Here is a 57,671-nt window from a genome sequence, read left to right on the forward strand (position 1 = left end):
CATCTGATCAAATGCGAGATCGCGCTGGCCAAGGGCAAGGCCCTGCACGACAAGCGCGATACCGAGAAAGAGCGCGACTGGAACCGCGAGAAGCAGCGCCTGATGCGCCACGATCATCGCTGATCCCGCGCAATGTTTTGATTACCTCGTTGTAGGAGCCTGCTTGCAGGCGAACAACACCAGGTTCGCCTGCAAGCAGGCTCCTACAGGCAAACCCTCACCACCGGCTTAGAAAAATAACAACGAGATTCACCATGAGTGCACCACGAGGACAGTTCAGCTCCAACTTCGGCTTCCTGATGGCCGCCGCCGGCTCCGCCGTCGGCCTCGGCAACATCTGGGGTTTCCCCACCAACGTCGCCTCCAACGGCGGCGCCGCGTTCGTGGTGGTATACCTGTTAATGGCCTTCATGCTCGCCTACCCGGTACTGATGGCGGAACTCACCATCGGCCGGCATGCGCGACGCAACATGGTGCAGGCCCTGCGCGGCATCGCCACCGGCCCCGCGACCCGCGCCGTGGGCACCGCCGCTGGTCTCGGGGGTATTGTTGTCGCCTCACTGATCCTCAGCTTTTACGCCATTGTGGCCGGATGGATGGTGGCGCATCTCGCTGATCCGTTCGCGCAATTGGCTGGCGCCAGCGAGACCGCGCAGTGGCTCACCGGCGACAGCGCCGCGCGCAACTTCACCTTCACCGCCATCTTCAGCGGCCTCACCATGCTGATCATTGCCAGTGGTGTGGAAAAAGGTATCGAGCGCTGGTCCACACTGCTGATGCCGGCACTCATCATTCTGCTGCTGATTCTGATCGCCTACGTCCTTGCCCAGCCCGGCGCGCTGATGGGACTTGAAGCCTACCTCATCCCCGATTTCGGCAAGCTTTCCCCACAGCTGCTGCTGTCCGCCATGGGCCAGGCGTTCTTCTCCCTGTCATTGGGTGTGGGCACCATGTTGATCTATGGCTCCTACCTCAGCCGGCAAGAGAGTCTGCCGCGCCTGGGAGCGCTAGTGACCCTGATCGACGTGGGCATCGCATTTACCGCCGGCCTGTTGATCCTGCCCGCCATGTACGTGGCGCAGGAAGCCGGCACCCAGATCTTCGCCGAGACCGGCGAGCTGATTGCAGGCCCGGGACTGATCCTGCAGGTTCTGCCCGCGCTGTTCGACACCATGGGCACCAGCGGCCTGTTCGTGGCCATCGCCTTCTTCGCGCTGATGGTGATTGCCTCCCTCACCTCATCCATTTCCATGCTGGAAGTGCCGGTGGCCTTCTGCATTGAAAGCCTGGGGCTCAAGCGCAAGCCGGCCACCTTGCTGATGGGCGCCATCATTTTTGGCATCAGCAGCCTGATTATCTTCAATTTCGAGACACTGTTCGGCCTGGTCGTGTCCGTCAGCACCGAGTACGGACAGCCGCTGCTGGGCGTCGTCCTGTGTGTGTTTGCCGGCTGGATCTGGCGCAAAGACCAGCTGCTGGAAGAACTGAAAAAAGGTCACGAGGACATCGAGCAAACCCTGTTCTGGAAACTCTGGCCCTGGTACGTGCGCATCGCCTGCCCGGTGCTGATTCTGGCAGCGTTTGTCCAGTCCATACTGTAATCACCGATCGGGGCCGCAGACCGCGGCCCCGCGCTTTTGTGCTCCCCCATGCGTTTCAAGAAATCATCACCGCCACCGAAAAAAAGTCGTCCCGGCAGTAGTCGCAACACCGATCACCCGCGCCCCAATCCCCGGGAAACACTGGAAATCGACATCGAACAGCTGAGCCACGAGGTGCGCGGCATCGCCCGCTACCGCGGCAAAACCCTGTTTGTGGACAACGCACTGCCCGGGGAAAAGGTCAAAGCCCGCATAACCGCGAGCCGCGCCAAATTCGACGAAGCGGTGGCCATTGAAATTCTGGAACCAGCAGCGATCCGGCAAACCCCGCCCTGCCCGCACGCGGCAGAATGCGGCGGCTGCTCCCTGCAACACATGGCACCGCAAGCGCAGATCGAGGCCAAACAGCAGATCCTGCTCGACCAGCTGCAGCGCTTCGGCAAGGCCGCGCCAGAGGAAGTCCTGCCACCGCTCACCGGACCCGACCTCGGCTACCGCAGCAAGGCCCGCCTCGGCGTGCGCTACGTAAAACCCAAATCCGGCGGCAAGCCCGAGCTGGTCTTCGGATTCCGCGAGAAAGGCTCCAACAACCTGACCGATATCAGCCAGTGCCTGGTATTGCCGGAGGCATTTTCCGCGCTGATCCCCGAACTGAAACAGCTGGTGGAGCGCTGCAACACCCGCCGCCACATCTCCCACATCGAAGTCGCCATCGGCGAGGACGCCACCGCGCTGGTAGTGCGCCACCTGCAGCCATTGACCAATGAAGACCGCAGCCAGTGGCTCACCTTTGCGCAAGCGCACAATCTGCACCTGTACTTCCAGCCCGGCGAAGAGGCCCACAAGGCATGGCCCGAAGCGGGCCCCGAGCGTCTCGCCTACGCGCTGCCAGAATTCGGCCTGACCCTGCAGTTCCACCCCCAGGACTTCATCCAGGTGAATTTCGGCATCAACCGCAAAATGGTGCACGCCGCCATCGACCTGCTGGACATCCAGCCGGAAGACCGCGTGCTGGACCTCTTCTGCGGCCTCGGCAACTTCACCCTGCCCATCGCCACCCGCGCGCGCGAAGTGGTGGGTGTAGAGGGCATCCTAGAGCTGACCCGCCGCGGGCAGGAAAATGCCACCGCCAACGGTCTCGCCAACATCCAGTTCCAGGCCGCCGACCTCACCGCCGACTTCACCCGCAGCCCCTGGGCGCGCGGCGGATTCGACAAAATCCTGCTGGACCCGCCGCGCACCGGCGCGCTGGAAGTGGCGCGCAATATCGGCCACTTCAACGCCAGCCGCATCGTCTACGTCTCCTGCAACCCCGCCACCCTGGCGCGGGACGCTGCGGAACTAATCCAGCGCGGCTATCATCTTAGTAAGGCAGGCGCAATGGACATGTTCCCCCACACCACCCATGTGGAATCCATCGCCCTGTTTGAACGGCAGTAACCGAACGGTCACTAAATTTCATCCCCACCCTATGGTGGACCGTGACCTTCAGGTATACTCGCCGCCACGCAAATGCGTTTCGTACGGGGCTGTTTCAATACAGCCGCACTGACACAGTTTCCGGGGATGACTTGGATTCGACGCCGGTAACGAAACCATGGGTGCATGCCGTGATGGTAGCGAATCACGTAAATCCAAAGCTGCATTTTATTAGTTGCCAACGACGACAACTACGGTGCCCAACTGGCTGCGTAAGCGGCCCGTGACGCACTACTAAGGGTTCGCCCCTTAGCGGCCTTCAGTAAGGTTCCAGTACCGCGCTGCAGGCTGTCATACAGAACTGGATCGTCCTGAAGCGTGCCTGACGCGGATGGCCTAAAACTTTTTCAGGCTCGCTCTCCACGTCCTGCCCGCTGGGCTGTAGAGAGCTAAATCAATAGGCGGAACTAAGCATGTAGAGCCTCTGGCAGAGTGCTGACGGACGCGGGTTCGACTCCCGCCATCTCCACCAAATTAAAAAGGCCCGTTACCGCAAGGTAACGGGCCTTTTTAATTTGGCGAAGCTGTCGTGAGTGGAACGCAAAGCGAGGGTTCGATCAACGCGCGCAGCGCGTTAAGACAGCCGCACGGCTGCCCCGCAGGGGTGAGGAGCGCAAGCGACGAATCACTCCCGCCCAAACATTTGTGCCAATACACTTCAACTCAAAAATGAGAATAATACTGACGTCATCTGTCGCTAGCAAATCAATGCACTTGCCAAAATAAATATAGACTTGGCGGCCAATCAACATCCAAATGCAGCAAGCAATAGACATGTTGCCGGTAATTTGCTCTTCCAGCAGCGCCTCACTATCCAACTTAGTATCAAGAGCTGAGGTTTCTCGCCAATCTTCCAGATACGATGCTGAACTGCCATAAAATAACTCCAACTATCCCCCGGCCTCTGAAACTATCTGAAAGCAATTTTCATCAATAAACTGCCGCCATTTTTTCTGGTAAATATCAGGCCTCATAAGAGTCGCTTCGTCGGTATGCTCTTCTTCTCCCGACACACCTATACCATGGCCGGTAATTACCCCGCCATGCTCAGTCAAGACACAGCGATTGTGAAAAACATCATTACCGGGGATTTCTTCTAACTCGAACACATCCAGCTTCAACGCTGCAGCACCAAGGTTGACCCCATCAGTTATTTTTCCCTTTACATGATGTGCATTCGGGCTTTTCTGGTGTTGCTTATAAAACAATTTGACCTCAGGCAACTGAGAATGAACGCGATTCTGTATAAGTCGACTAATAAGGCTTTGCATCTGTACGATAGCCTCAGGCGTCCATCCAAAAGTATCAATGATCACAACTTGCTTTGTTGAAAGTCTTAAAAAGCTCGAGACCGCTCTCGATATCCCCTCATCAGTACGCTGAATATTTATCTGGTCAGAATGGAGCCATCTACTTTCGAGATCGTACATTGTTTCAGAAGTGATGCATTCATCCATTTCCAAAAATTCTGAGGAAATAATCACATTGAATGGAGCCCGTTGATTCTCTGATCTTACATGGCTTCCCCAATCGCCACTAACAACAGGCTCTACCTCTCTAAGAACAATGGTCTCTACAAGCTTGTTTACCATCTCAATATATCGCCGCCCTTTTTGAGAGCTCTCATCTGCTGGAGCGCTTTGGAGAAAGTAACTACGAAGCTTGTGAGGTTTCAACTTTGGAAAACTAGAAAAAATCCTTGGCGTACCTAAGCCGTATTCCCTTAAAAACTCAGCATAATCTCTTTTGCTTTCAGACCAAGCACAGAGCACATTTGGCTCTATGGCGTACTCATGAATCATTAAATCAGCTCCTCACGACGCTCCACAAAGAATCCCTGAGGCCAGCGATCAACAAATTCACCATCCTCATCCACGCGGATGCGTTTGGTCACAACACCATTTTCGGTAGGCTCCAGATAAACGATGGAGACGTCGTCTTCCTCGATTGGCTGATAATTCTCTAGCAGCTCCTTATCTGTAGTCTGCCGTATACGCTTCAAAAGGCGAAGAATGATGTGTTCACTGTGCGTTTCAATCAGGAAGGAATGCTTTTGCTTAGCCCTAAGAAAGACATCAGCTAGCTCCACTTGAAAACGCGGATGAATGTGCAACTCTGGTTGCTCAACACTTATAAGTGCAATATCGTCATGATTTGCAGCGACCACTATGGGCAATACCTGCGATATCCCCGTTCCCAACTGGTTTGCTGACAGCAGGATATTGCTACGCAATTCTTTAAAGAAAACATGTCGCTTGCTGAACAGGCCAAGATCCCCCTGGTCACTGCCTGCGTGCAAACTCTCCGCCATTGATTTATTGATGATCTCATAGCCTGCATCAAGCTTATCGCTTGACGCAAACCACTCGCTTGTGTTTCTGATCAACTTTCTAATGGATTCGTCACTATTCGGGTCTTTATGCAGTAGATCCCAGGCAGCGGAACCGTCTACCCATTCCTTTTGCTCAGGATGAGGATTTGGAACGTAATCATTATCAGGTACCACGCGAAGCGGGCCGATCTGAACACTTTTATCCAGATATTCCAGAAGCTTATCGAGGGGCAATACGAAAGCCTGGCTTAGAACTTCCCGTACTACCAGAAAATTAAAGTGCTCATCCAGCTCATCAAAGTCCTGACCCACCAGGTTGGTAACAACAGGAACGCCCAGCAAAGGTACAGCACCACTCCGACAGGCTAAAGCAATAGGTGCAATACGATTGACGAAGTTTGCTCCCGATAACCCTCTATCGGATACCGCAGCTGTAGAAGCAGGATTAGGGTTCAATTGATTCAGTACTTGCTCAAACTCTGTATGGTACTCATCAGCTTCTAAAGGCTCCCTTTCATCAGCTTCGCCATACTGACTCTCCAGCCAATCGTCGTTGTTGTGAGGAACAAGCAATGGATGTTGCGTATTGAGTTCCCGAATCAGCGTATTTTTCTGATCCTCCGATGAGTTTAAACATCCCACATACACATCGTTTGCCCAAACGCGGTAATTCTTTACATAAGCCTGTTTGAAACGTTCTGACCAGGCTATCTCAAACTCTATCGCTCCAGACTCTATACTACCGCCAAAGTCATTCATCAAAACGTAGGAAACGTTTTGAATATGGTTTGCCATTTCATCGACATTCGCGCCATAGTAAACAAAGGGCGTTTTGCCCGCTTCATAATCCAGACGAACTCGAATGGTTTTCTTGAGATCCTGCCCGTGAACCAGTGCGCGGAATCCACCTATGGTCTTATCACCCAAGGCATCTAACTTTTGAGGATTGCAATGCCCTTTCTTCAAAATCTGTTGTACATAAGCCAGTGCCATCAGGACAGAACTCTTGCCTACACTGTTAGGGCCAAACAAAAGGGTTACCGGCGCGATCTCGATTGACTGCGTGTCCTTAAAGGACCGAAAGTTCGTTAGTGATATTCTCTTAATTTTCATCGTTTACTCGTATCTGTGGTCAGCGGTGACCCATTTAGTCAAACCTTATAACGGACTTCCTAATATATTCTCCTTACCAAAAATCCTCTCAAGTACCGATATTGACTTTTGGGAGAGTTCCTGCGTAAACAACAAGGTAAGGTTGTGTTTTGCGCGCGAACAGCTTACGTAAAATAGGTTTCGGTTTCGCTCAAAGGTATCTTGCTTGTCTACAGGGCATGGTCCATCCATCCACTCCAGCATTTGATTCCAGTTATACTGATTCCAGCCCCGACCACAAATAACAAGCACATTGTCAAACTGTGCGCCTTTTACACCGTGCTTTGTTGAAAATGGGGTCTTGTCGTCAATATAAGCGCCCAAACTTGAAAGCTCCTGGTAGGCTATAGAACGAAACTTGCTAAGCTTGCGAAAAAAAGTCGATTCATCATCATTCAACTCCCCGGACTCCGTTAATACAAGATTTTTGAATCTTGTTTCTGAGTCTTCAATTTTAAATGGGATTCGAGGTGTATTGGTCTCCATAAGGAGATCCAGCATATCGCCGATTGTTCCAGTAGCCTTTATTTCGAAAGCCTTCTGAAGATTTTTCAGCCAATTAGTTTTATCTGATTGGCGCTTTAATTGAGGATGATTCTGCGTCTTAATCTGCAGCAAATCGCCGTACTGCTTATGCTCATATGCAGATAAGGTTGGCTCAACAACTTCAAGAAAGAACTTTATATACTTGTCATTCTTTTTTAAATAATCGTCTGTGTGGGAAAAGCAGTCAGCTAGATTTTTAAAATTCTGCTCGCTAGCGATAAGATTATTGGTTAAAAATAGGATTTTTGTCTTATCGGTAGACATATCCCAACCATCGGCAATCATCTGTGACTTCGTCTTTAAGATATAATCCTTTGCATCAGATTCCGGAAGGTCATCCTTCCAATGCCCACCTCCTTTGCCATCTCTTCTAACACCATTCCAATCATTGGAATGAAAAACCTTTATGACACCTTCAGAGTTTGGATTCGATTCAGCCTGCGGGAGATCGGGGCGCATTCTGTTCAAACATTGCACTATATTCTTATCCGATCGAAAATTCGCCTTTTTACCTATTTCTACAATTTTTCCTTTGGCGCTGGAAATCAAGCCGCAAGCAGAGGTGCCGTATATCTTTTGCCAATGGTCTCCAAAAAGCCCAACCATAACACCAGAGTCATTATCTATAAGATTTTCAACGATGCTTTCCGCCAACTTACGATCGGTGTCTTGATATTCGTCGATAAACACTATCGGAAATTTACTTCTTAGCAGCTTTTGAAATTTCGGATAACACAGCATGCGGGCCATCAATGAAACCACATCATCATGATGTAAGGTGATTTCTCTTTCGTTAATCGAAGGAAAACCCAGCTCGTATTTAACGAGTTGATTACTAATACCAGAAGAATCAGCTATTCTCTGCACCCATTTTTCACCCAACCCAGGGATATGCTCCCGCAATTTAACTTGATAGTGTTGCAAAATACTCCAACAGAACGCGTGAATGGTATCTGAAAATATAACTGGGTGATGGTCCGTTCTATCCTTGATTTCATCCTTTGCTACGTTCGTGTATGTAATACAAGCAATTTGCTGCTGCTTACTTAACAATTCGTTGGCTTGGCGTGATATGAGATACTTAATAGATTCAATTAATGAATAGGTCTTTCCAGCACCCGCTCCGGCTTCTAGGCGAAAGCAGAAATTGTTATTGATACAATTTCTGATTTTTTCAAGGGCTTCGATTGAAGCCTGCTCTGCAGGATTAAGCAGCATCATGACTTAGCCTCATTCCTCTTAACGACAAAGTCGCTATCGAGCCACATCAACCCATCACGGATATACTTAGGAACCACCCATTGTGTCTGGTCAATTGAATATTTGATTGCGAAGTTAGCCTTCCCATCTTTAGCTTCCTTTTCTGCTAAATCGATGGCATTTTCTTCCAGCTCTATAGCTGAACCCCCAGACAGATTAAATTTGGCTTGATTAGCAAATACAAAAGCGTCTTCAAAGCTTCTACCACAACAAGTATGCCCGTCCTCAGGAACTTGATACGCAATTCGACGGCTTCCGGACAATTTTTCAGCGTCTGTCTTATCCTTTAACTTCTTGAACAGAATATCTCTGCTTTGATCAAACCATCTATTAATTCCGGCATTAGAAGATCTAACTGCTTGCGATGAAGGGCATGCCACATAAGACGTCCGCTTTCCACTCTTTACCGGTCTGGTTCCGTCAATATCAGTAATGACAAGAGTTTTGAGCTCGAGAAAATCAAGGAACTTATAGAAATGGTGAGCATAGGCTCCACCCACTTCAACTACAGATAAATATCTTCGGCGTAAATTGCACTGCTCTGCGGCATCAACCTTCTTGATCATCTCTGGTAAGAGTATCCGCTCTGTTGCGCCTTCGATTAAAATAGCTCTATCCGCAAAATAGAGGTCGCACTTTGTGAGCGTTAAATACTTGTGTAAAAACTCTTTATCCGTCTTTGACTCTTCACTGCAAAAGGCTTCTGCTAAGTCTTTAATCTTGGTTTCCTTACCGTTTTTAGACAGGAAATAACGTACCTTGCTAAAGTCAGCCTCATTAGCGATATGTGACGAGTGGGTACTAACAACAAACTGTACTGGCCATACTTTTCCATCATTCAACTGCTTTTGGAACTCGTTAACTATCTCCTCCAGCTGTCGAATAAATACCTCTTGCATTTGAGGATGAAGATGCGCTTCAGGCTCTTCAATAAAAATCAAGTGACCTTTAGGGGGTGTTGTTTGCGACTGGTACTCTCTAAAGTACTCGTAAATCCTGAAGAGGATGAATATGAGGTTTCGAACTCCTAGACCATTATAGGTTTCGGGCAGCGTAAAATGGTCATCTCCCTCGTAAAAAACTCTGGTATTGCTCTCCAACAATGACTTTACATTTAGCTCAGTCGCAGCACTTAAATTGGGATCTTGTAGCCCTGGGTATCCAAATATCTCCAGCTTTGGCAGAAGTTCTTTCACCTTTTCCTGAAAGTCGGTATCAACTTTCTCCTGAAGCTCTTCAATCACTTTGTTGACTTCTTCAGATTTGGATTTAAAGGCCTCTGGCGCCCCATCTCTTTTCGCGCTGTTAAATAAATTCCCTAAAGATTTCCCGAGTACGTCTCGCTCACTGTGCGTTTCATCATCCAGGCCTCGCTGGGCATTGATCAGCCCTGAAAGGATTAGCCGTTTAAAGGATGCGAATTCAAGTCTAGCCTTGTTGTCAGGGTTGGTCGGATCGATCGCATATATGACAGGTTCATAATGCTGACTTATCGACTCTTTAAGGCCTGAGTAATATTTCTTTCGATTGGAAAGATCCAGCGAATTAAAAAAATCTTTAACCTTGCCATCCTTCAACTGATAGGAAACCAATACACAGGTCTCAAAGAGGGTATCGTCTAAATCAACAATAAAGTCGCCCAAAACACCGAAGTCGTTTTCATTGTCCTTGTAGTCAAGGCGAAGCTCTAACTCTATCGTTGGCATTAAAGAGCGAACCTCTTTATCTTCCTCAGAATTTTTGAAAGACTTCAGAGCTTCTTCAAAGCCTTTAAGGCACAACTGATTAAAGTCTTCATACCGAATTTTTGGCCCGCCTGAATTTAAGAAGCTTCGGAAAACCTCCGCGAATGAGGTCTTTCCCGTGTTGTTGCGCCCGACAATCAATGTTGTTCTATCATCCAATGTCAGGTTGACGTTCTTTAGCAATCGGTAGTTTTTTATTCGGGCGCTTTTAATCTTCATCATTCTTCCTTGCAAATTAACTCAGTTTTCCTGAAAACGATTTCTGACTCAAAGCATTAAACAACTCATTATTAGCGTTTAAAGCCGCCTGATGTGCTGCCAATTTTTCTTTGGTAGAAACGACAATGTCTCTGTAACGATTCTGCAGACTCACCGGAGGGATAATAATCGGTATATCTTGCATTTCCTGAGCATTGATATTTGCCATACCAACAATACTCTTGCACATATTCTGCAAAGTCGCTTTCCCATGTGCAGAGTTCAGATAACCAGAAATATAATGGCTATTCGCCTTCTCATTGGTTCTTACTCGAATCAAGTAGCCCGCAATCGCAACCGGATCATCTCTATCGTATACAGCCGTTTTCCCAACCAGCTCTTTGCTGTTAGTTCTGTTGAAAAGTAAGTCGCCCTTCACAGCCAAATACTTTGGCTTTTCCTTGTCAGTTAGATCGATGTACTTTAAGTCCGTCATATCTATGGCACCCTCGTAGGTAATATTTCCCATACGTAAAATGGGATAATCACCACCCGCTTCGGATGCCTTTGCGGATGAGCCATAATTCGCTGATTCCACGAGATCTCGAATGGTCCCTATTGGGAACCCCTTCGGATTAGTCACCGGATCACCAAACATATCCAAAAACACAGAACGCAAAAACTCGTCGGCCAGCTGGATGGCTTGCTGGCGTTTGCGGCGGATGGCGTCGGCTTTGTCGAGAATGGCGGCGATGCGTTTTTGTTCGGTTAGGGGTGGGAGAGGGATTTCAAACTCAGCCAACTCTGATATACGAATATTTTTTATGTTTGCACCAGATGATGATCTGGTCCAATTCCGAAAGCCGGGTGAAGAGAGAAAATGATATAAGTAAGATGCAGATACTTTACTTTCAATGGGTCTTATTCCGGCACAGAACGCACCAAAAGAACCCTCGAAATCAACTTCGGATTTTGCGCATTTCCCAACCAAATCTGAACTGCCGGATGATGTACACATCACAATATCATCACGACGAATCTTTTGGTGTGCCTTAATTTTCTCCCTTGGCACCCAAATCTGGCCCTCATTCAGCAGCAATGAATCCTGGATACTACCAGCTCGGATAACAGGTAATTTTCCATCAGACTGAATCGTATCTCCCTCCTCTTTGGAAAAGCTAACACCGCGAATAACGTCTGCAACAGCTGCCAGGGGAACCTTTCTCACAGCATCCCCTCCAACTCATCTAAGTCAGCCATGATCTCTTTTTCTAATGTTTTCAGATTCTTCAGAATTTTCTTTGGGTCATCGTACTGCTCTTCCTCATACACCACTTCTTTATAGCGGTTGATGGAAAGGTCAAACTTGTTGTCGGCGATGTCCTTGGCGTCGACCACAAACGCTTTCTGTGTTTTATCACCAAAGGCTTCAACAATTTCTTTGATCGAAGCATTACTTTCAACTAGGGCGCGGTATTGCTTCCACTTAGCAATGGCATCAGGCAGGTCGTTACTGCCTTCACCCTTCAATTCATTACGCTTGTCATCCAGTGAGTAGCCATCTGCCTGCAGGTCGTAAAACCAGACGCGCTCGGTAGTGCCGCCCTTGGTAAACAGCAGTATGGCGGTACTGACACCGGCATAAGGTTTAAATACCCCGCTGGGCAAACTGACGATACCTTCCAACTGATTGTTCTCAATCAGTTCTGCACGCAGTTGTTGGTGCGCCTTGGAGGAACCAAACAGTACGCCATCTGGCACGATCACAGCGGCACGGCCACCGAGCTTGAGTGCGCGCAGAATATGCGCCACAAACAGCAGTTCGGTTTTTTTGGTTTTGACCAGACCGAGGACATCCGGGTTGGTATTGGTTTCATCCAGGCTGCCTTTGAATGGCGGGTTGGCCAGAATCACATCAAAGAAGTTTTCTTCCTGCTCGAGGAAGTTCTCTTTAATGGATTTGCTCAGAGAGTCCTGGTACAGAATGTTGGCGCCATTCACCCCGTGCAGGGCCATGTTCATGCTGCTGACGCGGAGCATGGTGGTATCGAAGTCAAAGCCCCAGAACATGTTTTTATTGATGTGGTCGCGGTAAGGCTCTAACAGGTCACCGGTGTAGTGTTTGTTGCCGTCTTCATCTTTAAAGATTCCCGCCTCGCTGGAATGTACACGGTTAAGGTACTCCATGGTGCGGGCGAGAAAGCCGGCCGTGCCACAGGCTGGGTCGCAGATGGTCTCGGAAGGCTGAGGATCGACCAGTTCGATCATGGCATCAATGATATGGCGCGGGGTACGGAACTGACCGTTAATGCCAGCGGTGGTGAGCTTGCTGAGCAGGTATTCGTAAATATCGCCCTTTACGTCGCTTTGGGTGAGCGGCAGCTCGTCCACCATTTCTACAGCGCTGACCAGTACCGATTCGTTTTTGATTTCGAGGTCGGCATCTTGCATGTATTCGCCGATATGGCCTAACGCCTCGATGGCGCTGCCATCACTGCCTAGCCCATCTTGCTCATCCGACTTTTTACCCAGTTTGGCAAAGTAAGGGAAGACGTTTTGCTTAAGGTGTTTATGCAGCTCTTTGCCGCTGAGGTTTTTGAAATTCTTCCAGCGCAGCAATTGGCCTTCTGGGCTATTGGGAAACAGGCGGTCAAAGTCTTTGCCCCCTTTTCCTTGCTTATGAAGAGCGTTCGCTTTGCGCTCTGCCATATCTTCCTGCATGTCGAGCATGCGGGCAAACATCAAGTAGCTGATCTGCTCGATCACCGTTAATGGGTTGGTGATACCGCCGGTCCAGAACTTCTCCCAGAGCTTGTCGATATCGTTACGTATTTTGCCTGTTAGCATTGAGTTACTCGCTTAATGGTTTTCTGCTGTTTCTGATTCGATTGTGGGTGCCGATTGTGCATCACGGTTTAGATGTTCTTGTTCCGGCTCTGATAATGGCTCTTCTATTAATGGCTCTTCTATTAATGGCTCTTCTATTAATGGCTCTTCTATGGGCTCAACAATTAAGGCCAAACGCTCAGTCTCGAAATCCACATGTGTTGCCTCCAGATGGGGAAGGCTTTTGCTGACTTTGGCGGAGAGCTGACTGAATCGATCCACCTTGCCGTACAAACCTTGCTGGCCAGCCAACGCTTTGACTGTGTTGTTGTAGTGATTGCTGACAGTGCTCAGGGTGCCACCTAACTTGCTCAATCGCTCAGCAACCGTACACACAGAGTTGTAAATATCGCCTGCTTTCTCGCTGATTTCGCGGGCTTCTGCGTTACTGCGTTCAATCATCCACAGGTTGGAAACGGTGCGCAGAATAGGTATCAGGGTGGTATGGGAGACCAGCACGATGCCTTTTTTGTAGCCGTATTCGAACAGATCTTTGTTGTTCTTGAGCGCCTCGATATAGGCGGGCTCTATCGGCATAAACATGAGCACAAAGCTGGGGCTGCGCATACCCACCAGGTTGGTGTAGTCCTTTGATGCCAGATCATCAATGTGCTTGCGCACGGCTTTTACGTGCTCGCTCATGGCAAGCTGGTATTCTTCTGGCGATTCCGCGCCTACAGCCCGGTCATAGGCATTCAGGGCTACCTTGCTGTCGATGATGATGTGCTTACCATCAGGCAGCTTGATCAGATAATCGGTTTGCTTTTGCTTGCCTTCGGCATCTTTGAATGAGCTTTGCACTTCGTAGTGCGCTTCTTCGATCAAGCCGCTCATCTCTAGGGTGCGGCGCAGTTGCGCTTCACCCCAGGCACCACGCTGCTGGGAATCACCCTTGAGGGCTGAGGTCAAATTATTGGCCTCTTTGCTCATTTGAAGGCCAATTTCCAGCACCTTTTTTATCTCGGCATTGAGGCTGGTATTTCCCTGAAGCGACGCATCGTGTACTTCATTGATACGCTTCTGGAAGCCTTCGATCTGCTCGCGGAAGGGCTTGAGCATGGTGTCGATGCTTGCCTGGCTGGTATGGGTAAAGGTTTTGCCTTTTTCCTCGAAGATTTTGTTCGCCAGATTCTCGAATTCTTTGGTGAGCGATTGCTTGGTCTCACTGAGCTGTTGCATCTGCTCTTTGAAGTGCTCTTCTTTGCGTTCCAGCGTGGTTTTCAGTTCTGTTTGCTCATTACTGAGCGACTGATAGCGCTCCTGAACCTGGGTATGGCGCTGCTGAACCTCCATGAGGTTCTGCTTGGCTTCTTTTAGTTGCTCACGCGCTTCGAAGTTGGACGCTTCAAGCTCTTTGGCCTTTTTGCCTTCCTGAGCCAATTCTTCTTTAAGTTGGCTTACCAGAGAGCGCTCTTGCTGAATGCTCTGTTCTGCCTTTTCCAGACGGCTTCGCAAATCCAGCGTTTGTTCTTTCAGCGCTCGGTTATCAGCCTGGGCAGTTTCCAATTGCTTTTCGGTGCTGTGATGCAGCCCTTTAACCTCATCCAACGCGCTTTGCTGAGATGCCAGCTGACCCTTCAGTTCTGTTACTGTGTCATTCAGGCGTTGCTCGGTGGTTTGGGCTGTAGACTGAACACTATCCAGCCTTGTCTGCAACTTGCTTTCAGACAGATCCTTCTCGTGCAGGGCTGTACTGAGCTGCTTGATGTCTTCTTGCTGCTTCTGGCTCTGCGTATTGGCCAATTCCAGGGCTTGCTCGGTCTGCTTCAGCTGCCCGCTTAGCTCAGTGTTCTTGCGGCCCAGCAATACCATCGCCAGTAAATATCCCAGTACAGCAAGCACCAAGCCTGCTACCGTGGCGGTAATAATAAGTTCAGTCGTCCATTCCAGTGATTGCATGTTCACTCCTGTGTGCTTTCTGGCTGTGAACCCGATGATTTGGGTTCAGCCTTGATAAAGGGTTTCAACACGGCAATCAGCTCACCCACGTCGTCTGGGGTAAATACGCCGTCAATTCCTTCGTGTGAGACGGAGGTAAATGGCGCGTCGTAGAGCTTTTCAATCACAATGGAACCGTGCTGGGCGATGTAATTTTTGAGCAGATTCATAAACCGCACCTGCTGAGCGGTTAGCGCTGGATGAGCGTGTAAAAAGCTCTTGAAGTGGTCTTCAATGGCTTGTGCGTCCAGGCCGATAATTTCACGTACTGTCAGGTGCAATTGATCCGCCGTACGACCATAGAATTCATTCAGCACCTCCAGACTCACACCTGGGTGGCTGGTGAGTATGGTAGACGTCAGTGTTTTTAGTTCAGGCTCTGCAATTGGTTCCCCTTTGCGGATTTTCTGCAACGTGGGGTTGGCAGCCACCATTTGATCCAAAATATCCTTGAGCCTGCGGCGGTAGATCATGGCCTCATTGGCACCGGCGATCTTTACCTCACGCTCAGCTTCACGCACCCCGGAATCCCCTGCACGCGTGGTGCCGGTCTCATAACCGGGGCCAGTTCGCTGCTGGCGATATTTCATAATGCCGCGCAACTCTTTACGGGCCTTTTCTAACCTTTCAATATTGGGCGCTTGCCAAAAGTCGGCACTGCGTACTTCTGCAATGATGGCGTCTTTCTGGCGTACCGCCTGAATGTTCACGGCCAGTTTGTCTATCTCGGCGAGCAGCAGATCTCTGCCATCATCAAAGCAGCTCGCTTGTTCTACCAGGCAGCGTTCAATGGTAGCCATCAGCTTGTCCAGCTGGGTTGCATGTTTGTCGCGAAGCACACGTGCAGACATTAAGGGTGCCATGGTATTGGCCAGCAGATGCTGGGTTTTCGCATCGAACCCCTTGAGCAGATCGGTTTGCTGCAGCTGATGTACGGTACGTAATTCCCGCTTTACCGCGATGCTGGTGTCGGGCAAGTCATTAATGTCGGCCCGCAGTAGCTCAATGGCCGTATCAAAAGCGGCCGCATGGTTTTGCTGTAATGCCGCCTGCGCCAGCTCAAGACGGGCTTCAAAGGTGGTTTGCAGCAAGGATTTACTGCCGGTGTCATCAGGCTCCTGATACTCTTCTTCGAAAAAGTCGAAGTTGCCATAATGGTCGAAAATCAGGAACTCGGTTTTATGCTTACCTGGACCAAAGAGATTCGGGCGCAAGCGCGTGCCACGACCAATCATCTGCCAGAATTTCACCCAGCTCTTTACCGGCTTGGCAAACACCAGGTTGACGACTTCAGGCACGTCGATGCCGGTGTCCAGCATATCCACTGAAATAGCGATGCGAAAATCGTTATCGGATTTTTTGAATTCTTTGATCAGGCTTTCCACATGGGGAATCGCATTGTGGATGACCTTGCACACCTTGGTGCCATATTGCGGGTAGAGCTTGCAGAACAGTTTTTCCAGGTGCTCAGCATGATCCTGGCGCTGAGCGAAGATAATGGTTTTGCCGACTACGGAACCTGTCTCATCCTTGATGCCATTGTTGATCAGATTTTCAAGGATGATGCGATCGGTATCTTCGCTGAAGATCTTACGGCCAATATCTTTGCCTGCAATGGTGGTATTGCGGGCTTCTTCCTCACCCAGGTCTTCTTCCAACTGACGCTTTTGTTCTTCTGTCAGGTCGTTGTAATGAATACCATCACGAAGAAAGTCGGTGGTCAGGTCTTTCACCCGGAAGGGTACCAGGTAAGGCGGTTCGTTATTAATGGCCGCGTCCAACCCAAACTCGAATGTCGGATCGGTGGTTTCGCAATCGAACATATCAAAGGTATTTCGACTGATGAATTTCACCGGGGTTGCGGTTAAGCCCACCTGCAAAGCATCAAAGTAATCGAACAGGTCACGATACTTGTTGTAGATGCTGCGGTGGGATTCATCGGCAATAATCAGATCGAAAAAGCCGACATCTAACTGTGCAAAGCGATTCATCATGCCGGGGTAGGTGGCAATGTAGATCCGCGCACTTTGATCAATCTTGTTGGTTTCACCAATCACACAACGCGGCTCGGATGGCAGGTTTTGCTTAAAGGCATCATCTGCCTGTACGCGCAGCTCTTTTCGGTCGCACAGGAATAATGCCCGCTTGCCCCAGCCGTTACGCAACAGCAGCTCAGCCAACGCGATAGCTACGCGAGTTTTACCGGTGCCGGTGGCCTGAATGATGAGCGCTTTACGACGCTGGCTTTGAAAATGCGCTGCGACCGTTTTGATGGCTTCAATCTGGTAAGGACGATCAGCAATGCTGAGTTCTGGATTGAACTTTTCGAGCTCTGCCGCACGATAGTGGCGCTGATAAATCAGGTAATCCAGGCTGTCTTTACTGTAAAAGCCATAAACTGGCCGGTAGGTGTTGTACTGGTGATCGTCCCAGATGAAGGTTTCGTAGCCGTTGGAATAGAAAATGACCGGACGTTGGTAGCCCATGTGCTCAAAGGCATCGGCATATAGCCGGGCCTGTTCTCGTCCGGCCTGTAGGTTGGTATTACCGGACTTCTTAGCCTCGATCACAGCAAGTGGATGACCGTTATCGCCCCAGAGCACGTAATCCACATATCCCTTACCGCTTGGGTTGTTGGGAAACTGTACTTCAACTTCCTGGCCGACCTGATCGGGGTTCTGAATATCCCAGCCAGCTTGCAACAACATGGTATCGATCAACAGGGCGCGTGTTTTGGCTTCGTTCCATTGCAGGCTGTCGGCCACCTGCTGACTCTGCTGCTGGCGTTTTTGCTGATCGGCCCTGGCAGGCGGCTCCAGCTTTTCGATGTTTCTGGTGCGCTCACGCTCCAGTTGATCCATGACTCTTTCGAGCTCTTCTTGCTGCTTTTGCAGTTCTTTCTCGTAGCTCGAAACGGATTTCTGTAGCTGATTTAAGGTTGCTGTTGGATCTTTTACATCAGAGAATGCGGCGATTTTTTCCTTCTTCTTGCCGTAATACTTAATGCCCATATACATAGCCAACCGGTGCGCCGTGCCCAGTGCCATTTGTGCATTACGTAACTCACCCTCTGCGCCGTGGGCGGTGTCATTGCCTTGAATACGCAAAAAGTTGATCTGATGAATCAGTGATTTGCTAACGCAATCCTCAAAAACCGGACTTTTGATCAGCTCATAGAAGCTGGACTGCGGCATACGCGGCAGCAACTCTTCCTTGTAGATGGCCTTGGTCAGCTCTTCAGCAAAACTGCGCAAACGGGTCAAAGCACTACCCGGATCAATATGCAAGACCGCCTCGGCCAAACCACCGAGGTTAGCAAGCAGGTCATTCTCGGGTCTCAAGAATTCGAAGTTCACTGATTTCATAAAAATTATTCTGTCCATGACAGCCTTATTGCGAAGGCCGTGCCAAGTTTACTTCATCGCTAGGAAATGCCGTATTTTTCCATCCAGTTGTTCAGTGTCTGGTAGTTTTTCAAGCCCAAAAGCTGTGCTGCGCGGGTCTTATTCTGGCCACTGTGGGCCAATGCCTTACGGATATAGTCCGCAGTAACACAACCAATTATCTCTTGTATATCAACACCTTGAGAAACATCCTTGTTCAGCAACCCCGAATCCTGCTCCGGCATATGGAACAGAGCCTGACGGATATCGCCAGCATTGATCACATCACCTTGGCACCACAAGGCTGAGCGCAATAAGGTGGATTGCAATTCACGCACATTTCCTCGCCAAGGATGCTGAAGGATAATATTTTTTGCGTCAGGAGAAATTTTTTTACCCTCAAGCATTGAGTCATGATCACTCATCGCTTTGATTAAGGTATCCGTCAGAAGCGACAGATCGCCCTCTCGCTCCCTCAGCGGTGGCAGATGCAAAACACCAACAGCCACACGGTAAAACAGATCCTCCCTGAAACGGCCGTTGGCAACCGCCTCCATCAAGTTGCGATGTGTAGCTGTGATCAGGCGAACATCGGCCTTTTGTTCTTTGGTGCCCCCTACCGGAACGAATGCCCCTTCTTGCAATACCCGCAAGAGGCGCACTTGCACACTGGGCTCCAGCTCGCCAAATTCATCCAGGAACAAGGTCCCGCCATCAGCTTGCTCGAATACTCCAGGCTTGTCAGACGTAGCACCGGTAAATGCCCCTTTCTTGTGGCCAAAGAGGACTGAGTCGACCAGTTCACCGGGAATGGCTCCACAGTTCACCGGCACAAATGCGTTATTGGCCCGTTGGCTGGCATTGTGGATGGCGCGAGCAAAGAGTTCTTTACCGGTGCCGGTCTCGCCATAAATCAATACCGACACTTCACGTTCCGCCAGTATCTGGGCCTGTGCCTTCAGAGCCTGCATCCGAGGGTTGCGGGTAACGATATTGTCGAATGCCGCATTGATGGGAGCATTGGCTTCTGCCAACTGACTGATCTTGGCACTGCCTATGTTTTGAGCGGCAGGCAGGTACTCTGCGGAAAGCTCAAATGGGATTTCTACCTGCTGAACGCCCTGTTCCAGTGACGATTGATAAAACTGACAGGCATAGCGGGTTTTGCCCAAAAGAATCCAAACCGCCTGCATGGCCGGGGTTCCCGGACTTAACAGAATGGACAACTCACAACCCAACCCTCTCAACCTGGCGAGTTGCTGATTGGCCTGGACATAGATTTCACCAAAATTGACCGGCGAGGACAGGGAAATGGCTTGAGCCTGGATTGGTGCGGCGACCTGCTTCTGCAGCCATGCCAGATAGGGCTTTACCTGATCTTCCGGATAGTTGTAGAGCAGCTCTACGCTGTCGAACACCTGCGCTTTGAGAGTTGCTGCAATTGGGCCAAGGGTTTGGCCCTCTGCATCGGTGCTGCCCGTGGCCTTCAGGTCGTTACCCCCAACCCAGCTCACCAGTGTTTGAGGCCCACGCTTGTTTTTTGATTCAGGCCTGCTCATCCGTGAACTCCAACATATCAGCCACCTCACATTCAAACAGGCAGCAGAGCTTGTCTAAAGCATCGATGTCGATCTTTTGCGCTGTTTCCTTGTACATCAGGGTCACTGTATTCCGGCTGAGCCCGGTTTCGCGTAAAACGTCGGAGATCTTCATTTTTCGCTCCCCCATTAGGCGAGCGAGATGGCAACGTATCATGACCGGGCCCTATTGTTTACAGTGTTAGGCCCGACATTAACTTATGAACTGAAAAAATTAAAGACAGGGTGAAATATTTACCCGTAGAAAAGAAAATATCGGAAAGTAGTATGTATTTTGATCTACTCTTGGAGGCAGTGCGTCAACTCGAGGCGGCCGGCAGTATTCCCAGGTATCCTCTCAAAACGCGTGAAATACACTCTGGTTTCGCCGAATGACATCCCGCATCGGCCAGAAATACGAAACGTACCTGCTTGGCGTAGTCGGGTACTGAGATAACCTGCCATCCTTCAGAATGGCGCTAAACAGATATTCCTGCGGTTCTTCATATTGACGAGGGCGATGCCAAGCCTCCACGGTTTGGTGTTAGGCATTCATGCTCTCCATTTAAATTTTCAAGATTTTGCAGACTTAGAAGGTTAGCGGCTTATAAAAGCAACCCTACTTCCGCCAAGATTCAATAATCTTGTCTTTACCCTTCATAAAATAAACCCACTCGCGTCCGTTTTTCTCTCTATAAAAAAGCTTCTGCTTAACCAATCCATTTAGAACAGCCGCAGCCGTATTGTATGAACAGCCCAAATTATGCTCCACATTCCGGATCGTAAATTCTTGAACGTCGCCACTTTTTGCGACCTGGAAGACAGTTCTCTGCTTGTCATTCAACTTCTTATATAAACCAGAATCCCAAAGCCATCTATTGAACCGCTCAATTTCTAGAGCCGCATCTTTATATGCCTTCTTAAACTTTTCAATTGCTCTAACGACTATCTTGCTCTGATATTCAATAAAATATGTCAAATCCATTTGATCTGTTTCTGAATACAGATAGCTTTTCCCATACTGAATCGGCGCCTTCTTCAGAAGAACACTTATCGCGATAAATCTAAATGCTGAAAAGTCACTTTTAAACAAATACCAATAAAATAAAGCTCTAGCCACCCGACCATTTCCATCTCTGAATGGGTGCTCATATCCAATACAAAAATGCAAGACTATTGCCTTGATAAGCGGATGCAAATATGATTTTTCATCTGCATTTTCGTGATCATAGTTGACCCAGCTAACAATATCCCTCATTCTATTTTTTAAATTATTAGCAGGAGGGGGCGTATGGACAATCTCACCCTCCGGGTCCACTACGTGAACATTGTCAGCGGCCCGCCTAAATACGCCAGGCTTATATTCATCATCATCTATCCCTTCCACACCAATCTTGTGCAAGTCGAGAATGAGATCAATAGATAAAGGCTCATGCCTTTTTTCCCAGGCAAACTGCATCATTCTATAGTTGCCTAAGATCATTTTTTCACTGGCGTCCCTCGGTTTTCTGTTTCTCTTCAGCATCTCCTTTGCAACCCGAGTCGTGGTTGCAGCACCTTCTAGCTGACTACTACTAATTGATTCATCTTCGATAAGATCACTTAATAGATACTTGAGCTGAGTTTTCTCATCTATTTTGCTACCTATCCACTCCAAGTAAGCGCTCGTAGTATTTCTGTCTGTTTCCGAAATAGCCTTCTGAATCGACGGTGTCAGCATGAAACTACAATGATTCTCGGGCTCACCTAGAGAAATTAGATAAGACTGCTGTTGATTACGTGCGTTTCTAACGAAAGACCATGCCACAGCTGCATCTAATCCTTGCGGGACTCTATGCCGTAGTTCATCAAATGGCTGGTACCTTCCCTTTTTGTCTAGCGGGGTATGGAAGTCTAAATAGCCCAGTAGTTGGTCTGGGCTATCTGATGCGACCTTTTGGAAAGGATTAGGCTCCAAAGGTGGAGGGACAACTATCTTCATATCTCAAATTTCCAATATTTGAGATAAATATACACAACCAACGCAGACCTGTCTCATTTTTAAAGAAACTGAGACAAAGCCAAAAATAGCCTGAAACTATCAGAATTTTACAACTGATACCTATAATTGATAGAGAACCAGGCAGATGAGAAAGCAACTGGACTCAGGCACTGGAAAACTTCATCAACACCAGCCCCGAAACAATCAGAATCGCCGCACCAATCCTCATCGCATTGACCGGTTCCGCAAAAACCATAATCCCGACAAGGAACGCACCAATAGCGCCAATACCCGTCCAGATGGTGTATGCAGTACCGAGTGGAATAGTGCGCATCGCCACAGCCAACAGCCAGAAACTGCCGATCATTGTGACGACGGTGATAATAGAGGGAGCAAGCCGGGTGAAGCCGTGGGACTGCTTCATGGAGAACGCCCAGACGACTTCCAGGGCGCCGGCGAGGAGAAGGTAAAACCAAGACATAGACTGCTCCGTTTTCAAACAGGGCCAGGTCGTCCTGGGAATTTCTACCCATATTGGGGGAGGTCGTCCTCCTTCAACGGCTCGAACAGTACCCCATGGGAAAAGCTTGAGCAAGTATCCGCCGGGCCGTGTAGCTGGGTTTCGCGTGACTCAAGAGTCCCGACAGGCACATGCCGAAACTTGTAAATTTCTCGCTGCCGGCAGATCAGAGGCGCGGGGCGTGAGAGATCAAACGCTGAATGTATTCAGCAAGCGGGTTCGACGCACTCACTCAGGAAATACCTTTTCCCGGTTGCCGCGCCGCAGGCGACTGAAATACTGCAGTTCCCAGGGGCGCAATGCCACCAGCAGGCTGGAGCCGTAGCGTTCGTCCAGCGCCAGTTCGCTGTCAGCATCGTGCAGTTCATCGAATTGCTGTAGCAGTCGATCCATTTTCTTCATCAGCTCTGCATTCGCGGTGCGCGACAGCATGCCGGTGCGGAACACGAGTTTTTCCCCGGGGCCGGAGAAACTGGAGGCGAGAAACTCCGGCTGCACTTCTTTCTGGAACAGCTGCTGGATGGGTCCGTTGGGGAGCCAGTGGAATTCCTTTGCCACGATCACCCGGTAGCGGTTGAGCGGTAAAAGTTCGATCAGCTTCAGTCGATCGAGACGCGCCAGTAGCTGGATGCTCTCGGTCTCACTCAATTCGTAGGTCTCGAGAATCTGCTCGATGGTCCAGCGATTGAGCACACACACCGCCATCAGCAACAGATGCGGATCGGCGGCAATTTCCCGCTCCTGCTCCTCGCTCAGCGTCGCAATACCCCGCCGCGCCTCGGCGGCCTTGCGCACCAGCTCGGAGAAATCCAGCCCGGCGATGCCGCACAGCGATTCGAGGCGGTCGACAGACAGGGGGCCGCCGGTGAACATCCGCTTGATGCTGCTCTCCGACAGGTCCAGCTGCCGGGCGATTTCCGCGTAAGTCACTCCCCGCGCCTTCAGTTCACGCTTAAGCGTCTTCATCAGCGCCTGTACCTGGCTCATTCCTCGCCTCCTCAAATTCCTGTCCTGCAGAACCACCAAGGTATCGCCATTTGATACTTTTCAGTTCGGTTCACGCGACTTTATCGGATCCAGGTGATCCCTGCGAGCCTTTGCCGATAGATTCCGCAACGGCGCGTGCCTCCCGTGGCACGCAGTTCGATTCAGCCCCAGGCGGCTTACAGAGGAACCGACTATGCAACGTTTGCGGAGCAACCCCATCGGCTGGTGTGTGTGTTTGTTACTGGGGGCACTGGTGCCCGGATTGGCGATGGCCGCCGGCCTGCTGACCCCGGCCAACAGCAACCTGCCCCAGTTGGAGATCAAGGAGCACCACGTGAATGTGGTGATCGAGGATGGCTACGCCATTACCGAAGTGGACCAGACATTCGCCAACCCCCACGACCGGGAACTGGAAGCCATTTATTCCTTCCCGGTTCCTGAAAAGGCCTCGGTGGGTGAATTTACCTACTGGATCGACGGCAAGCCGGTGACTGGCGAAGTGATGCGCAAGCAGCAGGCGCGCGAGCTGTATGAACAGGAAAAATCCCAGGGCCGGCGAACCGCGCTTACCGAACAGGATGAGTACCGCAGTTTCGATAGCCGCGTGTACCCGGTACTGCCAAACGACACGGTGCGTATCCGCCTGGTATACATCCAGCCGGTACACGCGGAGCTGGGCATCGGCCGCTATGTGTACCCGCTGGAGGAAGGCGGTGTGGATGAAGAGCGTATGGCGTTTTTCACTTATCAACAGCACGTGCAGGAGGCCTTCAGTTTCAAGCTGACCATGCGCTCCTCCTACCCCATCGATCAGTTCCTGATGCCGGCGCACCCGCAGGCGCAGGTACAGCGCTCGTCCGACCAGGAATGGCAGGTCTCCTTTGCGAACTCCGCCGGCGCCGCTGCGCTTGCCGATGAGTTGGGCCAGACACCGGAGCAGACACTAGCGTCGCTCACAACGGCGACGGCAACCGCCAGCGCCTTTACCCTGGACAAGGACATCGTCGCCTACTGGCGACACCAGCCCGGTCTGCCGGGTGCCGTGGATATGGTCACCTACCGCCCCGAGGGCAGCGAGCGCGGCACCTTTATGCTGACGCTGACACCGGGGGATGACCTGGCCGCGATTACCCACGGCCGCGACTGGACCTTTGTGCTGGATCTCTCCGGCTCCATGGCGGGGAAATATCACAGCCTTGCCGAAGGTGTGCGCAAGGGACTGGGCAAGCTGCAGCCGGGGGACCGCTTCCGCATGGTGCTGTTCAATGACCAGGCCCGCGACCTGACCAATGGCTATGTCGTCGTCAACGACGCCAATGTGACGCACTATCTGCAGTTGCTGGAAGCTGCGCAGCCCAACGGCGGCACCAACCTGTTCGCCGGCCTCAAAGCGGCGTACACAGGGCTCGATGCCGACCGCCCGAGTGCGGTGATCCTGGTGACCGACGGCGTGGCCAATGTGGGCGTGGTGGCGAAGAAAGCCTTCCTGGAGTTGCTCGAACAACACGATATCCGCCTGTTCACCTTCGTGATGGGCAACAGCGCCAACCGCCCGCTGCTCGAAGGTATGGCCAAGGTATCCAACGGCTTCGCGATGAATATTTCCAACAGCGACGACATTTCCGGGCGCCTGGTGCAGGCGGCTGACCAGTTGCGCCACGAAGCCTACCGGGATATCTCCCTGAGCATTTCCGGCAACAAGTCCAGCATCAAGGTGCGCGACATGAGCCCCGCACAGATCGGTTCCCTGTACAGCGGCCAACAGCTGATTGTGTTCGGTCACTACTGGGGCGATGGCTCCGCGAAACTCGACATCAAGGGCAAGGTTTCCGGCCGCGACGTGCACTACCGCTCGGATCTCAAGTTCCCGTCCACCGATACCCGCAACCCGGAGCTGGAGCGGCTGTGGGCCTATGCGACCATCGAGGATCTGCAGAATCGTATGGACTACCTGGGCCACGACAGCGACAGTGAAGATGCAATCGTCGATCTCGCGGTGGAGCATGGACTGGTAACCCCTTACACCTCCATGGTGGTGGTAGAGGAACAGGTGTTCGAACAGCAGGGTATTGCGCGCAACAACAAGGCCCGTGTCGAACGGGAGAGAGCCGCCCGCGAAAACCGTGCCGTCGCTCCGGTTCAGGACAACCGTCAGGACAGCGCGCAACCCGCCTTTACCGGCAACCGCGCCTACCCCAGAAGCAGCGGTGGATCTACCGGGCTGGTTGTAATTCTTCTGTTGATGATCCTGATGGTGATACGCATCAGGTCGCGCAGGAATACCACTGGAAAATGATTCATCGTGCACAAGATCAGGGCCTCCCCGCGGGGCCCTGTCACTGGTCTTAAAGCCCTTGCACAAGACAATGAAAAAGACGACTCATTGGCGCGCGCCACTGGTGCCACGATACATTCGCCGGCAATAATGGCGCCCCACCCAGAAGGAGTCTCCCATGTCTCACTCATTCCCGCTTTCCGGAAGTTTTTTCAACCACGTAAAACAGCAGGGCTGGAATTTCGCCCGGTGTGTTTTACTGGTGGCGCTGTCCCTGCCGGTGTTCGCCGAAGACAAGCGACCGGCCGCGGATTCCTCATCAAACATCCACAATTTTTCCATCGGAAATTTCAAGGCCACCGCACTGCACGACGGTGACATCCAGCTGCCGAATGACGCCACCGTAATTGGCATCAACCAGCCTCCGGGCAAAATCGCAGCGCTGCTGAAACGCAATGATCTTCCGACCGATAAACTGCAGCTCAGTATTCAGGCACTGCTGGTGCGCGCCGGAGACCGCGTGTATCTGTTTGATACCGGTGCGGGGGATGTGGATTTCGCCGATGCGGGGCGACTGCCGACGGCGCTGGCCGAGGCCGATGTAACACCGGCGCAAGTCACCGATATTTTCATCAGCCACGCACACCCGGACCACGTTGGTGGGCTGCTGGATGAAAATGGATCGCTGCGTTTTACCAATGCCGCGGTGCATATGGCCGCACCCGAGTGGCAGGCGCTGCAGGGCAATGACAGTAACGCCGCGCTGGCGGCAGCCATCAAGCCCGCGGTAAAGCCGTTTGCGCCGGGCAGCGCACTGGTACCGGGGGTTACCGCAGTAAAGGTGGACGGGCATACGCCCGGGCACAGCGCATACGAGATTGCCGATGGCAAGTCGCGACTGCTGTACATCGGTGACAGTGCGCACCACTTTGTGGTCTCGGTACAGCGCCCGCGCTGGACGATTGCCTTCGACGGCGACGCACCGGTGGCGGAAGCCAGCCGCGAAGCGTTACTGGCGCGCGCGGCGGACGATGCTGCGCTGCAGATCTACTCGCCACACTTTCCCTTCCCCGGCCTCGGGCGCTTCCAGCGCAAGGGCGGCGACATTGTGTGGGTGCCGGTTGACTGACTCCTGAGTCTGCAGCCCAGACCACCCGGTACCCCGGGGTACCGGGTGGTCGAGGTACCAGAATACATCCCGAGTCGCTGAGCCTGGAAAATAGTCTTTGACTTAGCTCACGGGGGGGCCTACAGTGCATTTAGTCAAAAGTAAGTCTCTTGTTTAAATCCTCAGTTTCGTCGCATCTGTTTTTCTTCGTCCTGTAGCATCTAAATTCCAGTCTTCTTTGCCGTTCATGCCTCACTGAGGTGTGTCTTTGTTTGTTTACAGGATCGGCTTCTTATTGAACGCCCATTGAATATTTTCTAGTTTTACCCCCAACGCCGTTATGCGTTATCCGCCTGCATACCTTGCCGAGTAACACCTGATCTGCCCTGTCACATCACTCCAGTTCTTACCCAGCGCAATTTTATTGGCGGTTTCTCCACGAGAAAATCATGAGTAAATCCCCAATCGCTACCTTTAATCCGCTGGATTCCGAAAAGTACAGCAACCCTATTCCCGCGCGCGAGTTCATTATGAGCTTGCTTGAAAAAAACCGGAAAATGCTCGATCGCGAGCAACTGGCGAAAGTCCTGCATCTCTCCGGTGATGAACAAAAAGAAGCGTTGCGTCGCCGCCTGCGCGCCATGGAGCGCGATGGACAGATCCAGTTTGATCGCCGCCGCGGATACAGCCTGATCAAGCCGGAAGATCTGGTCAGTGGTCGTGTTATCGGCCACCCGGATGGTTTCGGTTTCCTGAGCAGTGACGACGCAGCGGAAGATCTCTTTCTTTCCGACAACGAAATGCTGACCGTTTTCGACGGTGACGTGGTTCAGGCGCGCATCAGCGGCGAGGACCGCCGCGGCCGCAAGACCGGCGTGATCGTTCGAGTACTGGAACGCAAGACCACTCATCTGGTGGGACGCCTGCAGTGCGAGGATGGCGATTATTTTCTGCAGCCGGAAAATGCCCGCATCGCCCATGAGATCGATGTCGATCGCGAGCACTTACTGGGTGCCAAACCCGGCCAATATGTTTACGTGGAAATCATCGACTACCCCAGCCACCGCTACAATGCCTTCGGCCGCGTGACCGAGCTGCTGGGGGATGCCATGGGCGCTGGCATGGAGATCGATGTGGCGATCCGCAGCCACGAAATTCCCCATCGCTGGCCACAGGATGCCCTGCGCGCGGCGCGCCAGCTGGGCAGTGAGGTCCCGGAGGCCGACAAGCGGCATCGCGCCGACTTGCGCACGCTGCCGTTTGTGACCATCGACGGCGAGGATGCCAAGGATTTCGACGATGCCGTTTTCTGTGAACAAACGGCGTCCGGAAACTGGCGCCTGCTGGTGGCGATTGCGGATGTTTCCCACTATGTTGCGCCGGACAGTGCGCTTGACCAGGAAGCGCAAACGCGCGCGACCTCCGTGTATTTTCCCGGCCGTGTTGTGCCGATGTTGCCGGAATCCCTGTCCAATGGCCTGTGCTCGCTCAACCCGCGGGTGGATCGCCTGGTGATGGTGTGCGAGATGACGATCACCAGAGCGGGAAAAATGACCGGTTATACCTTCTCGGAAGGTGTAATCCACTCCCATGCGCGCCTTACCTACAACCAGGTAAACGCGTTCCTGAATTCGCCGGAGTCCAATTTAGGCCGGCAGACTGCGCGCCAGCTGAAAGACCTGGCGCCGCATATTCACGCGCTGCACCAGCTGTATTCGGCATTGAAAATGTCCCGCGCAAAACGCGGCGCGATGGATTTTGAAAAGCCGGAAGTGCAGTTCAAATTCAACGAAGATCGCAAGATAGAAAAGATACTCCCGGTCATCCGCAACGACGCGCACAAGATGATCGAGGAGTTTATGCTGAGTGCCAATGTGGCCACGGCGGACTTCCTCAAGCAACAGAAAATGCCCGCACTCTACCGGGTGCACGACGGCCCCAGGGATAAAAAACTCACCGCGCTGCGCGCATTCCTCGGCGAGAAAGGACTCAAACTGGCCGGCGGCAACAAACCCTCGCCGGCGCACTACGACCAGCTGCTGGGCAGCATTGGCCAGCGCGCCGATGCGCAAACCATCCGCACCATGATGCTGCGATCCCTCAGCCAGGCGGAGTACAGCCCGGAGAACCGGGGCCACTTTGGTCTGGCGTATCCCGCCTATGCGCACTTTACCTCGCCCATTCGCCGCTACCCGGATCTGCTGGTGCACAGGGCCATTCGCTCCGTGATCCGTCAGAAGATACCGCACAATCCTGTGCGCCGTGCACTGCAACGCGTCTTCGGTACGGGCGGTGCATCGGTGCAACGTTTCGGGAATGCCGCGCCCATCGCGCCGGAAAAAAGTTACCCCTATGACAAGTCCGCCATGCAGACGCTCGCGGAGCATTGCTCCAATGCGTCGCGCCGCGCTGACAAGGCGAGCTGGGATGTGGAGGCCTGGCTGAAGTGCGAGTACATGCAGGGTTTTGTCGGCGATACCTTCGACGGACACGTCAGCAGTGTCACCAACTTCGGTCTGTTTATCGAACTCGATACCGTTCAGGTGGAAGGCCTGATACATATCTCGGCACTAACGAAGGACTATTACCAGTTTGATGCCGCCAGGCAACGCCTGGTGGGCGAGCGCGGCAACGGCAGCTTTGCCATTGGCGATGCGATTCGGGTACGCGTTGTGCGCGTCGACATGGAACGACGCAAAATTGAGTTGGCGCTGGCCGGCTAAGCCCCGAGTGGCAATGAGCGTGGCGCGCCCCGGCAGCACTAGCTGTCCCGCGCACTTGACCCGTGCAGTATCCGGTAAAGTGCCGGCAACACCAGAAGCGTCAGTAAGGTCGAAGAAATAATGCCGCCGATCACTACCGTGGCGAGCGGCCGCTGTACTTCCGCGCCAATGCCGGTGTTGAACGCCATGGGCACAAATCCCAGCGACGCGACCAGCGCGGTGGTAATAACCGGGCGCAAACGGATAAGCGCCCCTTCAATGATCGCCGCGTCTATTCCGTAGCCCTGGTGGCGCAGATCGCGAAAAAAGGAAACCATCACCAGTCCGTTGAGGATGGCAATGCCCGACAGCGCGATAAAGCCCACCGCAGCGGATATCGAAAACGGTATATCCCTCAACATCAGCGACAGGACACCGCCGGTGAGGGCCAGTGGCACACCGGTAAAAATGGCCAGTGCATCGCGCACTGAGCCAAGAGCGAATAACAATAGCCCCATGATCAGGATCAAGGTCACGGGTACTACCACCGCCAGCCTCTTTGTCGCCGACTGCAGTGTCTGGTAAGTGCCGCCGTACTCCAGCCAATAACCCGCGGGCATCTGTACACGCTCGGAAATTGCCCGCTGCACGTCGGCCACAAAACTGCCGAGGTCTCGGCCACGGACGTTGGCCGTCACCACCACGCGGCGCTTGCCGTTTTCGCGGAACACCTGATTGATGCCGGTGACCAGTTCCAGGCTGGCAAGCTCCTGCAGCGGCACATAGTCGCCGTTGGCGCGGTGCACCGGCAGATTGGCCAGGGTTTCCGGATCCTGGCGCAGCTCCTCCGGCAGGCGCACCACAATATCGACCCTGCGATCACCTTCGTAAAAACGCCCCGCCACTGCGCCGCCCATGGCGGTAGCCAGCTGCCCCTGCACGGCATCAACATCCAGACCATACTGCGCCAGCGCCGCGCGGTCCGGCAGAATCGTCAGCATCGGCAGGCCTGTGGTCTGCTCCAGCTGGATATCGGCAACGCCCTCAACATCGCCTATCGCCGCCACGATCGCATTGCCCAGTTGCTCGAGCTGCGCGAAATCGTCACCGAAGACCTTGATCGCTAACTCCGCGCGCACGCCGGCCAGTAACTCGTTAAAGCGCATCTGGATCGGCTGCAGGAATTCATAGCGGTTGCCGGGAATCGGCGCCACCAACGCCGCCAGTTCATCGACCAGATCCTCGCTGGATTTGTCCGGGTCCGGCCACTGCGCGCGCGGCTTCATGATAATAAAGTTGTCTGCAACGCTTGGCGGCACGGCATCGGTGGCTACCTCGGCGGTACCGATCTTGGCAAACACCCGCTCCACTTCGGGCAATTCCTTGATGCGGGCCTCAAGGGATTCCTGCAGGGCAATCGCCTGTTCAAGAGAAGTCCCCGGGATGCGCAGCGCGTGCATCGCGATATCCCCCTCGTTCAGGTTCGGCACAAACTCGCTGCCGAGACGCGTCGCCATGAAGCCGGACACCAGCACAAGGGCTGCGGCGACAACCACCACGAGATAGCGCAAGCGGATCACGGTGTGCAACAGCGGGCGATAGCCGCGGCTCAATTGCCTGAGTACCGGGTTTTCTCTCTCCACGACTGGCTTGCGGAAAAACAGCGCAATACACGCGGGCACAAACGTTACCGACAACAGCATCGCCGAAAGCAGCGCAATGACCACGGTGGTCGCCATGGGGTGAAACATTTTTCCCTCCACGCCCGAGAGCGCAAAGATCGGCAGATACACCGCGGTGATAATGAACACCCCGAACATGGCCGGGCGGATCACCTCGCGGGTTGCCTGGAACACCACTTCCAGGCGCTCGTCGACATCGAGTTCACCGCGCGCGGGAGTCGCCTGGCTCAGGCGGCGCAGGCAGTTCTCCACGATGATGATGGCGCCGTCCACCAGCAGACCGAAGTCGAGGGCGCCGAGGCTCATCAGGTTAGCGCTGACCCGCGTCTGTACCATGCCGGTGACCGTCATCAACATGGCGATGGGAATCACCATGGCCGTCAGCAAGGCCGCGCGCACATTGCCCAGCAGCAGGAACAGGATGACGATGACCAGCAGCGCGCCTTCCAGCAGATTGGTACGCACGGTGTGCAGCGTTTTGTCCACCAGTGAGGTGCGGTCGTACACCGCGGTGACGGTAATGCCCGGCGGCAGGCTCGCCTTGATGTCTTCAAGTTTCCGGCCCACGGCACGGGCTACGGTGCGGCTGTTTTCACCCACCAGCATAAATACGGTGCTCATCACCACTTCACGGCCGTTCTGGGTGGCCGCCCCGGTGCGCATTTCCCGCCCCTCGCCAATGTGAGCCACATCGCCCAGGCGCACCGGTACACCGTCCACTTCCGCCACCAGGAAGTCATTCAGCGTATCCACGCTTGCCGCCTGCGCGGGCACCCGCAACATCCACTGCGCGCCGCGATGCTCAATAAAACCGATGCCGCGATTCTGGTTGTTGTTCTCCACCGCCCGGATCAGATCCTGTTGGGTCAGGCCGAATGCCAACAGATTTTCCGGCTGGATGGCGACGAGGATTTCCCGTTTGAATCCGCCGATGGGATTGACCTCGACAACCCCCGGCACCCGCAGCAGTTGCGGGCGGATAATCCAGTCGTGCACCGTGCGCAGGTCGGTGGGGGTTACCGGCGAGCCATCCATGTGGGTGGCGCCCGGCTCTGCATCCACCGTGAACATGAAGATCTCGCCGAGGCCGGTGGAGATTGGCCCCAGCTCTGGCTCCGCACCGGCGGGCAGTGCGCTGCGCGCACCCGCGAGCCGCTCGCTGACCAGCTGGCGCGCGAAGTACACATCCGTGCCGTCTTCAAAAATCACGGTGACCTGGGACAGGCCGTAGCGGGAAAGAGAGCGCGTGTACGCCAGGTTGGGCAACCCGGCCATGGCATTTTCCACCGGGTAACTCACCCGTTGTTCCACTTCCAGCGGCGTGTAGCCCGGCGCCTCGGTGTTGATCATCACCTGGACATTGGTGATGTCCGGCACCGCATCGATCGGCAGGCGGTTAAAATTCCAGATGCCGATACCGCACAGCAATGCCACCACAGCCAGCACCAACGCCCTGTTGTGGATCGACGCCCGGATCAGATACTCAAGCATGCCGCGCTCTTAGTGATCATGGGCGGCCCCTGATTTTTCGATGTCGGCCTTGATGATATAGCTGTTCTCGGTCACGTACTCGGTGCCCGGCTTCAACCCGCCGAGCACCTCAACCCACTCACCTGCCTCCCGCCCCAATTCCAGTACTCGCACCTCGTACTCGTCGCCCACTTTGGCGTAGACCACATTGAACTCGCGAAACGTCTGCAGCGCGGAACGCTTTACGGCCAGCGGCACTTCATACCTCGCAACTTCGATGTCTCCGGAAATGAATCCGCCCGGGGCGAGGTGCGCCGGGGGATTTTTCAGAGTGACCCGCACCACACTGGACTGGTTCGGGCGGATCACTGTATCCACCTGCCGCACGGTTCCCCGCAAAGATATGTCCAGCCCGCGAACACTCAGCGCAACCGGCGCCCCCGGCTGGACCCGCGCCCGCAGTGACGGGAACACATCCAGCTCCGCGAAGAGTGCACTGCTGTCGGCGATCGTCAGCAGCGCGCGGCCTGCGGTCTGCTCTCCCGGATTCGCCAGCCGCTGCACCACCACGCCCGCAATGGGGGAATTAATGGTGTAGGTTTTGAGATTTTCATTGCTGTTGATTGCCGCCAGCGTCTGCCCCTTGTCCACCCGTTCGCCCAGGCCGACGCTGACCGACTCGACCGTGCCATCGAAGCGGGCACTGACCACCCGCACGCGCTCGGGGTCCATTACCAGGCGGCCATAAGCCTCGCCGGTTTCCCGCAACACGGCGGGCCCGGCAACGCCGGTAGCGATGTTCAACGCCCTGGCAATATCCGGTTCGATATGGGTGCGCCCCTCGAAGCTGTCGTATTGCCACTGGAATTGTTTGCCGTTGTATCGGGCGTTCACAGACACCACAAAAGAGTGCGGCTCGCGAACCGCTTTATCACCGCGGAGAAAATCATCCTTTGGCGCAAAGCCAACCCGCTCCGCCTCACCGCCGAGCCGGGTCAGCACCACGCCGACATAGACTTTTTCCGGAGCCACAGGCTTGCCGCCATCGGTGACCCACACCCGGAACTCCGGCTCGACTCCGGTTTCGAAGATAGCGAGTTCTATGGCAACGTCACCCTCTCGCAATACGCGACCGCGATGCGGCCCCAATTCCGGTTCGGGTTCGCGCTGCTCGGTTTGCTCCACAGATGCATCGATACCGGTGGAAAACCCCAAACCACCGAGAACGGCAATAATGAGCGTCACAATGGCCATCACAACGGATTTCATTTTCCGCGCTCACTTATCTGCGTCAGCGACAGGCCGGTGAGTTTTTCGAGTTCAATCAGATACAAATGCGCACGGTATTGCGTCTCCAGAAAAGACAACCGCGCGTCGATCAGTTGCTGCTGTGCCGCGACCAGTTCGTAGTAGCTGTATTTACCGAGGCGATAGGCCGCGCGCGTATCGGCCTCGGCGCGCTCAAGGCTGGGAATGATTCGCGCGGACAGTGCCTCCGCCACATGACGGCTGTGCAAAAGCTGCTGCGCCATGGTGTACACGCGGGTTTCGAGTTCAAGTGCCTTGGCGTTCATCTCCGCCCGGTAGCGGCTCTGCTCGGCGGCGAGCGCCGCCAGCTCGCTGCGATTGCGACCGCGACGGCCGATGGGGATACCTACGCCGGCCACCAGTCCGTAGTCGTCGGTCGCCTCAAGGCGCCGGATTCCAACATCAATGCGCCACTGCACACCGGCCTCTGCACGCGCGAGGGCAATCTCCGCGTCTACCACCCGCTCACGGCTGAGAAAAATCGCGACGTTGGGATTGTCTGCAACCTGTGCGCGCAGCTGCGCAACATCAATAAATGGGATGGGAGATGAGAGCGAGCCAGCGATCTCACCAAATCCGGGACTGCGTTCACCCCACTGAGCAGCGAGGCGATGCCGGGATATTTCCAGTTCGTGTTCAATATCTTCCGCCGCCAGCGCATATCGCTCCAGCTCCGCCTCGGCGCGAGAGGCATCGGCCTGCGGCACCTTACCCGCGTTTACCTGCCGGCGGATATCCACCAGCGCGTTGCGCGCCTGTTCCGCGGCGCTGAGCGCCAGCACCAGGCGCTCCTGTTGTGCCATCGCCTGCAGAAAATAGCGCGCGGTATCCGCGGCGACGTCAAGCTCCAGGATTTGTCGCTGGCGCTCAATCACCGCCGTTTTGCTGCGCGCCGTCGTGACCCGCTGATTGAGAAGCTCGCCCTGCAACAGCCAGCTGATACCCAGTGTCGTCTGCGCGCTTTCGACACCGCTGAAATCCCCGGTGCCGGCAACATCTTCAACCTCCAGCCCAAGCTGTGGACGCGGCCCGATTCCCGCTTGAGCGGCACGCGCATTGGCCGCATCCAGTTGATGCTGGTACCCGGCCAGCTCAGGATGGCTGTGCAGGCTTTTCAGCACGGCCTGCTCAAACGTCAGCGGCGATGTGACGCGATATTCCTGCGCCCAGCCCAATGTCGCCGTGCACAGAAGAAACCGAGCTGCAGTGGATACCCAGCCGCGGTGTCGGCGCGATTTTATTCCCCGATTTGGTCGTTTCACCTTGCGCATGTGGTTTTCTCCGCAAGAGAACGGATTATTAACGATGGGATGAAATACATTCACAGAGGATAGACAGAGGAAAACCGAAAGAGGGAAATCCCTCCGGCCAGCTCTAACTCGCAACCACATCCGGTACAGCTTTCTTACGGAAAAAGACGATGGATGCACTGAACCTGGCAGAAAACTCGACGCCGGCCCTATCGTCGGAGGGGATTAGCTGCCGACAACACCGGCTCTTTTCCCCAGCGCTATTTAACCCCTAGAAACTGATAAAAATTAATAATCCTGGCGAACTTATTTGGCACTGCCGTACCCGTATTGACGCGCAAAAAATTTGTGCTGTGTGAATAAACGCACGACGAAAACGACAAATCTATTCACATAAAATATCTGCACCCTCGTAAACGTTTCATATTCATTGCTTCGCCATTACGCCGTTGATAATGTTTCCAAGCAAACTGAACGGCCATGCTGTTTCGGTCATTCAAAAATAATGACAACAAATGGACGAGCAAATCATGAAACAACTTTTTTCACGCCGAAATGTTTTATCCAGTGCCATTTTCTCGGCAATTTCAGTAACAGCAACAGCACCGCAGGTGCTTTTTGCCGCCGACGAAAATGCGATGGAGGAAATTGCCGTAGTCGGCTCCCGCATTCAACGCAACGCGGAATTTGAGACGGCCACGCCAATCCAGGTGATGGATCGCGAAGCCATTGAAAAGTCCGGTTATACCAACCTCCAGCAGATGTTCGAAAAGAACCCGGCAGCGGGCAATGGCACCTTTTCCACCCGCGGCAACAACCAGGATTCCACCGCCAACGGCGCGGCGGCCGTCAGCCTGCGGGGCATGGGGGCCGATGCAACCCTGGTACTCGTGAACGGCAAGCGCGTCGCCATCAGCGCGTTTGCCGAGAGCATCACCACCAATTTTGTGGACATCAACAGCATCCCGATTGCCGCCGTTGAACGCGTGGAAATTTTGAAAGACGGTGCATCCGCGATTTACGGCTCAGACGCCGTCGCCGGTGTGGTCAACCTGGTCCTGCGCAAAGATTTTGAAGGCGCGGAAGTAACTGCAGATTTCGGCGGTGCGGACGGCTACGACGAGCAATCCGTCTCTGCGGTGTGGGGTGTGAACGGCGAAGACTCAAACCTGACCCTCATTTTTGACCACCGCAGCAATTCCACCCTCGCCAGCGTTGAGCGCAGGGGGCTCGATACCGCCGACCAGTCTTCCCGCGGCGGTATGGACTTCCGCTCTTCGCGCGGTTATCCAGGTCGTTTTATTGTCGACGGCGAAACCACCATTGACCCTAATTGCCCAGCAGGCAGCGCCTTCGGCCAGACCTGCGTGTACGATTACGGTCCCTGGACTCTGCTAACACCCGAAGCGGAACGCACCGGTGTGCTGATGCTGGGTCACGCGCAGCTGACCGATAACGTAGAGTTTTTCAGCGAGCTCGCGGTGCAGCACAACACCTCCATTGCCCAGGGTGCACCGACTCCGCTCGATGAAGACGCCGGGCTCACCGTGCCCATCGACCACCCGAACAATCCCTTTGCCGGTGCCAGCAGTATCGATATCGGCCGCTACCGCACCGTGGATGCCGGCGCGCGTCAGTGGGATATCGAAACCGACAATCTGCGCGCGGTATTCGGCCTGCGCGGCAGTATCGCCGAGTGGGACTGGGAGGCCTCGGTACAGCGCTCGCGCAGCGAATCCACGCAGACTGGCAACCGCTCCCAGGGCTGGGTGCGCACCGACCTGCTGCAGCAGGAAATCGACGCGGGCCGCTACAACCCGTTCGGCGGCGTGCAAAACCCGCAGTCGGTGATCGACGCCATCACCACCAGTCTGGTACGCCAGGGCAAGTCCGAACTGCGCGGCATGGACTTCACCATCAGCGGGGATCTGTTTGACACCTCCAATGGTGCCATTGCCATGGCTGCGGGCCTGGAGCGGCGCGAAGAACGCGCGTCCGACATTCCCGATGACCAGTTTCAGCGCGGTCTGATTTTCGGTACCGAGTCCGTTTACGCCGCAGCCAGTCGCGATATTAATTCCGCATTCGTCGAGTTTGCGGTCCCACTGCCCGCTAACCTGGACCTGACTCTGGCGGGCCGTTACGACGACTACAGCGATTTCGGCAGCACCACCAACCCGATGGTCAACCTGTTGTGGACCGCCAGTGAGCAGCTTTCACTGCGCGCATCCTGGGGCACCGGTTTCCGCGCGCCGTCGCTCGCGCAGATTGGCCTGGGACCGTCGCAGGGATCCCTGTTTTTTATCGATACGTATGGCTGCGCGATCAACGATGATTACTGTGTCAGCACCGACTACAACATCGTGTTTTCCGGCAACCCGGACCTCGATGCGGAAGAGTCGGAGTCCTACAACCTGGGTGCGGTGGTCAAGCCGATGGACGGTCTGCAACTGTCCTTGGATTTCTGGCGTATCACCCAGGAAGGCAAGATAGATGAGGTGCCTTTCGGCTATCTATACACTCAGTTCTGTAGTGATCAGAACAGCAACGTTTGCGTGCGCTCCACTCCCTTGCCTGGCGAGTCCCTCGGTTCGCTACAGTCGATCAACAGCGGCTTTATCAATATCGGCGAGCAGACGGTTTCCGGGATTGACCTGAGTGTCGTGTACTCCGCGCTGACCGTCGCCGGTGGCGATCTCGGCCTGCGTCTGGATTATTCCTATCTGTCGGAGTTTGAGCGGGTGGAACTGAACTCCGCGGGCGATGCTTTCTTAAATCGCGACCTGGCGGGTGAGTATGAATATCCGCAGCACCGCTGGGCGGCCTCCGCCGACTGGGCCCGGGATACCGTTGCCTTCACCGTGGGACTGAACTATATCGGCGAGTTTGAAGATACCCCGGATATCGACTTTGACGGTACTCTCGATTACGACACCAATAAATCCCGCATGGTGGATTCGTTCATGACCGTAAACCTGCAGGCCCGTTATACAGGCTTCGACAATCTGGTGCTGAGCCTTGGTGCCGACAATGCGCTGGATGAAGAGCCGCCGTTTGCCATCGGCGATGGCGACTCGGATCTGTATGGCTATGTGTCGAGCCAGCATGATCCCCGCGGCCGCTTTGTCTATGGCAAGGTGACCTACAACTTCTGATCTGACGTTTTCGGCAATCGGAAACAATGGTTAGTCAGTATCGTTAAATCGGGGAGGGCTTCGGCCCGCCCCGCTTTTTTGCCGTCGATTATTTGCCCGTGACCGATTCCAGAATTTCATGGCTCTCCCCCCGCTCCGGCAGATAGCAGCCGCGGGTCGCGACGTAGTGCTGGTTAAATAGCGAGAAATAATGTTGAAGAATCTGTGCCGGGTGATTCTCCCCCGCCAGCAACAGGCAACTGATGGCCGCCTCGGCGGTAGAAAAACGATCGTCTCTTCCCGAATCCCGCACCAGATAGGATTTCACGAAGGCATCCGGCAGTTTCAGACAGGGCACGCCATCCAGCCAGCGGCTCAGGGCAATCATGCGACTGCACTGTTTCCACGAACCGTCGAGCAGAATCAGCGTAATTTTTTTCGCGCCGGGTGCGCTGGCGGGCAGTGACTGCACAATCTTTCTGTCGGTTGCGTCGGTTTCGCTGGCCGGAAAAACGATATAGCAATCGCGCGCCGGGTCTTTCAGCAGGTCCTCCAGCCCCGCCGGTGCCTCCAACCGGTTCCACAGAAATACCGGTGTGCGCGGGAAAACGTCCGCAATCAATCGGCCGGTATTGGTGGGCTTGAACAGCTCCTTGCGGTGCACCAGCAGAGCGAAGTCGACCTGACTCTGTACCGTCGGCCGCCACGGGCAGATGCAGGCGTACTCGGCCATCTGGCAATCGGCACAGCGGATAACACTTTTGCCCTTGGCCTGAAACGGTTTGGTGGACTTGGCGAGTTCCTGGTCCCGCAGGCGGGTGAAATTGGTGGAGTGCATGTACGACCTGTGGCGGGGTTAAACGCTGACTGAATTGCGCGTGGCTAGAATCCGGATATTGCGCGGGGTGATGTCGCGCGGGCAAAAAATTGTCAGTTCGACCTCGCAATCGCCCTCTTCCAGATACAGGGCGAGATCCAGCACCAGCCACAGCTCCAAGGCACGCCGGAAACCGTGGGAGACCAGCTGCAACCGACGAAACGCCGCGTGGCGCTCCTCGGCGCGCGCAACATAGGGCTGAATGTCGAACCCATCCGGAATAGAAAGCGATTTTCTATCGGCCAGAGTGCGGATCACCCGCTCCGGTCCCTGCGCCAGCAGGTGATAACCGAGCGACGGCGTCGGCAGATACTCATCCACGCCGCGCAATTCCCGCTGGATCAGGTCAAAGGCCATGCGCCACTGCGCCATGGTCTGCGATTGCCTGCGCTCGCGCTCGGCGGAAGTGACCATCTCCTGTACCGCAAGGCGCACCTGATTTTTGTTCAGGGCCAGGTTATTGATTGTTGCTGCATGCGAAAGTGGAATATAGACGTCATCCAGCCACAGCTGATAACAGCAGGGTACCAGACACAAGTGTGGCGATTCGCTGTCGCGCCACTGCCGTAACAGCGCGCGGTGTAAATCACCACAAGCATGCAAGGCAATCACGAAGTCCTTCGCCGCAAATTCGTGGGGTTGCTCAAGCACATCCTTGCAGGAGAACTTCACCTCTTTCACCCAGGGCGCAGCCAGGGTGGCGCCTTCATCACACAGTGCCGACTGGCGCTCAACCGCGTGCAAAGAACACTGCCAATGGTGAGCCAGGGCTCGTCCCAGGTGCGCCTTGCCGGAGCACCAATCCACTACGGTGCGGTCCTGGCCGGGAATGGCTTTTGGTAACGCCCCGATAAAGGCCGCCATCTGAGTCCACTTGCGTCCGGGAACGCCGGTGGCCAGTCGCCCGCAAAGTGTTGCCGGCTGCATTCGCTCTCGCAGCGGCAGCAGTGCCAATAAATCCCGGTAGCCCGGTATGAATTCTGCGAGGAAATGGTGCAGCGCTTCGGGCTGTCGTTCCAGCGCGTCTACCGCTGCGTCCTCCAGCTGCAGGCAGGCGTCACCGAGCATTGGAAACTGATGGCGCCACGCCAGGTCCGTGTCGCAAAAGGCGGACTGCCGCCAGAAGGCACTCAGGCACTGTAGCTGGTCAGTGAGGGTTAAAAAACGCGTGCGATGCTGCATGGCCAGGTAAAAAAGGGCGCGAAATTGGCTTGTATTGGACGAACAACGAGCCGGGTAAGGATGCGGCATTTTACACGCCTGCAATATTGAAGTCGCCATTTTTTGGTGTGACTTCCCCGTATCGCCCATTCGGGAATCGCCCGGCAATTTTTCCACCTCATGCTACTTTTATTGGTGTTTTCAGCGTTTCCCCGGCAGTGCCAATTCAATAATTGCCGCGCCAAGACAAAGCTTTTGACCAGACCGATGACCACCCAGGCATAACAAGGGTCGCGGAGGTCAACCGGTGTTCAACGGAGTCAACAATGAAAAAGCTCAGGCTGGCCGCTACTTTTGTACTTTTATTCCCGTTTCTGGCGCATGCGCAGATTCCTGTTTCGGATCTGGACCTGACCCGTTTCTATGTGCGACTGGGAGCCAGCTTTGTTTACCCCGATGACCACAACACTTCGCTCAAGTACTACGTGCTGCAGGATTGGGAGTTGTACCGGACCGGATGGGACATTGAAGAAGACACCACCTGGAATGTGTCTGGTGTGTGGCGCCCGCTACCCTATCTCGGGTTGGAACTACTCTATATTGGCGGTGCAACGCACTCACTTGCGCTGGAAAATTTTCGCGGAAACCCGGGCCGCGACGGTATCAACTTCGGCCGGTTTACCACCTCATCAGCAAATTTGTTCGTCAACTGGTACCTGAATGACCTCAACTGCCTTGGCCAACCCTACATTGGCATCGGCGTAAACTACTCGGATTTTTACGACGACAAACTGAACCCGGATTTTCAGCAATATCTGGTAAACAGCGGCATGGCTACCGGCCCGGGCAAATTCGGTATCGGCCATTCCTGGGGGGCCAGCGCGCAGTTGGGACTGGATTGGCGGCTGGGTCGCGTCGGGGCACTGAGCTCCTGGCTGATCAACGCCGCGGTTATTTACACCGATGCCAATACCGACGCGGTGGTGACCTACCCCACCAACCCAGGCTATGAGCGTCTGTACTCCGATTTCGAAACCAACCCATGGACGCTGAACCTGGGCGTTACCTATGAATTCTGATTCGGCGGTTTTCCCGTATCTCAGAAACGGGCTGGCGGCCTGCCTGCTGTTGGTACCTTTCGGTGCACATGCGGATTGCACCCCATCCAATACCGGAACCGAGGGGCCGGACCAGATCCTCTGCGACACCGATAACGACCCGGCCGGCGCCAATGTCAGCTCCCTGGGCGGCGACGACACCCTGACCCTGAACGGTGTCACGCTGGGTACAGTGGATACGGGCAGCGGCAATGATCGCGTGGACATCACTGAGTCTGACATTCAGGTACACCTGACCACCGGTGATGGCGACGACATCGTCACCATGCGCGAGCGCCGCACTTCCGTGGGCGACTACTATGGTGGCGGAATCGACACCGGCGCGGGTAACGACCGGGTAGAAGTCTACGACGGCGTGGTATTTGATCTGACGATGGGCAGTGGCAACGACGAGGTGTTGCTGGACGGCGGATACATTTTCAATTACCTCGACATGGGTGACGGAGATGATGTTTTCCACTGGGATGAAGGTGTGCTGGATTTATTTCGCGGCGGGAATGGGTCGGATACCGTGCGCATCGACGCCTTCGCCTACGACACTGAAACAATACTCGACGGTGGCGATGACTACACCGCAGACGATGGCTATGTGGATTCGCTGCGCTTTATTCTCGACCATCAGATCGACGGGCAGCTGCTACAGAACTGGGAGCGCATCATCGTCAATGGCAGTTCCAGGATTACCCTGAGCGGTTCTCTGACGGTTGGCGGGGGCAGTTACGAGGGCGACCTGCTCGGGCTCGATATCCGCTTCGGTGGCATTGTCGATTTCATCCCAGCCGACTACACCATTCGCGGCGATGTCGTAAACGCGGGTACCCTGTGGCTGGTGGACGAACGTTACAATCGGCTGAATATTGCCGCCCACGACAGCGGGCGCTTCGGCAACTACACCGGACGCGATGGACGCCTGTGGCTGGAAACCGAACTCGCCGCCGACAATGCCCCTACGGATCTGCTCACCATTGCCGGTGACACCGGTGGGCGTACTTTTGTGCAGATTTACAATCGCAGCGGCGACGGCGCAACCACTACCGGCGACGGGATCAAGATCATCGATGTCTCCGGGCAATCCGCCGCCGACGCCTTTGTCCTGGATGGCGAGTACATTGCGCTGGACGGCCAGCCCGTAACCGTTGGCGGCGCCTATGGTTACACCCTGCACCACGGCGGGTTGAGTGATCCCGATGATGGCAACTGGTATTTGCGCTCCACCCTGGAAGATCCGTTTGACGGCAGTGGGCAATTGATTCCGCGCTGGCAGCCCGGCGCCGTGCTCTACGAAACCTACGCCCAGTCCATCCGCCAGATGAACCAGCCCACCACCTTGCGCAAGCGAGTGGGCAACCGCTTCTGGGCCGGCACCAGTTTCCGAGACCGCGGTCTCTGCTGTTACGCCGACGCGGTGGAGCAGACCATCGACGGCGGCGGCCTTTGGCTGCGCCTGGCATCCAGGTACAACGACAACATACCGGACAACTCCACCAGCCACGCCGAATGGCAGCAGGATTACGGGCTGGTGCAGATCGGCTCCGACTTTTCTTTTGACCCGGCGGTATACTACGGACGCCTGATGCTCGGTATTTTTGCCCAGTACGGCTACGGCAGAACAGATCTGGACAGTTACTTCGGCCACGGCCGCATCGAAACCGATCAGTTCGGTGTCGGCACCACGTTCACCTGGTACGGCAGCCAGGGCAGTTACGCGGACCTGCAAGCACAGTTCAACTGGTTCGACTCCGACTTCTATTCCTACGAACTCTATTATCTCGGCAACGACAACGATGCCATCGGCTTCGCCTTTTCAGCGGAAGCCGGGCACAGCTTCAAACTCTGTGACTTTTATTCCCTCACGCCCCAGGTGCAGCTGATCTTCAACGCGGAACAGATCGACGACCACCAAGACCAGTACAGCGTTCGCTTCAAAGATACAGAGAACAACGGCGGCTCGGCGCGTTTCGGGCTCGCGTTTGAGCAGCGCGTCAGCCAGCGGCTGAAGCGCAACATGTACGGCAACCTGTTGCTGGAACGCATTGGCCTCTACGCCATCGCCAACGTCTTTTACTATTTTGAAGACGAGACGGAAATCAAGGTTTCCGGGACTTCCCTGTATCAGGCCCGCGACGACTGGTGGGGACAGCTGGGACTGGGCTTCACCTACGACCAGTGCGGCGACCGCTGCTCCGTATACGGCGAAGTGGACTACGCCACCAGTTTCGACAATGCCGGCGATAGTTACGAAGCGAGCCTGACCTTCGGCTTTCGCTTCAAGTGGTAACAGGTGACGCCGCTGGGGCCGTCTCTCTATACTCGCACCAATGAATACCTCACCGCCCACCGGTTTCGAATCCGCCAAGCCCGATCACTGGCGCAATCTGTTGTGGGCGCTGGCCACACCGGATATTGCACCCGAGTTTCCGCTGCCGTGGCTGCCGGAGCAGAGGCGCCGGCAACTGCATCAGTTTTTTTCTGCATCAGAAACAATCACCCGCCTGCAGCCGAAGCTGGAAGCGAACCTGCAAACGCTCAACAGCCGCCGCCTCGGGGTCTATTTTGAGCAGCTGTGGGACTTCGCGTTTACCCACCACCCAGACTACATACTGCTTGCGCGCAACCTGGCCGTTCGCAGCCAGGGGCAAACGCTGGGAGAGTTGGACTTCGTGGTCAGGTATTTGCCCGACAACGCCGTCGAACACTGGGAAGTCGCGGTGAAGTTCTATCTTCAGGTAGACGGCCATTGGGTCGGCCCCGGGCTCCGGGACCGCCTGGACATCAAGCTCGCGCGTATGCGTGATCACCAGCTGCCGATTGCCCAATCACAGCCCGCGGTAGAGGCACTCCGGCACCGGGAGCTACGTCTCGACCGGCAGTGGACGCTAATGCCGGGACGGCTGTTTACGCCGCTAGGGGCCTCAGCACACGGCGCGCAGGCCTCGCGGTACTGGTGGGCGACATCGGAGCTGTTCCTGCAAAGTTTCTTAAGCGAATCCCAGCACTGGCTGCCACTGCAGAAAACCTCATGGCTAGCGCCAGTTGGCACCGATGCGGACGATGGGTACTCCACAGTGAGGCTTGAGAATACCGTACTTCCTGCCCTGCTTGCGCGAGGCCCCGTCTGCATAGCCGCGACGACCGAGAATACCGGCGAACCAGAGTATTTGTGCCGTGGATTTATCGTTCCTGATGACTGGTACCAACGCGCACTCGCTCATCGCGCCGTCTAATCAGACTTGCTCCTGGCCAGAATAAACGTCCCCTTTAAAACCTGCTCAATTTTCGAGCAAAAAGTGCGCTATCCACCCGTCGATTGGGCGATGTGGCACCCATTCATTTAGAATCATCGCCTTAATTTTCGTAGACCAATAAAAACAGGGGGTCAGAATTCATGTTTGCAGATTGTTCGATTGGCATGAGGGCGGGGGTGCGATACCTGAGCAGGGTCGCCCTTGGCGCAGTGCTGCTGTTTCTCGGGGGCTGTGCCAGCCAGGTGAATATGTTGCCCACGCTCAGTGAGAAAACGGTACTACAGCCACAACAGGGCGTGGTGGTAGCCAAGGTGATAAATGCCAGTAGCTATCCCCTGCCCTTCAACCAGCTCACCATCAACCCCAAAAACCTGAACGAATCCAGCGAGGTCAAGTCCCCGCGCCTTACGGCACTGGCGAATAACTATCGCGGCAGCACCGTGTTTGCCGCACCGGTGAACGCCGGTGATTACGCACTGAGCAGTATCCGTGCATTCCACTCCCACGGCGATTTCTGGTATTCGCGGTTTGTCACCACCGACGCAAAATTCGGGACATTCCGAGTCAATCCCGGGCAAGTCACTGACCTCGGCACCATCATTTACTACCCGAAGTCCCAGGGCGACAAGTACATCAACATGCTGCTGAGACAACCAAGTGAAGCAGCTGGAAGCACTCTCCATGAAAGCTTCCCGTTCTACGATTTCACTCTGGATTCCGTACACGGCTGGATGGAAGATGAATACGAACAGGAGCGCAACTCCAATTACGTATCCGCAGCGCGCAACCCGGTTACCTACAACGAACAGTATGCCGGCCCGGATGGCAGCCTCTATTTTGTCGGCAAACTGGGGATCATTATCAAACGCTCCCCACAGGGAGAATGGAGTATGGATGCGGTCGATACCAATATCGACCTGTACACCATCGTCGCCAACCAGCGCGGTGACCTTGTCGTAGCCGGCGATGAAGGCAAGGTGTTCATCAAGCGCGTTAACGGCGACTGGCAGGATGTTTCCATCGCCCATCAGCTGCGCGTCCATCAGGCGACGTTCGCAGGTGACAATACGATCGACTTGATAACCAGTGAAAACCACCTGCTCAAAGTCTGGCGTAGCACTGACCTTGCCAACGTGGATTGGCAACACCTGGTTACCTTCCGTTCCGACCGCGGTTGGTTGGATCCGAACGGCGTACTCACTTACGACACAAATCCGAAACCGAAAAACGGCAGCCAGCAGGCGGTGTCCCCGCGCAATATCTCCAGTGTAGATCTTAAGTGGATCGAGGATCGCAACGAGATCTTTGTACGCACCATCGCACGATACAGCGAGCCGATGTTCGAAAACGGCAAGCTTGAGTCTTTCGTGGTTGATACATCAGACTGGCAAATACTCGGCGAAGGCAACGAGCAGCAGTACTCTACCGTCGTCAACGCCGGCGCAACCCAACTCGCTATCAAGGAAGCAGGTTTCTGGAGCTGGGACGGAAAACCCGATTACCTGAAGCTGAATAAAAACAACGGGCAATGGGAGGAAATTTCCACATCCATCTCTGGCTGTCCGCCGGGGACAAAAATCGTGGGCGATAGCTGCAGGGCGAAAGGCTCCAAAGGCCGCTACCAGCAGAAGGTGGACCGTTTTTCGTTTGCCAGTACGCCCTGGTTCAAAAACAATGACGAAGTGCTCGCGATTGCCCTTTTCCGGGAAAAATCGGCGGAATCCGGCGAGACGGAAAATAAGGCGCGCCTGATTCACAGTGTGGACGGCGGAAAAGTCTGGACCAAAAGCGAAGACCCGCTGCCAAGCGAATTTTGCGGCACCCTGATTCCAGACGTGAAAGACCGCCTGTTGCTGACGTGCAAAGGCAGTTCAATGGACTTTTATGAGTCCTTGGATGAGGGCGCAAGCTGGAAGCATGTGCGAGAACACGAAAATTTCTGATCGCCGCCTTCACAGATCTGACAAATGCTCCGGCTGAGGCCGGAGCATCTCCTACCTATTACCCTTCCGTCTCCTTACATCAGCACCGAATCGAGAAAAACTTTAGCGCGCTCAAATATCCGCGCCCGGCTTTCCGGTCCTCCCAGGCTGTGTCCTACTTCGGGATCAAAATACCATTCAAACGGCTTGCCACTTGCTTCCAGCGCGGTCTTAAGGCGGAATCCATGCTCCGGATCCACCACCTCGTCCTTACCGCCGTGGGCGACAAAGATCGGAACCTGAAGTTCGGACGTCAGATAGGCAGGAGATACCGCTTTCAGGGTATCGTAATCCTTTCTGGGGTCGCCGATATAATCGCGACTCCACGCTCGCTGCCGGGGATTCAAGCGTGTTGAGTTGAGCATGAGGTTTATATCGCTGACACCGGCGATACTGGCGGCACAGCGAAACAGCTCAGGATGGCGGGTGGCCATCATCGCGGAAGCATAGCCACCATAGCTGATACCTAACACACACACTCGCTTGCGATCGATATCCGCTCGCTGGACCACCGAGTCGGTAACGCGATAAATGTCCTCCAGCATCAGGGCGCCCCACTGCTGTTTACCCGCTTCTTTCAACTCGGCAGTGTATCCACCTGAACCGCGGAAATTCACCCGCAAAACCGCATAGCCTGACGCCACAAGATACTGGGTCAGCGGATCGTAACTGCGATCATCGAATACCCCGATGGGACCACCGTGGGGCAGTAATACCAGCGGTGAGGGACCAGTGCCGTTATCCGGCAGGCTGAGCAGGTAGGGAATATCCAGATCGCCCACTTTGAACGTCTCTTCGATCAGACGTCCACCCAGCTTTCCTCTAAGGCCGGGAAACCGCTCACCAACTACCTTGGATGAAGTGGACGAGTAGAGCAGGAAAACACCCGGCTGATTGTGCGACTCCCGATAAACGAGCCGCTTCTCTCCATCCGGGCTGCGACCAAGTTCACTCTCGATGTCGGCCCCCGATTGTGACTTGCTGCCGGATACCGCCTTGTCGAAGTACTCATCCACGCGATTACCGTTGCGAACCGTACGCACACCAATGAGTGAACCATCCAGCGGAGACAGAATGAGGTCGACAATCTTGTAGGCACTGATCTCATGAATCAGTGTCTTTTCACCAGATTCATAGTCCAGCAGGAAAATACTGCGTTCTATGTCCTCATTAAAATCAAGTCCGTAGAACTTTCCCTTTCCCGGAGCCAGAGCTATTGGAACAACCTTCCCCTTTGAGGGTTCCTTGTCCGCATCCCGCCACTGCTCCAGAACTTCTGTTTCTCCCTCATCATTGAATGCACTCAGTGTCAGATCACCTTCACTATCGAAGTGCAACACCGCGCGCGGCTTGCTATCGGCATCCAGAAACCACCTGACGGCATACCCCGAAACCGAGCGCACTTCATTGGAGGCAGTAAACTGACCACCGTCTACCGCACTCAATTTACTCAACTTGCCCGGCGCACTGAGCTGATCGGCGCGGATGCGGTAAATTTTGGAATAAGCCCCACTTTTGGCATACAGAAATTCCTGCTCCTGATCGGGTAGCGCCTCCACCACCCAACCGGGTGTTGTGATACGTTTAAGACTGGCCCGTTCAGGTTTTGAATTCGACAGATCCCACACAGACCATTCACTTTTTTTCCTGGTATCAAGCAAATCTTCAATACCCCGCCGCTCGGAAGTGCTTTGTACTACCAAACGCACAGGATCAATCCAGGCCCACTGATCAATACTCGTCTTGCCTTTACTCAAGTCAGTTGCTGCAAGCCGGTACACGCCCCCCCGGCCCGAAGCTTCCGATACTTCCAGAAAAGCCTCTCCATTTTCCCGGCGCACACCGGCAATACGTTTCCCATCAGGGCTCATCGAGATAGAAGCGAAATCCGGTTCCGTAAAAAATTCACGGGCAGGCACATTTGCCACCACGACCTGCGAGTAGAAAAAAAACAACAGCAGACATCGACTGAGGTTCTTCAGCATTACCAGAGGTTGACTGTTCACTGCGCACCCTCGATGTTCTTTCTACTCAGAGTATCGCGATAAAAATCATCTCTATACCCGGTGTGAAACGCGAGCGGATACGTATGCAGGGTCTCCCCCATCAGCTCTCGAATCGTTGTTTCCTGCATGGCAATCCTGTTCAACAGATCTATTTCCACGTGTGATGCACTACGCTCGGTATTAATGTGCAATGCGCCAATATAGTTGGTCCTGCCCGGTTCGATGACAAAGCGCCACTCGGGCCGGTTGTCCGTACTCATGCGAAATGGAAGGCTGTAATGAGGCGCGTTGACCCGGATGATCTGATATTGCCCCTTTGTCATCGGCAGCAGGTAAAAGCCATTAGCAAGGCCTTTCAGAGTGATTTTGTGCGGCTTGGTAACGAAGCGGAAACGCTCGCCCTCCGGCAGGGGCTCGCTATCTGCCCTTGCAATTCGGGCAAACTCGAATGAGGGTGCGGTTCCCCCGGCATCAACATAGAGCAGCATATAGCCTTCCGAACCACCAAGCTCTGGCGCATCAGACACGGGCAGAAGCGAGAATTCCTCGGCCTCAACGCTGAAAGGAGAGCAGAGCACCAGTAGAATCGACACCAATAGTGCGGAAAGTGAGATATTCGGCATATTATTTTCCGAAAAGTGGAATTGTAGGAATCTGGCACCAAGGTGGTCAACCGGCGATCATTTTTCAGCCGACCTTCCCCCTAATGATCCCAAGCCCTCCTGAGCGCATACATGCCATGTCAACGATGCTCTTGACAGCGATCAATTAACATTTACAATTTTCAGAAATTTCTGAAAGTTAAAAACAAAATGAAACTTTCCAATCAGGCCCAGGCGTTCGTGCTGCACTTCGGCGAGATGGGCAGCCGCTGGGGATTCAACCGCACCGTGGGGCAGATGTTTGCCCTGCTGACCATACATTCCGAGCCGCTGAACGCGGACCAGCTGGCGGAGGCGCTGAAGATCAGCCGCGGCAACGTGAGCATGGGGCTCAAGGAATTGCAGGCGTGGCGGCTGATCGAGCTGCACCACCAGCCCGGTGACCGCAAAGACTACTTCACTGCTGCCGGTTCCATCTGGGATCTGGCGCGCACCGTATTCGAAGAGCGCCGCAAACGCGAGCTGGACCCCACGCTCACCCTGCTGCGGCAATTACTGCTCACCGATCCCCGCGACGAGCAGGAGGCTCAGGCCCAGGAAAAAATCCAGGAGGTATACAGCCTGCTGGAAATGCTCGACCAGTTCGCCAACACCCTGAGCAAGCTGGATCACAAGGATCTGCACAAGCTGATGAAACTGGGCTCCGGTCTCAACAAACTGCTGGACCTGAAAGCCGGTGTCAAAGCCAAAGCAACCTCGAAAGCAACCAATACAACAACCGCCAAAAGCACGACCGGAAAAAAAGCGAAGTAAATGCCGTAACCCGCGGTCCTGGGCCGCGGTCACCTAAGAGGTACACCCTGTGGACACTGCGCTGGACACCCTGATGCTGTCGCGAATCCAGTTCGCCGCCAACATCAGCTTTCACATTCTCTTCCCCACCATCACCATTGCCCTCTGCTGGATTCTTTTCTTCTTCAAACTGCGCTTCGACCTCACCGGCAACCCGGTGTGGATGCGCGCGTACCGATTCTGGGTAAAAATCTTTGCCCTCACCTTTGCCCTCGGTGTGGTGAGCGGCATTACCATGTCGTTCCAGTTCGGCACCAACTGGCCGGGCTATATGGAAAAAGTCGGGAATATCGCCGGGCCACTGCTGGGATACGAGGTGCTGACCGCGTTTTTTCTCGAGGCGACCTTTCTCGGCATCATGCTGTTCGGCATCAAACGGGTGCCCAGCAAGGTGCACACATTTTCCGCGTTGATGGTGGCCATCGGCACCACGCTCTCCGCCTTCTGGATTCTCGCCCTCAATTCCTGGATGCAGACACCGGCGGGCTATGAAATCCGCGACGGTGTGGTGCACGCAACCAACTGGCTAGAGGTCATTTTCAACCCGTCCTTCCCGTATCGGTTGATGCATATGCTACTGGCCTCGGGATTGACCGCCGCGTTCTTCGTCGCCGGTCTCTCCGCCTACCGCATATTGAAAGGCGATGAAAAGCAGGCGCCGCGACTGGCGCTGAAAACCGGGCTGATACTGGCGGCGATACTCGCACCGCTACAGGCCTTCGTCGGCGATCTGCACGGGCTCAATACCTTTGAGCACCAGCCGCAGAAAATTGCCGCGATGGAGGGCGTGTGGGAAACGGAACAGGGCGCGCCGCTGCTGTTGTTTGCCATCCCCGATGAGGAAACACGCAGCAACCACTTTGCCGTTGGCATTCCCAATATGGCGAGCCTGATTCTCACCCACGAGACCGATGGGGAAATTCGCGGGCTGAACAGTTTCGACGGCAATCACCCGCCGGTAAAACCGCTGTTTTTCGGCTTCCGCATCATGGTGGGTATGGGATTGCTGATGCTCGCCACGGCCTGGCTCGGCTGTTACCTGTTGCGCCGCCCGGCGATACCGCGGGCATTTCTGAAGTTTCTGGTGGCAATGACGTTTTCCGGCTGGGTCGCCACGCTGGCCGGCTGGTATGTGACTGAGGTCGGTCGTCAGCCCTGGCTCGTCACCGGTATCCTGAAAACCGCAGACGCGGTAACACCGGTGGCGCCGGCCAATGTGGGGCTGTCACTCGCCATGTACCTGCTGGTCTATGTGGTGTTGATGTGGGCCTATATCCACACCCTGAAACGCATGGCGATCAAGTCCGTTTACGTGGAGGAATTCGAAACCGCCGAACCCGCCGCCGACGGCAGTCTCACCAATCTGCCTGAATCCCACATCAAGCCCAACTCCAAACCAGGTACTGCCGGAGGTAACGCGTGAACGAAGTATTGAACCACAGCGGCGACTGGCTGCCTGTTGTTTTCATTGCCCTAATGGGGCTCGCGGTTCTGGCCTACGCCATCCTCGATGGCTACGACCTCGGCGTCGGCATCCTGCTGCCCATGGGTGCAGAGGATGAACTGCAGCGGGACACCATGATCGCCTCCATTGGCCCCTTCTGGGATGCCAACGAAACCTGGCTGGTGCTCGCCATCGGCCTGCTGCTGATCGCCTTTCCTTCGGCCCACAGCCTGATCCTGATGAATCTGTATATCCCGGTGGCGGTCATGTTGATCGGCTTGATCATGCGCGGTGTCGCCTTCGACTTCCGCGCCAAGGCGGCGGTGGATCACAAGCTCGCCTGGGATCGCACCTTCAAGATCGGCTCACTGCTCACCACCCTCACGCAGGGTTATATGCTCGGGCAGTATGTGATGGGGTTTGACCAGAGCCTGTCGTCGCAGCTGTTCTGCGCGGTGTCCGCCCTCGGCGTTACCGCGGCTTACAGTTATATCGGTGCTGCCTGGCTGGTATTGAAAGCAGAAGACCAGTTGCAAACGAGGGCGGTGCGCTGGACACAATTGGCCGGTCGCGCCTCGCTGGTGGGTGTGGTCGCGGTCTGCGCGATCAACCCGCTGGTGAACCCGGGGGTATTTGACCGCTGGTTTACCTTCCCGCTGGTGATGTTTGTACTGCTGATCCCGGTGCTGTGCTTTCTCGGCTTTGTGGGCAACGACATCCTGTTGCGCCGGCTGCCGAAAGCCCACGACCGCCACAGCAGCATTCCCTTTTTTATTGTGGTGGGCATATTTGTACTGTGTTTCAGCGGACTCGGCTTCAGCTTTTTCCCGGACATCGTGCCGGGGAAACTGAATATCTGGGAAGCGGCCAGTGCGCGCGAATCGCTGCAGTTTATTCTCGCGGGCGCGGTGGTGGTGATCCCGGTGATCCTGATGTACACCGCGTTTTCCTATCGGGTATTTCACGGCAAGGCGACGGAGTTGCATTACCACTGAAGTGGATTGTATTACGTAGAAAAAAGCCCTGGATTTCCAGGGCTTTTTTGTTCGCCTGCAGGCAGGCTCCTACGGGGAGTGGTGGCGATGCATCACTGCTGCCACTTGCGGTATTCCTTGAGGGCCTTGTAAGGGCGCTCGGTGTACCAGCCATAGCCGGCGCGGCGCTCCGCAGAAATTTTTTCCAACTCGAAATACACCTGGCCATCGCGATCGCCGAACACCGGGCGGTCGCTCTCGATATCGTAGAAGCGCGCCCACAGCGGGTCGGCATCGTCGTCCGGGATCAACGCCGGCAGTTCGTCGCCGCGACGGTAGCGCAGGCCGTGAATCTGATGTTTCTCAAACCAGCGGTTGGCACTGTCGATCGCCTTGCGAATATTTTCCGGCGGGTTTTTCAGGGTCATCAGGAACAGCACCAGGTCGGCACTCTCGCTGGTGGCGAGTGCCACCGGCTCGAACGCACGCGCGGACGTGGGCTCCAGGGTTTCGTCATCGTGCTGCGCGCCCCAGATGGTGGGCTCGCCATCTACCTCTACCTGGGTGGCCACCAGCATATCCAGTGCGCGCACAAGGCTGTGTTTTGCCTGTGCTTTCAAGCCGTCGGAGAGGAAGGCCAGGCGCTCGTCGCCTTCGGCCGCGGCGCCGACCACTTTCAGCAGGTTGGCGATGGCGTCGTCATTGAAGGTGATGTCGTCGTGGTACTTGCCACGCAGTGGGAAGGACTGCGGCCAGCCGCCGTTGGGGTACTGTGCGAGCAGGATAAGGCTGAGTGCCCGGCTCGCGGAATCGCAGTAACGGCTGTCCTGGTGGGCATTGCAGGCATTTGCCATTACCCAGAACTGGGTGGTGGTGGCGTAGTTATCAAAAGTCGGCACGTAATCTTTTTCGGTGCCGAACTGTTGGCCAGGTTTACGCGGTGTACTCATGTTGGTGCGTTTGGACCAGCCACCGGAGGGTGTCTGGTAGGTGAGCAGGCTGTCGGCCAAGGCTTTGCCCTCGCCGCTGGCGATAAAGTCGCGGTCGTGGACCGCCCTCGTGGCATCGAATCCGAACAGTTTGTCTTTCGCGGGTTTGGTGCTTTTTTCCTGCCCGGTCTCGGTCAATTCGCGTTGGATGGCTTCCTGATCCAGTTTGTAGAGCAGGTCGGACATGGCCCGGTAGGCGGCCATGTCCTGCGCCGGTTGCAGCTTCGCCAGCGGATCGGGCTCGGCCCGGGAGGCGTCAGCGGGTGTGTTTTTTGCACCGCAGCCGGAGGCCGCCAGCAGTAGGGCAGCGAGCGTCAATCCGCGGGCTGCGTTTACACGAGAGAAGGTCATACAAGGTCTCGCTACTATTTCTGTCAGGCAGAATGTCATTATTTGGTAAGGCCAAACGATGGTAGCAAAAGCCCTTCAATGAAGAAACCGTCAGGCGGCAGCACCTGCCAGCGCCGCCGCCTTGGCCCGACGCTTGTCCCGCGCATTGCGGCGCTTCTCACGGCGCTGGTACCAGATGTAGATGCCGGTGATGGACAGCAGCAGCGGCGACAGGCCGATCACACACCATAGAATCTTACTCACCAGACCCGCGAAATTACCGAAGTGCAGGCGGCGGTAGCTGTCGACGATCACCGCACCCAGAGTCGCGTCGCGGATGTCGTAGCTCAGCATGTGTTCGCCGCTCTGGGCGTTGTAGGTGACGTTGCTGGCGTACTCGCTGATCAGCGGATTGCCGCTGTGCACATCGCCCCAGAAGGTGAAGTTGGTACCCGGCTCCCAGGGGAAAGAAATGTAGGTGGTCTCGAAGTTCTGGATGCGCTTGCCAGCGTCATCCATTAGAGCCTGCAGCGAGAGGTCGTCGTTGTACAGGCGCTCGGCCATTTTGTAGTGTTCGGCTCCGCCGGCGTGCTCTTCCAGCTCATGGGCGAAGTGGGTGATATTCCACCAGGCACCGGTGAAGCCGAGGATCAGCAGGACCGGTGCGCCGATGATACCGGTCATTTTGTGCAAATCGGAGAAGTACACGATCATGCGCGCGTTCCAGCGCAGGGTGAAAAAGTTCTTCCAGAACTTGCGGTACAGGATAAAGCCGGTAATACCCAACAGGCACAGCAGGATGGAGAAGACACTGGTGATCAGCATGCCCCAGTCGCCCAGCAACAGGGTGTAGTGCAGGTCCAGTAACCAATCGGTTAAGTGATGGGTCAGTCCCATGGGCGGGCGCAGCGGCTCACCGGTGTACTGGTCCATCAGCGCATAGGTCCACTCATCGGTGCCGTGCTGTATGGTGTACACCAGATCCGCGCGGTCTTTGTCCTGGAACAGCGCCCAGCCGGTGACCTCATAGCCGGGGAAATTACTGTGCATGGAAGCTTCCAGCGCATCCAGGCTCAAGCGCTCACGACCATTCGAATCCACCCGCACCTTGTCGGCGAGCAACAGAGAATCAATCTCGTGCTTGAACACCAGAATACTGCCGGTGATGCAGATGACCAGCAGCGGGACAAAGGCGGCCAATGCCATCCAGCTGTGCAATTTGAACAGGGTTTTATTCATGTTGTTCTCGCTTGGGTTACGCCGGCAAAGAATCTCAAATCGCTAAACACAAACGGGGTGAAGGCCATTGATGGCCTTCACCCCCAAGAGTGCCTCTGATTTACACTGGTGAATCAGTAACGCCAGTTCACCGATGCACTGAAGTTGCGCGGCGCGGCGTAGAAGCCCTGATCCCAGTACAGGCTGCTGATGTATTTCTCGTCGGTCAGGTTTTCACCATTGATGGAGAAGCTCAGCTGCTCGGTCACCTTGTAATTGGCAAACAATTGCAGGGTCGCATAGGCATCCTGCTCAATGGTGTGGCCAGCAGCGTGAACCCGGGAAATATCATCCTGCCAGTTGATGCCACCGCCCACCTTGAGCTGGTCGAGCATCGCCGGACGGTAGCTGGCGTATAAGCGTACAGTCTGCTCGGGGATGAAGTCGCGGTTCAGACCATTGCCGGCCTTGTTCTCGATATCCACCTTGGCGTAGCTGAACTCCATGTGCAGGCCTTCGACAAGTTCACCACTGACGGTCAGGTCGTAGCCATTGCTGTCGTAATCGCGACCTTCGTAGTAGTCGATCATCACCTGATCGTTGTTCGGGTCTTCAATCTGGCCGGCAAACTCCGCCACGTTGTTCTGCTGGGTCTGGTAGTAAGCCAGGGTTGCAATGAGCTTGCCGCCGAGAAATTGCCCTTTTACTCCCACCTCGTCATTGACGCCCTCGGTTGGGTCAATAAAAGACAGATCTTCGGCAACATCATCCTGCGCACGGAAGGTTTCTGTGTGGCTCGCGTAAAGGGAGTAATTGTCGGTCAGGCTGTACACCACACCCGCGTAGGGCAGAACCTTGCCATCCACCTTGGTGACTTTGCTGGTACCGTAGCCTTCACCTTCGGCCTCCCAGTTCACCACGCGGGCGCCGCCCACCAAGCTCAGGCTGTCGGTTAGGCGGAAGCGGGTCGCAGCGTAAAACGCACTCTGCTCTTCATCGAAATTACTGCCGGTCAGCCCGTCGGTATATACCGGTTTGACCGGGGTCTGGCCGTTCCACTGGGTGAAGTCGCCGATCGGCGGGAAGCCGTTGGTGTAGTCGTACAGCGAAACTTCTCTGGTTGAGCCTTCGGTCCAGTTGTAGCCGAAGAGCAGGTCGTGCTCGCGCCCCAGCAGCTGGTAAGTACCGGATACGCGCAGGTCGAACACGTCCTGCTTGCCGTCCAGGGTATAGCCGCTGGCGTAGCCTATCAGGCCTACGTCGGTGTCGCGATCCGGCAGGCTGTACATATAAAACAGCTCGCTGTCGCCTTCGATGTCCGCAGTGCTGTAGTAGCCCTTGAGTTCCCAGCCGTTGGCAAACTCGTGCTTCAGTTCGGCGAAGACTTCTTTCTCAATGTTGTCCCAGTAGGCCCACTCGGCAGAGGTGGAGGCGGACACGTCGTAATCGGTGGGTGTCCCGTCGGAGTACACCAGCGGCAGCGCGCCCCACAGTGGGCTGTCGGCGAGGCTGCTCTGGTAGCTGGCGCCCAGAGTCAACAGGGTGGATTCACCCAGGTCCTTTTCCAGCGCGCCGTAAACCACAGATTTGTCCATGGCGTAGAAGTCGAGATACGACTCCCTGTCTTCTTTGGTCATTACCACGCGGCCGCGCAGGCCATCGGTCAGGGTGCCGGATACATCGCTCTCCAGACGCAGACTGTCCCAGGAACCGGCGATGGCGCTGAAAGACATTTGCAGATCATCGGTGGGGCGTTTGCGCACCATATTGACGGTGGCTGACGGATTGCCGGCGCCACTCATCAGGCCATTGGCACCGCGCACCACTTCGATGCGCTCGTAGATGGAAGTATCGGTCTCACCGCTGCGGTTGCCGTAGGTCGATGGCAGACCCACGCCATCGACCTGGAAGTTGGTGACGTCAAAGCCGCGGGAGGAATAGTAGGTGCGGTCGGTTTCCACACTCTCCACCTGAATGCCCGGTACGGCCAGCAGTGCATCATTCAGGTTATACAAATTGAAGTCGTCCATTTGCACCTGGCCGATTGCGGATACCGATTGCGGTGTTTCCATAATCGATAGACCGAGGCCCGTCGCGGTGTCCAGGTCGCTGACCAGGTAGGAGTCCACCTGCTCGCCGACGACTTCCACATTCTCGAGCCTCTCGGAATTTTTCACTTCCGCGGCAATAGCCGCATTGGCTGCGGCGAGGGCGACCGCCAGAACAGCGCTGGCAAACAGACGGTGATTCGGTTGCATGGATGTGTCCCCAGTGACTACCCCTTGAATTTAGGACGGGAGTTTAGTTTAGCAAACATGCAAATACAACAGATTATCATTTAGATTTTGTTAAGACTGGC

Annotated in this window: 38 protein-coding genes and 1 other RNA gene (1 of these 39 cut by a window edge); 15 read left to right on the forward strand and 24 right to left on the reverse strand. The window is 54.8% G+C overall.

From position 1 onward, the window contains the following. The 4 genes from smpB to ssrA form a co-directional block, all read left to right on the forward strand. Positions 1-123 carry the 3' end of an SsrA-binding protein SmpB gene (gene smpB / locus GNX18_RS10020; RefSeq protein ID WP_166217577.1) on the forward strand. The gene continues 357 nt to the left of window position 1, outside the view, so only the last 123 of its 480 coding nucleotides appear in the window; its start codon lies off the left edge, out of view; it ends in the stop codon at positions 121-123. 131 nt (positions 124-254) lie between these two features. Further along, positions 255-1,601: a sodium-dependent transporter gene (locus GNX18_RS10025; RefSeq protein WP_166217579.1), complete on the forward strand. Its 1,347-nt coding sequence runs from the start codon at positions 255-257 to the stop codon at positions 1,599-1,601. A 48-nt stretch (positions 1,602-1,649) separates the two neighbouring features. Next, positions 1,650-3,041 carry a 23S rRNA (uracil(1939)-C(5))-methyltransferase RlmD gene (rlmD, locus tag GNX18_RS10030; RefSeq protein ID WP_166217582.1) on the forward strand — a complete coding sequence of 464 codons (1,392 nt, stop codon included), beginning with the start codon at positions 1,650-1,652 and terminating at the stop codon, positions 3,039-3,041. A gap of 122 nt (positions 3,042-3,163) precedes the next feature. Beyond that, positions 3,164-3,552: a transfer-messenger RNA gene (gene ssrA, locus GNX18_RS10035) on the forward strand. A gap of 85 nt (positions 3,553-3,637) precedes the next feature. On the opposite strand, the gene GNX18_RS10040 is transcribed toward ssrA, so the two are convergent. From GNX18_RS10040 to GNX18_RS10105, 14 genes are all read right to left on the reverse strand, one after another. After that, positions 3,638-3,970: a hypothetical protein gene (locus tag GNX18_RS10040; RefSeq protein ID WP_205827849.1), complete on the reverse strand. Its 333-nt coding sequence runs from the start codon at positions 3,968-3,970 to the stop codon at positions 3,638-3,640. Next, the gene (locus GNX18_RS10045; protein ID WP_166217585.1) at positions 3,971-4,882 is read right to left on the reverse strand and encodes a hypothetical protein; all 912 of its coding nucleotides are present in this window, start codon (positions 4,880-4,882) and stop codon (positions 3,971-3,973) included. Next, the gene (locus tag GNX18_RS10050) at positions 4,882-6,525 is read right to left on the reverse strand and encodes a DUF3696 domain-containing protein (protein WP_166217588.1); all 1,644 of its coding nucleotides are present in this window, start codon (positions 6,523-6,525) and stop codon (positions 4,882-4,884) included. The genes GNX18_RS10045 and GNX18_RS10050 overlap by 1 nt, the downstream gene beginning before the upstream one ends. Positions 6,526-6,570: 45 nt before the next feature. Further along, positions 6,571-8,331 carry a UvrD-helicase domain-containing protein gene (locus GNX18_RS10055; RefSeq protein ID WP_166217592.1) on the reverse strand — a complete coding sequence of 587 codons (1,761 nt, stop codon included), beginning with the start codon at positions 8,329-8,331 and terminating at the stop codon, positions 6,571-6,573. After that, the gene (locus tag GNX18_RS10060; RefSeq protein ID WP_166217595.1) at positions 8,328-10,334 is read right to left on the reverse strand and encodes an ATP-dependent endonuclease; all 2,007 of its coding nucleotides are present in this window, start codon (positions 10,332-10,334) and stop codon (positions 8,328-8,330) included. The genes GNX18_RS10055 and GNX18_RS10060 overlap by 4 nt, the downstream gene beginning before the upstream one ends. A 16-nt stretch (positions 10,335-10,350) precedes the next feature. Beyond that, the gene (locus GNX18_RS10065; protein ID WP_166217598.1) at positions 10,351-11,541 is read right to left on the reverse strand and encodes a restriction endonuclease subunit S; all 1,191 of its coding nucleotides are present in this window, start codon (positions 11,539-11,541) and stop codon (positions 10,351-10,353) included. Further along, positions 11,538-13,160 carry a class I SAM-dependent DNA methyltransferase gene (locus tag GNX18_RS10070; protein WP_166217600.1) on the reverse strand — a complete coding sequence of 541 codons (1,623 nt, stop codon included), beginning with the start codon at positions 13,158-13,160 and terminating at the stop codon, positions 11,538-11,540. The genes GNX18_RS10065 and GNX18_RS10070 overlap by 4 nt, the downstream gene beginning before the upstream one ends. A gap of 12 nt (positions 13,161-13,172) precedes the next feature. Beyond that, positions 13,173-15,098, reverse strand: a complete 1,926-nt coding sequence (gene rmuC, locus GNX18_RS10075; protein WP_166217603.1) for a DNA recombination protein RmuC — start codon at positions 15,096-15,098, stop codon at positions 13,173-13,175. 2 nt (positions 15,099-15,100) lie between these two features. After that, positions 15,101-18,502 carry a DEAD/DEAH box helicase family protein gene (locus tag GNX18_RS10080; protein ID WP_166217606.1) on the reverse strand — a complete coding sequence of 1,134 codons (3,402 nt, stop codon included), beginning with the start codon at positions 18,500-18,502 and terminating at the stop codon, positions 15,101-15,103. 59 nt (positions 18,503-18,561) lie between these two features. Further along, a complete protein-coding gene (locus GNX18_RS10085) occupies positions 18,562-20,079 on the reverse strand; it encodes a sigma-54-dependent Fis family transcriptional regulator (protein ID WP_166217609.1) in 1,518 nt (505 codons plus the stop codon). Next, positions 20,066-20,275: a helix-turn-helix transcriptional regulator gene (locus GNX18_RS10090; RefSeq protein WP_166217611.1), complete on the reverse strand. Its 210-nt coding sequence runs from the start codon at positions 20,273-20,275 to the stop codon at positions 20,066-20,068. The genes GNX18_RS10085 and GNX18_RS10090 overlap by 14 nt, the downstream gene beginning before the upstream one ends. 441 nt (positions 20,276-20,716) lie before the next feature. Beyond that, the gene (locus GNX18_RS10095; RefSeq protein ID WP_166217614.1) at positions 20,717-22,078 is read right to left on the reverse strand and encodes a Fic family protein; all 1,362 of its coding nucleotides are present in this window, start codon (positions 22,076-22,078) and stop codon (positions 20,717-20,719) included. A gap of 163 nt (positions 22,079-22,241) precedes the next feature. Beyond that, positions 22,242-22,559, reverse strand: coding sequence for a multidrug efflux SMR transporter (locus GNX18_RS10100; RefSeq protein WP_166217617.1), 318 nt, complete (start codon positions 22,557-22,559; stop codon positions 22,242-22,244). Between the two features lie 267 nt (positions 22,560-22,826). Continuing rightward, positions 22,827-23,585, reverse strand: a complete 759-nt coding sequence (locus tag GNX18_RS10105; RefSeq protein WP_166217620.1) for a helix-turn-helix transcriptional regulator — start codon at positions 23,583-23,585, stop codon at positions 22,827-22,829. 193 nt (positions 23,586-23,778) lie between these two features. Between GNX18_RS10105 and GNX18_RS10110 the strand changes: the two genes are divergently transcribed. From GNX18_RS10110 to rnr, 3 genes are all read left to right on the forward strand, one after another. Next, positions 23,779-25,881: a VIT and VWA domain-containing protein gene (locus GNX18_RS10110; RefSeq protein WP_166217623.1), complete on the forward strand. Its 2,103-nt coding sequence runs from the start codon at positions 23,779-23,781 to the stop codon at positions 25,879-25,881. A gap of 157 nt (positions 25,882-26,038) precedes the next feature. Beyond that, entirely contained in the window at positions 26,039-26,989 is a 951-nt protein-coding gene (locus GNX18_RS10115; RefSeq protein WP_166217626.1) for an MBL fold metallo-hydrolase, read from the forward strand. Positions 26,990-27,417: 428 nt separating this feature from the next. Continuing rightward, positions 27,418-29,691, forward strand: a complete 2,274-nt coding sequence (gene rnr / locus GNX18_RS10120; RefSeq protein ID WP_166217629.1) for a ribonuclease R — start codon at positions 27,418-27,420, stop codon at positions 29,689-29,691. A 38-nt stretch (positions 29,692-29,729) separates the two neighbouring features. Here the strand turns inward: rnr and GNX18_RS10125 are convergent, their stop codons facing one another. Genes GNX18_RS10125 through GNX18_RS10135 form a run of 3 tightly spaced genes read right to left on the reverse strand, consistent with a single transcriptional unit; the run spans position 29,730 to position 35,401 of the window. After that, positions 29,730-32,843 (reverse strand): efflux RND transporter permease subunit, encoded by a 3,114-nt coding sequence (locus GNX18_RS10125; protein WP_166217632.1) that lies wholly within the window; start codon positions 32,841-32,843, stop codon positions 29,730-29,732. A 9-nt stretch (positions 32,844-32,852) separates the two neighbouring features. Continuing rightward, positions 32,853-34,091, reverse strand: coding sequence for an efflux RND transporter periplasmic adaptor subunit (locus tag GNX18_RS10130; RefSeq protein ID WP_166217635.1), 1,239 nt, complete (start codon positions 34,089-34,091; stop codon positions 32,853-32,855). Beyond that, the gene (locus tag GNX18_RS10135) at positions 34,088-35,401 is read right to left on the reverse strand and encodes a TolC family protein (RefSeq protein ID WP_166217638.1); all 1,314 of its coding nucleotides are present in this window, start codon (positions 35,399-35,401) and stop codon (positions 34,088-34,090) included. The genes GNX18_RS10130 and GNX18_RS10135 overlap by 4 nt, the downstream gene beginning before the upstream one ends. Positions 35,402-35,910: 509 nt before the next feature. On the opposite strand from GNX18_RS10135, the gene GNX18_RS10140 reads away from it, so the two are divergent. Then, positions 35,911-38,535, forward strand: coding sequence for a TonB-dependent receptor (locus GNX18_RS10140; protein ID WP_166217641.1), 2,625 nt, complete (start codon positions 35,911-35,913; stop codon positions 38,533-38,535). 88 nt (positions 38,536-38,623) lie between these two features. Here the strand turns inward: GNX18_RS10140 and GNX18_RS10145 are convergent, their stop codons facing one another. Together GNX18_RS10145 and GNX18_RS10150 are read right to left on the reverse strand one after the other, a co-directional pair. Beyond that, on the reverse strand, positions 38,624-39,352 hold the full coding sequence (locus GNX18_RS10145; RefSeq protein WP_166217644.1) for a tRNA-uridine aminocarboxypropyltransferase: 729 nt from the start codon (positions 39,350-39,352) through the stop codon (positions 38,624-38,626). An 18-nt stretch (positions 39,353-39,370) separates the two neighbouring features. After that, on the reverse strand, positions 39,371-40,459 hold the full coding sequence (locus tag GNX18_RS10150) for a methyltransferase (protein WP_166217647.1): 1,089 nt from the start codon (positions 40,457-40,459) through the stop codon (positions 39,371-39,373). A 419-nt stretch (positions 40,460-40,878) separates the two neighbouring features. On the opposite strand from GNX18_RS10150, the gene GNX18_RS10155 reads away from it, so the two are divergent. The 4 genes from GNX18_RS10155 (at position 40,879) to GNX18_RS10170 (ending at position 46,858) form a co-directional block, all read left to right on the forward strand. Beyond that, positions 40,879-41,631 carry an OmpW family protein gene (locus GNX18_RS10155; protein ID WP_138237055.1) on the forward strand — a complete coding sequence of 251 codons (753 nt, stop codon included), beginning with the start codon at positions 40,879-40,881 and terminating at the stop codon, positions 41,629-41,631. Further along, the gene (locus GNX18_RS10160) at positions 41,621-43,948 is read left to right on the forward strand and encodes an autotransporter outer membrane beta-barrel domain-containing protein (RefSeq protein ID WP_166217649.1); all 2,328 of its coding nucleotides are present in this window, start codon (positions 41,621-41,623) and stop codon (positions 43,946-43,948) included. Before GNX18_RS10155 ends, GNX18_RS10160 begins: the two co-directional genes overlap by 11 nt. A 40-nt stretch (positions 43,949-43,988) precedes the next feature. Beyond that, the gene (locus GNX18_RS10165; protein WP_166217652.1) at positions 43,989-44,894 is read left to right on the forward strand and encodes a DUF1853 family protein; all 906 of its coding nucleotides are present in this window, start codon (positions 43,989-43,991) and stop codon (positions 44,892-44,894) included. A 197-nt stretch (positions 44,895-45,091) separates the two neighbouring features. Continuing rightward, entirely contained in the window at positions 45,092-46,858 is a 1,767-nt protein-coding gene (locus GNX18_RS10170) for a hypothetical protein (RefSeq protein ID WP_166217655.1), read from the forward strand. Positions 46,859-46,932: 74 nt separating this feature from the next. On the opposite strand, the gene GNX18_RS10175 is transcribed toward GNX18_RS10170, so the two are convergent. Together GNX18_RS10175 and GNX18_RS10180 are read right to left on the reverse strand one after the other, a co-directional pair. Next, positions 46,933-48,903 carry a S9 family peptidase gene (locus GNX18_RS10175; protein WP_166217658.1) on the reverse strand — a complete coding sequence of 657 codons (1,971 nt, stop codon included), beginning with the start codon at positions 48,901-48,903 and terminating at the stop codon, positions 46,933-46,935. Then, positions 48,900-49,526: a hypothetical protein gene (locus GNX18_RS10180; protein WP_166217661.1), complete on the reverse strand. Its 627-nt coding sequence runs from the start codon at positions 49,524-49,526 to the stop codon at positions 48,900-48,902. The genes GNX18_RS10175 and GNX18_RS10180 overlap by 4 nt, the downstream gene beginning before the upstream one ends. A 189-nt stretch (positions 49,527-49,715) precedes the next feature. Between GNX18_RS10180 and GNX18_RS10185 the strand changes: the two genes are divergently transcribed. The 3 genes from GNX18_RS10185 to GNX18_RS10195 all read left to right on the forward strand — a co-directional run bounded on the left by GNX18_RS10185 (position 49,716) and on the right by GNX18_RS10195 (position 52,796). Next, positions 49,716-50,318, forward strand: coding sequence for a GbsR/MarR family transcriptional regulator (locus tag GNX18_RS10185; RefSeq protein WP_166217664.1), 603 nt, complete (start codon positions 49,716-49,718; stop codon positions 50,316-50,318). Positions 50,319-50,391: 73 nt separating this feature from the next. Further along, entirely contained in the window at positions 50,392-51,780 is a 1,389-nt protein-coding gene (locus GNX18_RS10190) for a cytochrome ubiquinol oxidase subunit I (protein WP_166220536.1), read from the forward strand. Next, complete coding sequence (locus tag GNX18_RS10195; RefSeq protein WP_166217667.1) at positions 51,777-52,796, forward strand: cytochrome d ubiquinol oxidase subunit II; 1,020 nt, start codon at positions 51,777-51,779, stop codon at positions 52,794-52,796. The genes GNX18_RS10190 and GNX18_RS10195 overlap by 4 nt, the downstream gene beginning before the upstream one ends. Before the next feature lie 92 nt (positions 52,797-52,888). On the opposite strand, the gene pelA is transcribed toward GNX18_RS10195, so the two are convergent. The 3 genes from pelA to GNX18_RS10210 form a co-directional block, all read right to left on the reverse strand. Further along, on the reverse strand, positions 52,889-54,115 hold the full coding sequence (pelA, locus tag GNX18_RS10200) for a pectate lyase (protein ID WP_166217670.1): 1,227 nt from the start codon (positions 54,113-54,115) through the stop codon (positions 52,889-52,891). 90 nt (positions 54,116-54,205) lie between these two features. Beyond that, on the reverse strand, positions 54,206-55,333 hold the full coding sequence (locus GNX18_RS10205) for a PepSY domain-containing protein (protein ID WP_138237046.1): 1,128 nt from the start codon (positions 55,331-55,333) through the stop codon (positions 54,206-54,208). Positions 55,334-55,446: 113 nt separating this feature from the next. After that, on the reverse strand, positions 55,447-57,570 hold the full coding sequence (locus tag GNX18_RS10210) for a TonB-dependent siderophore receptor (protein WP_166217672.1): 2,124 nt from the start codon (positions 57,568-57,570) through the stop codon (positions 55,447-55,449). Between the last annotated feature and the right edge of the window lie 101 nt (positions 57,571-57,671).

Source organism: Microbulbifer sp. SH-1 (genome assembly GCF_011326135.1).
GTDB lineage: Bacteria > Pseudomonadota > Gammaproteobacteria > Pseudomonadales > Cellvibrionaceae > Microbulbifer > Microbulbifer harenosus.

What these genes read in the sequence shown, in the direction of transcription:
- pelA (WP_166217670.1), bottom strand. Translation starts at nt 54,115, where the DNA reads ATGACCTTCTCTCGTGTAAACGCAGCCCGCGGATTGACGCTCGCTGCC.
- GNX18_RS10150 (WP_166217647.1), bottom strand. Translation starts at nt 40,459, where the DNA reads ATGCTCGGTGACGCCTGCCTGCAGCTGGAGGACGCAGCGGTAGACGCG.
- GNX18_RS10045 (WP_166217585.1), bottom strand. Translation starts at nt 4,882, where the DNA reads ATGATTCATGAGTACGCCATAGAGCCAAATGTGCTCTGTGCTTGGTCT.
- GNX18_RS10025 (WP_166217579.1), top strand. Translation starts at nt 255, where the DNA reads ATGAGTGCACCACGAGGACAGTTCAGCTCCAACTTCGGCTTCCTGATG.
- GNX18_RS10055 (WP_166217592.1), bottom strand. Translation starts at nt 8,331, where the DNA reads ATGATGCTGCTTAATCCTGCAGAGCAGGCTTCAATCGAAGCCCTTGAA.
- GNX18_RS10135 (WP_166217638.1), bottom strand. Translation starts at nt 35,401, where the DNA reads ATGCGCAAGGTGAAACGACCAAATCGGGGAATAAAATCGCGCCGACAC.
- GNX18_RS10095 (WP_166217614.1), bottom strand. Translation starts at nt 22,078, where the DNA reads ATGAAGATAGTTGTCCCTCCACCTTTGGAGCCTAATCCTTTCCAAAAG.
- GNX18_RS10185 (WP_166217664.1), top strand. Translation starts at nt 49,716, where the DNA reads ATGAAACTTTCCAATCAGGCCCAGGCGTTCGTGCTGCACTTCGGCGAG.
- GNX18_RS10190 (WP_166220536.1), top strand. Translation starts at nt 50,392, where the DNA reads ATGCTGTCGCGAATCCAGTTCGCCGCCAACATCAGCTTTCACATTCTC.
- rmuC (WP_166217603.1), bottom strand. Translation starts at nt 15,098, where the DNA reads ATGCAATCACTGGAATGGACGACTGAACTTATTATTACCGCCACGGTA.
- GNX18_RS10165 (WP_166217652.1), top strand. Translation starts at nt 43,989, where the DNA reads ATGAATACCTCACCGCCCACCGGTTTCGAATCCGCCAAGCCCGATCAC.
- GNX18_RS10090 (WP_166217611.1), bottom strand. Translation starts at nt 20,275, where the DNA reads ATGATACGTTGCCATCTCGCTCGCCTAATGGGGGAGCGAAAAATGAAG.
- GNX18_RS10100 (WP_166217617.1), bottom strand. Translation starts at nt 22,559, where the DNA reads ATGTCTTGGTTTTACCTTCTCCTCGCCGGCGCCCTGGAAGTCGTCTGG.
- GNX18_RS10085 (WP_166217609.1), bottom strand. Translation starts at nt 20,079, where the DNA reads ATGAGCAGGCCTGAATCAAAAAACAAGCGTGGGCCTCAAACACTGGTG.
- GNX18_RS10080 (WP_166217606.1), bottom strand. Translation starts at nt 18,502, where the DNA reads ATGAAATCAGTGAACTTCGAATTCTTGAGACCCGAGAATGACCTGCTT.
- GNX18_RS10205 (WP_138237046.1), bottom strand. Translation starts at nt 55,333, where the DNA reads ATGAATAAAACCCTGTTCAAATTGCACAGCTGGATGGCATTGGCCGCC.
- GNX18_RS10130 (WP_166217635.1), bottom strand. Translation starts at nt 34,091, where the DNA reads ATGAAATCCGTTGTGATGGCCATTGTGACGCTCATTATTGCCGTTCTC.
- rnr (WP_166217629.1), top strand. Translation starts at nt 27,418, where the DNA reads ATGAGTAAATCCCCAATCGCTACCTTTAATCCGCTGGATTCCGAAAAG.
- GNX18_RS10125 (WP_166217632.1), bottom strand. Translation starts at nt 32,843, where the DNA reads ATGCTTGAGTATCTGATCCGGGCGTCGATCCACAACAGGGCGTTGGTG.
- GNX18_RS10155 (WP_138237055.1), top strand. Translation starts at nt 40,879, where the DNA reads ATGAAAAAGCTCAGGCTGGCCGCTACTTTTGTACTTTTATTCCCGTTT.
- GNX18_RS10145 (WP_166217644.1), bottom strand. Translation starts at nt 39,352, where the DNA reads ATGCACTCCACCAATTTCACCCGCCTGCGGGACCAGGAACTCGCCAAG.
- GNX18_RS10060 (WP_166217595.1), bottom strand. Translation starts at nt 10,334, where the DNA reads ATGAAGATTAAAAGCGCCCGAATAAAAAACTACCGATTGCTAAAGAAC.
- GNX18_RS10110 (WP_166217623.1), top strand. Translation starts at nt 23,779, where the DNA reads ATGCAACGTTTGCGGAGCAACCCCATCGGCTGGTGTGTGTGTTTGTTA.
- GNX18_RS10050 (WP_166217588.1), bottom strand. Translation starts at nt 6,525, where the DNA reads ATGAAAATTAAGAGAATATCACTAACGAACTTTCGGTCCTTTAAGGAC.
- GNX18_RS10210 (WP_166217672.1), bottom strand. Translation starts at nt 57,570, where the DNA reads ATGCAACCGAATCACCGTCTGTTTGCCAGCGCTGTTCTGGCGGTCGCC.
- GNX18_RS10115 (WP_166217626.1), top strand. Translation starts at nt 26,039, where the DNA reads ATGTCTCACTCATTCCCGCTTTCCGGAAGTTTTTTCAACCACGTAAAA.
- GNX18_RS10180 (WP_166217661.1), bottom strand. Translation starts at nt 49,526, where the DNA reads ATGCCGAATATCTCACTTTCCGCACTATTGGTGTCGATTCTACTGGTG.
- GNX18_RS10160 (WP_166217649.1), top strand. Translation starts at nt 41,621, where the DNA reads ATGAATTCTGATTCGGCGGTTTTCCCGTATCTCAGAAACGGGCTGGCG.
- GNX18_RS10105 (WP_166217620.1), bottom strand. Translation starts at nt 23,585, where the DNA reads ATGAGCCAGGTACAGGCGCTGATGAAGACGCTTAAGCGTGAACTGAAG.
- rlmD (WP_166217582.1), top strand. Translation starts at nt 1,650, where the DNA reads ATGCGTTTCAAGAAATCATCACCGCCACCGAAAAAAAGTCGTCCCGGC.
- GNX18_RS10140 (WP_166217641.1), top strand. Translation starts at nt 35,911, where the DNA reads ATGAAACAACTTTTTTCACGCCGAAATGTTTTATCCAGTGCCATTTTC.
- GNX18_RS10070 (WP_166217600.1), bottom strand. Translation starts at nt 13,160, where the DNA reads ATGCTAACAGGCAAAATACGTAACGATATCGACAAGCTCTGGGAGAAG.